Below are 42,500 nucleotides of genomic sequence, written 5' to 3' on the forward strand. Positions count from 1 at the left end.
TCACGCTAAGCGTGAGTGGTAGGGGAGCGTTCTGTAAGTCTGCGAAGGTGTATCGAGAGGTATGCTGGAGATATCAGAAGTGCGAATGCTGACGTAAGTAACGATAAAGGGGGTGAAAAGCCTCCTCGCCGGAAGACCAAGGGTTCCTGTCCAACGTTAATCGGGGCAGGGTGAGTCGACCCCTAAGGCGAGGCCGAAAGGCGTAGTCGATGGGAAGCAGGTTAATATTCCTGCACGACTTGTAATTGCGATGGGGGGACGGAGAAGGCTAGGTGGGCCAGGCGACGGTTGTCCTGGTGAAAGTGCGTAGGTGGTGTTTCTAGGCAAATCCGGAGACACAACACTGAGACACGAGACGAACGCACTACGGTGCGGAAGCCATTGATGCCCTGCTTCCAGGAAAAGCCTCTAAGCTTCAGATTACAAGTCATCGTACCCCAAACCGACACAGGTGGTCGGGTAGAGAATACCAAGGCGCTTGAGAGAACTCGGGTGAAGGAACTAGGCAAAATAGAACCGTAACTTCGGGAGAAGGTTCGCTCTTGATGGTGAAGTCCCTTGCGGATGGAGCTGTCGGGAGTCGCAGTGACCAGATGGCTGGGACTGTTTATCAAAAACACAGCACTCTGCAAACACGAAAGTGGACGTATAGGGTGTGACACCTGCCCGGTGCCGGAAGGTTAATTGATGGGGTTAGCGCAAGCGAAGCTCTTGATCGAAGCCCCGGTAAACGGCGGCCGTAACTATAACGGTCCTAAGGTAGCGAAATTCCTTGTCGGGTAAGTTCCGACCTGCACGAATGGTGTAACCATGGCCATGCTGTCTCCACCCGAGACTCAGTGAAATCGAATTCGCCGTGAAGATGCGGTGTACCCGCGGCTAGACGGAAAGACCCCGTGAACCTTTACTACAGCTTGGCACTGAACATTGAACCTACATGTGTAGGATAGGTGGGAGGCTTTGAAGGCGTGACGCCAGTTGCGCTGGAGCCGTCCTTGAAATACCACCCTTGTATGTTTGATGTTCTAACGCAGGGCCCTGAATCGGGCTCGCGGACAGTGCCTGGTGGGTAGTTTGACTGGGGCGGTCTCCTCCCAAAGAGTAACGGAGGAGCACGAAGGTTGGCTAATCCTGGTCGGACATCAGGAGGTTAGTGCAATGGCATAAGCCAGCTTAACTGCGAGACGGACAGGTCGAGCAGGTACGAAAGTAGGTCATAGTGATCCGGTGGTTCTGAATGGAAGGGCCATCGCTCAACGGATAAAAGGTACTCCGGGGATAACAGGCTGATACCGCCCAAGAGTTCATATCGACGGCGGTGTTTGGCACCTCGATGTCGGCTCATCACATCCTGGGGCTGAAGTCGGTCCCAAGGGTATGGCTGTTCGCCATTTAAAGTGGTACGCGAGCTGGGTTCAGAACGTCGTGAGACAGTTCGGTCCCTATCTGCCGTGGGCGTTGGATGATTGAAGGGAGTTGCTCCTAGTACGAGAGGACCGGAGTGAACGAACCTCTGGTGTTCGGGTTGTCACGCCAGTGGCACTGCCCGGTAGCTAAGTTCGGAATCGATAACCGCTGAAAGCATCTAAGCGGGAAGCGAGCCCTGAGATGAGTCATCCCTGACCCCTTGAGGGTCCTAAAGGGCCGTTGGAGACCACAACGTTGATAGGTGGGGTGTGTAAGCGTAGCGATACGTTGAGCTAACCCATACTAATTACCCGTGAGGCTTAACCATACAACACCCAAGAAGTGTTTCTGGCCTTGTAGCGAATGAGTGAACTACTTACAAATTCAGTGATAATGACAAGCAACTAGCAAAGTCGTTATTCACGTCAGCTTTCTGGATTAAGATTTTGCCTGGCGGCAATAGCGCAGTGGAACCACCTGACCCCATGCCGAACTCAGAAGTGAAACGCTGTAGCGCCGATGGTAGTGTGGCATTCGCCATGCGAGAGTAGGACACTGCCAGGCACCCAATTAAACAGCATCGTGCAACATCACGACGCTGGCTGCGAGGATGACACCTCATAGAAGCGGCAAATGATTTAGCGAAAGCTAACCGAATGCGGAGCGGTAGTTCAGTCGGTTAGAATACCGGCCTGTCACGCCGGGGGTCGCGGGTTCGAGTCCCGTCCGCTCCGCCACTAACAAGAAGCCCAGTCGAAAGACTGGGCTTTTTTTCGTTTCCGGCACCACACTCATTTCCCGCTCGCATCAACACTGTCATCATCCGATCATCGCCCCTGAGAATGGTTGCCGCTATAATGGCCGCCCTCAAGCAAGGTGGTGGTATGAAAGCAGAGTATCTACAGCGATTCGGGGGCATTGCCCGTCTTTATGGTCAGAGTGCGCTGCACTCCTTCAGCCTGGCAAGAGTCTGTGTGGTGGGGATCGGTGGCGTTGGTTCCTGGGCCGCAGAGGCGCTGGCCCGTGCCGGCATCAACCAGATCACCCTGATCGACATGGATGACATCTGCATCACCAACACCAATCGCCAGATCCACGCCATGCAAGGGACGGTCGGTCGTCTCAAGACCGAAGTGATGGCCGAGCGCATTCGTGCCATCAACCCGGATTGCGAGGTGATCGAGGTGGATGACTTCGTCACCGCTGACAACCTGGCCGAGCATATCAAGCGGGAGTTTGACTATGTTGTGGATGCCATCGACTCGGTCAAGGCGAAGGTGGCGCTGATTGCCTTCTGCAAGCGCAACAAGATCCCGGTGATCGTGGCGGGTGGTGCCGGCGGGCAGATGGACCCGACCCGGATCACCGTGGTCGATCTGGCCAAGACCATTCAGGATCCGCTGGCCGCCAAGGTGCGCTCCGACCTGCGTCGGCTGCACAACTTCAGCAAGAATCCGGCGCGCAAGTTCGGGGTGGAGTGTGTCTTCTCAACCGAGCAGCTGAGTTATCCGGATGGCCATGGTGGCACCTGTCAGGCCAAGGCGGCCAGCGACGGCAATATGAAGATGGATTGCGCCTCCGGCTTCGGCGCCGTGACGCCGGTGACGGCGACCTTTGGTCTGGTGGCCGCGTCCCGGGTGTTGAAGAAGATTGCCGAGCGCGGGGCCCGCGCAGAGAAAGAGGCCGGGAATGAAAACGCCGGGTCGATTGGCGAAGCCTAATCGACCGCTGAACAAGGCGGGTTAGACGGCCTGTTTCCGGATCGCCTGCACTATTGCCCTGAGCCCGTTGCCCCGCGACGGGCTCAGGTGTTTCTCCAACCCCAGTTCGGCGAAATAGCCGTCCATATCGAAGGTCCGAATGGCCTCTGCACTCCGGTGGTTGAGCGCCGCCAGTGCAATGACGATCAGGCCACGCACAATGCGGGCATCGGAATCGCAAGCAAAGTGCCAGTTACCATCCTCACCTTTCTCCCCCTTCAACCAGGCCTGGCTCTCACACCCCTTGAGGCGAAATGCCTCCTGCTGCCATTCGCCGGGCAGTGCAGGCAGCAGTTTGCCGAGCTGGATGATGAGTCTGTACTGGTTTTCCCAGCCGTGGGCTGCGGCAAACTGCTGGCGGATGGCGTCGGCATCGGGCTCAAGGCCTATGGGTGTATAGGTTGCGATGCTGTTCATTGGATTGTCTGCCTTAGAAGAAGTCACGGAGTTTGTGCAGGGCGGCCAGCAGGGCGTCGACATCGTCCCGATTGTTGTAGCAGGCCAGGGAGGCGCGCATCGTGCCGCCGACACCAAGCGATTCCATCAGCGGCATGGCGCAGTGATGGCCGACCCGCAGGGCTATGCCCTGCATGTCGAGCAGGGTGGCGGCATCTTGCGGGTGGATGTCGTCCAGCAGGAAAGAGACCGCGCCGGCGCGCTGACCGGGTTCGCCGACCAGACACAGCCCTGGCACCTGTTGCAGTCCGGCAACCAGATAGTCGGTCAGCGCCGCTTCATGGCTGGCCAATGAATCCTTGTCCTGCTCCATCACAAAGCCGATGGCTGCGGCCAGGCCGATGGCGCCGGCAATATGGGGGGTGCCTGCCTCGAATTTGAAGGGCGGGGTGTTGAAGGTGGTGCCGCTGAAGCTGACCCTGTCTATCATCTCGCCGCCGGCCTGCCAGGGGGGCATCCGCTCCAATAGCTCAGTGCGGCCCCACAGCACGCCGATCCCGGTCGGGCCATAGAGCTTGTGGCCGGAGAAGGCGTAGAAGTCGCAGCCGATAGCCTGCACATCCACCACGAGATGGGCCACCGCCTGGGCGCCGTCGATGAGGCTCAGGGCCCCGACCGCCTTGGCCGCTGCCACCATCTCTTTGACTGGATTGACGGTGCCAAGGGCATTGGAGACGTGAGCCACGCTCACCAGTCGGGTGCGTGGTCCCAGCATGGCGTGATAGGCAGCCATGTCGAGATCGCCCCGCTCATCGAGGGGGACGACCCGGATCACGGCACCGGTACGCTGGGCGACCAGCTGCCAGGGGACGATATTGGCGTGATGCTCCAGGGTGCTGAGCACGATTTCATCCCCCGCCCTCAGCTCGCTCATCCCCCAGCTCTGTGCCACTAGATTGATCGCCTCCGTGGTGCCACGGGTCCATATCACTTCGTGGCTGCGAGGGGCATTGATAAAGCGGGCAACCGTCTCGCGGGCATCTTCGAAGGCGCGTGTGGCCCGGCCGCTCAGGGCATGGGCGGCGCGGTGCACGTTGGCATTGTCGGCCCGATAGTAGTGATTGATCGCATCCAGCACGGCTTGCGGTTTCTGGGTGGTGGCGGCGTTGTCCAGATAGACCAGAGGGTGGCCGTTCACCTCCTGCGCCAAGGCCGGAAACTGGCTGCGCAGCCGGGCGTGCTGTTGCTGATTCATGCTCCCCTCATCTCGTCTGGAAAAGTCGGTCATGATCCGGAAAATGGCGGGCAAACACAAGATGAAGTGGCGGGATCCCGTGCCCGGTTTCGGCTGCCCGCGGGATCTCTGCTACAATGCCGCCCCTCATCATAAGCCAAGAGATCCGGCCCATGAAGCTCAACCCCAATCAGAACGAAGCGGTCAAGTATGTCTCCGGCCCTTGCCTGGTGCTGGCGGGTGCCGGATCGGGCAAGACCCGCGTCATCACCAACAAGATTGCCTATCTGGTACAGCAGTGCGGCTACAACGCACGCAACATAGCGGCGGTCACCTTTACCAACAAGGCGGCGCGGGAGATGAAGGAGCGGGTCGGTCAGACCCTGGGCCGTAAGGAGGCGCGGGGGCTGATGGTCTCCACCTTCCACACTCTGGGGCTTGAGATCATCCGCCGCGAGCACAAGAGCCTGAATCTCAAGGCCAACTTCTCCCTGTTCGATGACACCGATCAGCTGGCGCTGCTCAAGGAGCTGACCGAGGCTGAGCTCGACAACGACAAGGACAAGCTCTCGGCCCTCATCAGCCAGATCTCCAACTGGAAGAACGACCTCATCCTGCCTGCCCGGGCCATGCGCATCGCCCGCGGGCCGGAAGAGGTGCTGATGGCTCAGCTCTACGAGCGCTACCACCGCCAGATGGTGGCCTACAACGCGCTGGATTTTGACGACCTCATCGTGATGCCGACCCTGCTGCTCAAGAGCAACCAGGAGGTGCGCGAGCGCTGGCAAAACAAGATCCGCTACCTGCTGGTCGACGAATACCAGGACACCAACACCAGCCAGTACGAGCTGGTGAAGCAGATCGTCGGCGAGCGAGCCCGCTTCACCGTGGTGGGTGACGATGACCAGTCCATCTACTCCTGGCGCGGGGCCAAGCCGCAGAACCTGGTGCTGCTGAACGAAGACTTCCCCAATCTGCGACTCATCAAGCTGGAGCAGAACTACCGCTCCAAGCGGCGCATCCTCAAGTGCGCCAACATCCTGATCGCCAACAACCCCCACGTCTATGACAAGGCGCTCTTCTCCGAGCTGGACGAGGGGGTGAAGCTCAAGGTGCTGTTTGCCAAGAACGAGGAGCACGAGGCGGAGCGCATCGCCGCCGAGCTGATGGGTCACAAGTTCATGAACCGCACCCGCTTCAAGGATTACGCCATCCTCTATCGGGGCAACCATCAGTCGCGCATTTTCGAGAAGGCGCTGATGACCAACCGCATACCCTACCGTATCTCGGGCGGTACCTCATTTTTCTCCCGTACCGAGATCAAGGACATCATGGCCTACCTCAAGCTGCTGGTTAACCCGGATGAGGACACCGCCTTCCTGCGGGTGGTCAACCTGCCGCGCCGCGAGATAGGCCCCACCACCCTCGAAAAACTGGGCCAGTACGCCAACCAGCGTGGCAAGAGCCTGTTTGCCGCCAGTTTCGAGCTGGGGCTGGAGCAACACCTCTCCGGACGCGGTTTATCCGCCCTGCAGGCCTTCACCAACTGGCTGGTACGGCTCGGCGATCAGGCGCTGCGCGGCAATCCGGTGGAGGCGGTGCGGGACATGATCAAGGAGATCCACTATGAGGAGTGGCTCTATGAGACCTCCCCCAGTCCGAAGGCGGCGGAGATGCGGATGCAAAACGTCTCCACCCTTTATCGCTGGATCAGCGAGATGCTGGAAGGGGATGAGCTGGAGGAGTCGATGACGCTGGCTCAGGTGGTGACTCGCCTCACCCTGCGGGACATGATGGAGCGCAACGAAGGGGAGGATGAGGCGGATCAGGTGCAGCTGATGACATTGCACGCCTCCAAGGGACTGGAGTTTCCCTATGTCTACATGGTGGGCATGGAGGAGGGGTTACTGCCGCACCAGACCAGCATCGACGAGGACAACGTGGAGGAGGAGCGACGCCTCGCCTACGTGGGGATTACCCGGGCCCAGACCGAGCTGACCTTTACCCTCTGCAAGGAGCGTCGCCAGTTTGGCGAGTCGGTGCGGCCGGAGCCGAGCCGCTTCCTGCTGGAGCTGCCCCAGGATGACCTGGAGTGGGAAAACCAGAAGAAGGTGACGGCAGAGGAACGCCAGCAGAAGGGGCAGGTTGGTGTCGCCAACCTGCGGGCCCTGTTCAAGAAGGATTGAGGCCGGAAGGCTTGGCCTCTCGGGCGGCCTGACCCAGCAGGGGGGGAATATCGGCTCCCGGTAGCGGGGGGGAGATGTGGCGCCCCTGCCCGAGGGTGCAGCCAAGCTCGATGAGCTTTTGCAACTGCTGCTGATTTTCGATCCCCTCGACCACCAGGGTGAAGTCGAGGTCCTGGCAGATGTCCCGCATGGCACGGATAAGCGCCAGATCCTTGGGTGAGTTCAACATGCGATGGGTGAAGCTGTCGTCCACCTTGATGTAATCCACCGGGAAGTGAAACAGGGCGTTGAGGGAAGAGAAGCCGGTGCCGAAGTCATCCAGGCTGACCTGGATCCCTTTCGCCCTCAGTTCATGCAAGGCTGTGAGGGAGTCGGCACTCTGCCGGGAGAGCTCGCGTTCGTTGAACTCAAAGATGAAACATGCGGGGATGACACCCTCCTCCTCCATGATGGTGAGCAGTTGCATGATCTGCTCGTGGCTGGCCAGGTGCTTGCCGGAGAGGTTGATGGCTATCCTGAAACGACCGACCCCGGAGGCGGGTTGCCAAAGCTTCAGTTGCTGGCAGGTGCGCTTGAGGATCTGGCGGTCCAGATCCTGAATGAGGCCGCACTGTTCCGCCAGAGGAATGAAGTCGAATGCATCCTTGAGCTCCCCTTCCTCCGTTATCCAGCGCGCCATCACCTCCAGTCCGACCAGGCGGCTGTCACACAGCCTGATCACCGGCTGGAAGTAGGGCACAATCCGCCCTTCCCGCAAGGCTCTGAAGAGCCGCTCTTCCGGTGACCCCGCCTGTTCGGTACAGGCCTCCGAATACATGACGATGCGGCTGCGACCGTTGCGCTTGGCCTGGTACATGGCGAGGTCTGCCTGGTGCAGCAGTTTACTGACATCGGCCGTTTGCTCCGTCACGCTGGCGACCCCCAGACTGACGGTGATGGTCAGTTCGTTGCCCTGGAGCCGGAACGGATGGCCGATACGGCCAATCAGGCGATTGAGCACGGGGCTGATGTCCTCTTCCCGCTGGCTGTTGTCCAGATAGATGACGAATTCGTCCCCTCCGAGCCTCGCCACCATGTCATTTTGCCGGATGCAGCCTTGCAGCCTGCTGCCCAGCTCCTGCAGCAACTGATCGCCAGCACTGTGGCCCAAGGCGTCATTGACCTGCTTGAAGTGATCCACATCGACGAAGATCAGGGTGAAGCCGGCTGTCTGGTAGCGGCGGTAGCGGGTCATGGCATGATGCAGGTGATTCATCAGCAGCGCCCGGTTTGGCAACTGGGTCAGCGGGTCGTGCAGGGCATTGAACTGGAGCCGCCGCTCCAGCTCCTGATGATGCTTGAGCCGTTTCTGCAACCTCAGGTTGGTTTGGCGCAGCTGTTGGAGGCGCTGGTTGATGGACTCCTCCGAGTTGAGCTCATCGAGTTGCTGTCGCACCCTTTTGAGCTCCAGCAACAGGGTCAGCTGATGGCGCAGGAAATCGAGGAACAGCCTGTCATCGGTTTCCAGAGGCCGGGTCATGTTGAGGATGAGGTGGGCAAAGTATTGCTGCTGCTGGCGCAGGGGCAGGCTGCACCAGTAAAGCCCCTCTTCATGGCGCTCTACGCTGTTGGTGCTGTGGCACATGGCCCGAATGATGTCATCGTCGTATGTCAGGTGTGGTGGATAGAGTCGCTCCAGTCGCTGGTTTTCCAGCCGGATCAGCAACATGTCGCTGACCGAGAGCATCTGGCGCAACACAGCTTCCAACTGGGCAAACAGGGCATGCTGAGGCAGGTTGTGAGCCAGGCGCATCACTCGGCCGATCTTCTCGATTTTCTCCTGCCACTGGGGATCCCGCTGCATGAGAGGGGAAGCCTGCCCCGCCAGCTGGGTACCGGTCTGGGTTTCGTGCAGGCGTTTGGCCAGGCACTCCAGCAGCAACCTCAGGGTGGGTGCCTGATCCGGGGTGCTGCGTGCCAGCAACCACTGCACGTCGATATGCTCCACAGGCTGTACACACCAGCCCTGACCTTCATCGAGCCGGGTGAGCTGTTCGGTTAGGCGAGGTTCTTCCCGTCCCAATTGTTGTTTGAACACGTCGGGAAGCTGATAGGTGTAGCGCCAGTTCAGCCCCCCGTCGGCCAGCCCCAGCATGGCGAAATGTTGCAGAGGGCAGAGTGTGTCCAGCAGACCGACCAGTCGGGCGTAATCCTCGGGGGAGGCAATGCCGGGGGCGGGAAAATCCATGATGGAGGAGACGACCGCCAGCAAGGAGTGCGAGTCTGGCGGTGTGGTGGGCTGAACTGACATGCAACACTCCCGAAAAAACTTACCTTCAAGCGTAGTCGGAAGTGATGGGATTGAAAGGGCTGCAAGAGGAGCCCTTTCAATTACTTAGAGCTTGTCGATCATGTAGTGAATGGCGTTCTCGATCTCTTCGTCACTGCAGGTGGCACAGGTCCCCCGCGGTGGCATCATGCCAGCCTTGCCGGTGAAGCCTTCGATGGCGTGTTTGCGCAAGGTGTCGAATCCCTGGGCGATGCGTGGCTCCCAGGCGGCCTTGTCACCTCGCTTGGGGGCGCCGGCGGCACCGGTATCGTGGCAGGCGAAGCAGGCACCCTTGAACACGGTCTCTCCGTCACGTGGGCCGGAGGAGGCTGCCGCAGGCGCCGCCGCCGCGGTCGCAATGCCTTCCAGATCCTTGGCGGTATAAACCTGGCCAACCGGGGCAATACGCTCGGCGATGGCCTCTGTCGACATGTCATCGGCGGCAAGGACGGCGCCGGACAGAGTGGCGGCCGCCATCCCGGCAGCCAGCAAATAGCTCAGTTTTTTCAACACGCTCATGTACTCCCAGCAGGCTCTTATTATCCCCAGAAAACGACGGGATTATAACCGAATAGTTACAGTCATTTAAACGCTTGTGTGTGAAGTGTTAAGCAATCTGCAAACAAAGTGGCAGAGCAGGAAGGGGTGATCCCACATAAAAAAACCCGGCATGCGCCGGGTTTCGTGAGGCTGAACAAAATAGGGCGCGCTGATTGCCCAGGCGCCCCTCGCGTGTCCTCAATCCCAGTTCAGGATCACCTTGCCGGACTTGCCCGAGCCCATGGCTTCGAAGCCCTGCTGGAAGTCATCGATATGGAAATGGTGGGTGATGATGGGGCTGAGATCCAGGCCAGACTGGATGAGGCTTGCCATCTTGTACCAGGTTTCGAACATTTCGCGACCGTAGATCCCCTTGATGAAGAGTCCCTTGAAGATCACCTTGCCCCAGTCGATGGCCATGGTGGAGGGAGGAATGCCGAGCATGGCGATTTTGCCGCCGTGGTTCATCTTGTCGATCATGTCCTGGAAGGCGCTGGGCACCCCGGACATCTCCAGCCCCACATCGAACCCTTCGGTCATGCCGAGATCTTCCATGACATCGGAGAGCTTCTCCTTGGCCACGTTGACGGCACGGGTGGCGCCCATCTTGCGGGCCAGTTCCAGCCGGTATTCGTTGACGTCGGTGATCACCACGTGACGGGCGCCAACGTGACGGCAGACGGCAGCAGCCATGATGCCGATGGGGCCTGCGCCGGTGATGAGCACGTCTTCACCCACCAGGTCGAAGGAGAGGGCGGTGTGCACGGCGTTGCCGAACGGATCGAAGATGGCGGCCAGCTCATCGGGGATGTTGTCCGGCAGCTTGAAGGCGTTGAAGGCCGGGATCACCAGGTATTCGGCGAAGGATCCCGGGCGGTTCACACCCACACCAATGGTGTTGCGGCACAGGTGGGTGCGACCGGCACGGCAGTTGCGGCAGTGGCCGCAGGTGATGTGGCCTTCGCCGGAGACGCGATCGCCGATGGCGAAGCCGCGCACTTCCTGGCCGACGGCGACCACCTCTCCCACATACTCGTGCCCTACCACCATGGGGACGGGAATGGTCTTCTGGGCCCACTCGTCCCAGTTGTAGATGTGCATGTCGGTGCCGCAGATGGCGGTCTTGCGGATCTTGATGAGCAGATCGTTGTGGCCGAGCTCGGGAGCCGGGACATCGGTCATCCAGATGCCGACTTCGGATTTGAGTTTGGAGAGTGCTTTCATGACAGATTCCTCACGGCGCCATGCCGGGTACAGAGGGTAATAAAATGGGGCCCAACCTTGGCCCCCGTTTTAATCAGCCAGCCATGTGATCAAATCACACCGAGCTCGCGACCGATGCGAATGAAGGCATCGATCGCCTTGTCCAGTTGCTCCCGGGTATGGGCGGCGGACATCTGGGTCCGGATGCGCGCCTGACCCTTGGGTACCACGGGGAAGGAGAAGCCCACCACGTAGATACCGGCGTCCAGCATGCGGCTCGCCATCTCGGCGGCCAGTTTGGCATCCCCCAGCATGACCGGAATGATGGCGTGATCGGCGCCGGCCAGGGTAAAGCCGGCGGCGCTCATGCGCTCGCGGAAGTAGGCACTGTTCTCCTTGAGGCGGGCACGCAGGTCGTGACCCTCGGCCAGCATGTCGATCACCTTGATGGTGGCCGAGACGATGGAGGGTGCCAGGGAGTTGGAGAAGAGGTAGGGACGGGAGCGCTGACGCAACCAGTCGATCACCTCTTTCTTGCCGGATGTGTAGCCACCGGACGCGCCACCCAGCGCCTTGCCCAGGGTGCCGGTGATGATGTCGACCCGTTCCATCACCTCGCAGTATTCGTGGGTGCCGCGGCCGTTCTCGCCGATGAAGCCGACGGCGTGGGAGTCATCCACCATCACCAGCGCGTCGTACTTGTCGGCCAGATCGCAGATGGATTTGAGGTCGGCGATGACGCCATCCATGGAGAAGACACCGTCGGTGGCGATCAGCTTGAAGCGGGCGCCGTCGGCATCGGCCTGCTTGAGCTGGGCTTCCAGTTCGGCCATGTCGTTGTTGGCGTAGCGATAGCGCCTGGCCTTGCACAACCGCACCCCATCGATGATGGAGGCATGGTTGAGGGCGTCGGAGATGATGGCGTCTTCGGCACCGAACAGAGTCTCGAACAGACCGCCGTTGGCGTCGAAGCAGGAGGAGTAGAGGATGCTGTCTTCGGTGCCGAGGAAGGCGGACAGCTTCTGCTCCAGTTCCTTGTGCTGGTCCTGGGTACCACAGATGAAGCGCACCGAGGCCATGCCGAAACCGTGGCTGTCGAGCCCCTGATGGGCGGCGGCAATCAGGTCGGGATGGTTGGCCAGCCCCAGGTAGTTGTTGGCACAGAAGTTCAGTACCTGCTCGCCGCCCACCGCAATCTGGGCCTGCTGGGCCGAGGTGATGATGCGCTCCTGCTTGTATAGCCCTTCCGCCTTGACCTGTTCGAGCTGTGCGGTCAGGTGACGATAGAATCCGTTAGACATCCTCGGTCCTCATTGCTGTATCGACTGTGTTATCAGGATCCCGGGCCGTGCAACCCGCACGGTTCGGCGTCGTCACGGTCGCGACGAAACGCCGACAGACCCTAGAATGGGCAACATTTTACTGTAATCCCTGCGTATAAATTCAAATTTTTATGCTGATAATCAACAATTGTGAAACAGATCTCACCCGGCTGGTTGGGCCAGTTGGAGATAATGTTGCTCCAGTTGATGTATCTGGGGAGCCACTTGTGGCTGCACGTAGGGGCGCAGCAAAAACAGCACCCGCAAGACCCCCTGGTAGAGCAGGGGCTTGGTGATGCGGGTGGCCGGGGCCTGGGCGATCTGGAACGGGATCCAGCAGGTGACGACCATCTTGATGGTCTGACCGAGATCCGGCAGGTCTTCATCGCTGACGGCGATGATGCCGCCTTCGCGCAGGCTTCTGAGCAGCGTCTCCACGGTGGCACGGAGCTGCTCCTGTGCCTTGAGGTATTTCTGCTGCAGCAGCTCGTCGCGACTCAGGATGTCCGGCAGGTTCGCGTAGAAGAAGCGGAACTGCCACATCAAATAGAAGATGGCATCCAGGTAGCCCATCAGATCCTCCAGCCGGATCGCGCTGCTGCGGATCGGGGTGAAGCTGTCGCTCAGGTGGCGGGCGTACTGATCGAAGATGGAGTGGATGATGTCTTCTTTGTTTCTGAAGTGGTAGTAAAGGTTGCCCGGGCTGATGCCAAGGTGTGCGGCAATGTGGTTGGTGGTGATGTTGCGCTCGCCCTGATCGTTGAACAGCTCGGTGGCGCTGTGGATGATCCTGTCTCTGGTCTTCATCGCTGGTCCCTCTGCCGGGCCCTAAGGGGAAAAGTCATCGAGGTCGAATCCCCTTGCGGCCCGTGATAAACTTTTCGGCAATTTCAAATTGGCCCACTATACACAGCTTTAACAGGCAGTCACACGGGGCCACAACGTACGCGAGGCAAACTCCATGATCGTAGTAACTGGCGGTGCTGGCTTTATCGGCAGCAATCTGGTCAAGCAGCTGAACGCTCAAGGACGGACCGATATCGTGGTCATCGATGACCTGACCGACGGCACCAAGTTCGTCAACCTGGTCGACCTCACCATCGCCGATTACATGGACAAGGACGAGTTCCAGGCGCGGATCGTCTCCGGTGACGAATTCGAGGAGTGGGATGACGGCATCGAGGTGATCTTCCACGAAGGCGCCTGCTCCGCGACCACCGAGTGGAACGGCAAGTTCATCATGGAGGTCAACTACGAGTACTCCAAGGATCTGTTCCACTACTGCATCGAGCGGGAAATCCCCTTCATCTACGCTTCTTCCGCCGCGACCTATGGCGGGCGCAACGACAACTTCATCGAAGATCCCAGGTTCGAGCAGCCCCTCAACGTCTACGGCTACTCCAAGCAGCTGTTCGATCAGTACGTGCGTCGCTGGATGCCGGAGATCAACTCCCAGGTGGTGGGTCTCAAGTACTTCAACGTCTATGGTCCCCGCGAGCAGCACAAGGGATCCATGGCGTCCGTGGCCTTCCACCTCAATACCCAGGTGAAGCAGGGTGACAATCCCAAGCTGTTCGAGGGCTGTGACGGCTTCCCGGATGGCGGCCAGATGCGCGACTTCATCTACGTGGACGACGTCTGCAAGGTGAACCTCTGGTTCTGGCAGAATCCGCAGCACTCCGGCATCTTCAACTGCGGCACCGGCCGGGCTGAGCCGTTCCAGAACGTGGCGGAAGCCGTGATCAGGCATCACCAGAAAGGCGCCATCGAATACATTCCCTTCCCGGATCACCTCAAGGGTCGCTACCAGAGCTTCACCCAGGCGGATCTCACCAAGTTGCGCGGCGTCGGCTATGACGGCGAGTTCAAGACTGTGGCCGAAGGCGTGGCCGATTACATGGCCTGGTTGAACCGGGCTTGATCCCCCTCTGGCGGGTGGCTCTGGCCACCCGTCGATCGGATGCGCTTGCATGAACATATTGATGGCTCTCTCCCAGCTCGAAGTGACGGGCGCGGAGGTCTATGCCACCACGGTCGGCAACGAGCTGACCCGCCGTGGCCACCAGGTTTTCTACGTCTCTGACACCCTGACCAAGCCGACTCTGGGGCCGGTCTTTCGGTTGCGCTTCAACAAGCGCAGTATCCTGCGCCGCTTCTGGCACGTCTTCTATCTCATCTATCTGATCCGCAAGCACAGGATCCAGCTTGTGCACGCCCATTCGCGCGCCTCGGGCTGGAGCAGCTACGTCGCCTGCAAGCTGACCAGAACCCCCATGATCACCACGGTGCACGGGCGCCAGCCGGTACACGCCTCCCGCAAGGCATTCCATGCGTTGGGCTATCGGGCGGTGGCGGTGTGCGAGGATATCGCCAGCCAGATCATCGACAACCTGGGGGTGGACCCGGCCATGGTGCAGGTGCTGCGCAACGGCATCGAGACCGACAAGTTCCAGCCCGTGCCGATACCGGACAACGACAAACCGGTGATCGCCATCATAGGCCGGCTGAGCGGTCCCAAGGGGGAGCTCTGCTACCGGCTGCTGGACGAGGTGCTGGATCTGGAAGCCTGTCGGGTGCGCGTCGTCAGCGGCACCCAGGTGCCGGCGCGTTTTGCGCGTTTTCAGGACAAGGTCGACTTCGTCGGTTATGTGGACGATGTGCCCGCCCTGATGGCGGGCTGCGATCTGGTGATCGGTGCCGGTCGGGTGGCGATGGAGGCGCTGCTGTGCGGTCGTCCGGCGTTTGCCATCGGCGAAGCCAGGGCCATCGGTCTGGTGACTGAGCAGAATCTGGACGAAGCGCTTGCCAGCAACTTCGGCGACATCGGCCCCAGAGATCTGGCCATCGACTTTGCCGGGCTGAAGGCGCAGATCCCCTCGGCGCTGGCCTCCAAGGTGGTGCCAGACCCAGTGCGCCAGCGGATCCTGCAAGAGTATGACTTGCAAGGCGTCGTGACCGGGCTGGAATCCGTCTATCAGGATGCCGTGGTCGAGACTCTGCGCCGGGAGATGCCGGTCATCATGTATCACCGCTTCATCAAGCACGAGAGCGAAAAGGGAGTGCATGGCACCTGGCTCCCAGTCGCCATGTTCGAGAAGCACCTCAAGCTGATGAAGTGGCTGGGCTACGAGACGCTGACATTTGCCGACCTGGCGGAGAACGGGTTCATCCACCGGCTGCAATACGGCAAGAAGTACCTGATGATCACCGTGGACGACGGCTATCGGGACAACCTCACCCGCATGCTGCCGCTGCTGGAAAAGTATGGCTACAAGGCGGTGGTCTATGTGGTGACCGGTGAGGATCACAATCGCTGGGATGTGGAGCACCCGACCCACCCCGATACCCCGGTGACCCTGATGACCCCGGAGGAGATCAAGGCGCTGGTGGCCTCCGGTCATGTGGAGATCGGGGGCCATACCCTGACTCACCCCCGCCTGAGTACGCTCCCCCCAGAGGAGCAGGCCCACCAGATCCAGGCCAACAAGGCCTGGCTGGAGCAGTTGCTCGGCCATCCCCTGATCTCGTTTGCCTATCCTTACGGGGATCTGAACGACAGTGCAAAAGCCCAGGCCGTTGCCGCCGGTTATCGCTATGCTGTGGCCACCAACAGCGGCCCCAGAGCCATGCACCGGGATCCGTTCCAGATCCGCCGGATCGCCATCTTCCCCCGCACCGACATGTTCGGCCTGTGGCGCAAGATCCGTGGCAACTATGTATTCAGGAAATAAGTATTGATGTCTATTAAGCCTCACGAACTGCTCGATAGAGCAACGACCACTGTTTATGCACTAACCATAATGTTTGCCTTCTGTGGGTTGTTTCTGGTCCCTCCTGGCCAGAGCATCCTCTCCAACTTGCTGGTGGTGTCGGGTCTCTTTGGCCTGTTGAACTACTTTGTTGGAGGAAACAAGGATGTATTCTTTATCGATCGCCGCCTGATCTGGGTCTTCATATTCTACGGTGCCGTGATCATGCTGAATAGAATGATTCATGGTGACCAATACGGAGTCATGCGAAATTTATTATATGTGGCGGTTTTTTCTTTGGTTATGCCGCGCAAGAAAATACTGTTGACTCTGGGGGCTATATCTATCCTGATGGGTGGTGTTGGGTTAGGAGCCTTGAGTGTTTGGCAGCATTTAGATGGTATTGTCAGAGTTGAAGGCTTCACCAATGCAATCCTGTTTTCTCAAGCAGCACTGACATTGGTCATTCTGAATTGGTGCGTATTTGTTAAATCTAGAGGATATCCATTGGTGAAAGTGTTTTCTCTCATTTCACTTGGGTGTTCTATACTTGCACTTTATCTTTCACAAAGTCGTGGTGTCTGGTTGGCATTGGGTGTCGTTATTAGTTACCTTGTACTGTATAAAGCTATTTTCAAACCATGGAAATATAGTGCCATAGCATTACTGTTTATTATGTGTCTTGGTGTGATCTATCATACGAATACACTTGTTCAAGATAGAATTTCTGCTGCAGCATCAGATATAAATCAAATGAGCGTGGGTTCTTACGGGTCTTCGTGGGGACTGCGCGTTGTGGCTTGGAAGAGTGCCTGGTTAGGTTTTTTGGATGCACCACTGATAGGTGTGGGCTCGGATGGGTTCAGATCCGTCAAAGAACAGCAGGTGTCGCAAGGACTGATCTCACCCCTAGTATTGGATTCTGCATTGGCTCATGCTCATAACCAGTATATGCAGAATCTGATTATTCGAGGAATTGTGGGTCTATTGGCACTGATTATTTTCATATTCTACCCAATGAAAATTTTCATAGAAAGAAAAGGATGGGGGACTCCATACGCAGTGATTCCTCTATCCTTTGCCATCAGTGCATTAAGTGATGTGCCTTTTGAACATCAGAACACGTTGTATATATATGTGCTGAGTTTGGTGTTCTGCTGGTGTGCGATAGAAATAAAGTATGATAGGGAAAATAAAATATCATGATTCCAGTTTTCGTGATCAGTTTGGCCAGGAGCCATGATCGACGCGCCTTTATTGAGAAGCACATGAGCAGCCGTGCTGTCGATTTTGTTTTCTTTGATGCCGTTGATGGTAAAAAACTCTCAGAAGATGAGTTGAAAAACGTGGACTTCCTCATGGCCAGACAGTTTTGTGGTCACGATCTGAGTTTGGGTGAGGTTGGCTGTGCCATGAGCCATATCCGCATATATGAGATGATGGTTACCAAGAATATAGAGCACTGTGTCGTGCTGGAGGATGACATCTATCTGCACAGCCACTTCAAGGCCATAGTGTCGAAGGCCATGTCTGCTTGCCAGTCAGATATTATTTTCTTGTACCATGGCAAGGTGAAGTCTTGGCCATGGATGAAGAAGATGCCGGAAGGGTATCGTCTTGCCAAATATATCTCCCCGAGCCGGAACTCCAAGCGAGGCATCATATCGACGGCAGGATATATCTTGACTCTGTCTGGCGCCAAGAAACTGCTGAGCAAGGCCTACCCCATTCGGATGCCATCCGATTATCTGACAGGCCGCTTGCAACTCAACGGTCTGACGGCCTCGGGTGTTGAGCCTTGCTGCATGGATGTCGGTCTGTTCGATACCACGATCGATGATCGTAACTATGGTCCTCATGTGACCGATGACGAGGTTCGATAGTGATCAGTTATTTACAGCTATTACGTGATCGGGTGCGCAGAGCCCTGGGTATTCTCTTGTTTGACAAGAAGATGCCACTCGGCATCCAGGGGGATATCAAGCATATTTTGGTGGTTCGCTGGGATGCCAAGCTGGGGGATTCCTTTATCTCCTCCTTTTTCTTCCGGGAGCTAAAAAAACTGCCGGGCAACAAGAAAGTGACGGTTATCACGACCCCAGCCCTGGCCAGCCTGTATCGGGATTGTTTCGGGGTTGATGAGGTCATCGAGATCAACAAGCGACCCGGCTACGGTGCTATTGGCAAGATGGTGTCAGCCATTCCCCATGTCGATCTGGTGATACATCTCACCGAGGGGATGAAGATGAAGGATCTATATCTCCTGCACAAACTCTCGTCGACCAATGTTGCCTCCCTCGACGACAGTATCGGACGTGTCAATGTGAAGTTGTCCGAGGCGACGGCGGGCATGCTGTTCCAGGATAAATATCGCTATCTGCTGTCACTGCTGGGTGCGAAAGAAGTAGATCAGAAGTACATGATCCCAGTGGCAGAGAAGGGGAATGTGACCTCGGCCTGTGATGACCTCATCCTCATCAACCCCTTCGGCAGCACTCAGTACAAGTCGTTCTCGCACGCCAAGATGGTTGAGTTGTTGAAGACCTTGGCAACCGAGTTCGCTGCCTATCGCTTCGGAGTGCTCTCTTCACCCGCAACTTATGCTGCGGCGGAGGCCATGCTCAGAGCTAGCGCGGCTAGCAATGTTATGCTGCTGGAGGGCGTAAAAACCATAGATGATGCTATTTATTGTGTTCAGCAGTGCATGGCTGTGCTGTCGGTGGACACCGCCATAGTGCATATCGCCGTCGGATTGGAGAAGCCGCTGGTGGCTATCTATCCGCGCCATGGTGAGACGTTCAACCAGTGGTTGCCGACCAGCACGCCGCGGGTCCGGATCCTGTTTAGCGACTCCCCTGGCCTGAATGCCGACATGAACAATGTCGATGACCGGGCCGTCTGCGAGGCGCTAGCTAGTCTGCTGTCCGTGACTGAGCAAGCAGAGCCGCTAGCCGCTGAATAACCAGCTCAGGTGTAATTGAGCGGAACAGGGCTTCATCGAAGAAGTCCTTCTCCTGGGTCGGCAACTGATAATCCGCCCCCTTGGCGTCGAAGATATCGATGGCCTGATACCGGGGGTGGTTCACCGGGTTGGCGATGATCTTGTCGCCGCCTGGGGCCACTATGGTCAGCAGCGGCAGATCGATGGCCTGCGCCATGTGCCGTGGGCCAGTGTCGTTGCCGACAAACAGCTGGCAATGGGCGAAGAGCCCCACCAGTTCCCGTACCGAGCGGGTCTGAACATGGTCAAACACGCTGGCCTGCAGCGCTGCTGGCAGTAACGGCTTCAGGCTGCGGTTGTACTCCTCTTCCCCCGGCCCGCAGTAGATCAGGATCTGGGCGTCGTGCTGCTCGATCAGCCAGCGCGCCACCTCGGCGAAGCAGTCGATGGGCCAGCGCTTGTAGTGACCGAGGGAGTTGACCCCCATGGCGATGAGTGGCCGGGTCGGGTCGACGCCAGCGGCCAGCAGGGTCTCGCGCCCCCGTTGTCTCTCCCCGTCGCTGAGCCAGAGGTAGTAGTTGCGATCTTCGCTGGCCAGCTTGAGCGGCTTGAGCAGTGAAAACCGGTCGTCCACCAGGGTGCTGTTGCCCTGATGCTCGGTGTCATGGCGAAAGCGCACGATGCGGTTGTGGCCCAGGCGCCATGGGAAAGAGTCGAAGCCGATCCGCAGGCGGGCGCCGGAGAAGAGGCAGGTCAGCAGGCCTATCATCTGGCCCTGGCTGTTGATCACCACATCGTAGCGCTCGCGGCGAATGCCCAGCAGCAAATCCTTCATGTAGCGCCACTCGTTGCGGCGCGCCTTCTCGATGACGATCAATCGATCGATGTTGGGGTTTCCCTCTGCCATGCCCGCGCAGTAATCCATGACCAGATAGTGAACTTCCCCGGCAGGGTCGTGCTGCTTGAGGTTGTTGCACAGTGCGGTGGAGATCAGCACATCTCCTATCTGTTTAGTTTGTACTACCAGGTATTTCATGGAAAGGGCCTCGAGCGAGGTCGGGTTGAACGTCAGCGCATCAGCATATCGTACTCCCCTGTCAGATGCTGCCGCTATGGGGTGAAAATCCGATCCAACGCACTGTGTTTGCACATATTTTCGACGTTGTTTGGGCTGGTGGGGCCCGGCTGGCAGTACGGGAGGATGAGCGGGGGCATGGCACCGTCGGCCATGCCCCCGATGGGCAAGAGTGATCAGCGTACGATGAGGCCGAGCAGGATCCCCACCACGCCGAAGTCGGCATCGCTGAAGGTGGTGTTGGCAAAGCCGAGATCCCCCAGTACCGGCAGCAGGAACACCGGCAGGAAGGTGATCAGCAGGCCGTTGGCGAAGGCTCCCAGCAGGGCGCCGCGACGACCGCCGGTGGCATTGCCGAACACCCCGGCCGCCGCGCCGACGAAGAAGTGCGGTACCACCCCCGGAATGATGACGGTGAGCCCCAGTAGATAGAGCAGCACCATGCCCACCAGACCGGCGGCAAAGCTCGACAGGAAGCCGATCAGCACCGCATTGGGGGCGTAGGGGAAGACGATGGGGCAGTCCAGTGCCGGCTTGGCGTTGGGCACCAGCTTGTCGGAGATCCCCTTGAAGGCCGGCACGATTTCGGCGATGACCATCCGCACCCCCTGCAGGATGACGTAGACACCGGCGGCGAAGGTGATGGACTGCATCAGGGAGAACATGAACCAGTGTTTGCCCTTGGCGACTTCCGATACGTAATCCGCACCGGCAAACAGGGAGGTGATAAGGAAGATGATGCCCATGGTGAAGGAGATGGCCACCGGGGTATCGCGCAGGAACAGCAGGCTCTTGGGCACCTGCACCTCTTCGCTGCTGTGGGCCTTGTTGCCGAACTTGGCGCCGATCCAGCCGGCCAGCACGTAGGAGCAGGTGGAGAAGTGGCCGAGTGCCACATCGTCCGAGCCGGTGATCTGCTTCATGTAGGGGTGGGCGAGGGCCGGGAACAGCACCATGGTCACGCCGACCACCAGGCTGCCCACCGCGATGAGCGGGATGCCGCTCATGCCGCCGGCGGAGAGGATGGCCGCCACCATCATCGACATGAAGAGAGTGTGGTGACCGGTCAGGAAGATGAACTTCCACGGGGTGAGCCGGGCGATCAGGATGTTCACCAGCATGGCGAAGAACATGATCATCGCCATCTCCTTGCCGAACGACTGCTGGGCGATGGAGACGATAGCCTCGTTGTTGGGCACCACCCCCTTGATGCCGAAGGCGTGCTGGAAGATGGTGGCGAAGTCGCCCAGCGAGTTCACCACCAGGGTGGCGCCGGCTCCCAGGATGACGAAGCCCATGATGGTCTTGACCGTGCCCTTGATGCACTCGGTCACCGGTTTCTTCTGGGCGATCAGGCCGATGAGGGCGATCAGGCCAACCAGCACGGCCGGCTCCGACAGCACGTCAAACATCAGAAAATTGAAAAATTCCATGGTCAGCTCCAAGCAGATGGAAGCGGCGGCTCACCGGCCGCCCAGACAGTCGCAAAGGGGTTAGAGTGCGCCCAGCTCGCGCAGGGCGATGGCGAGTTTTTCTTTCATGGCGGCCTTGTCGACCATGTTGTCCAGCGATACCAGCCGGCCGTCGACGCCCATGCTGACCAGCTGTTCGGCGATGTCGCGGGTGGCGACAAAGATCTCGGCGCGCTCGTTGCCGGCGGAGGCGAGATCCCGGTGATCCACCTCGGCCGTCACGGCCAGCTCCTTGAGAATGCTCTTGATGCTCATCTCCATCATCAGGCTGGTGCCCAGGCCGTGTCCGCATACAACCAGAATTTTCATGTTCTCTTCCTCTGTGGGGCGCAGGGCGCCACTCAATAACGCGCCAGGATGCGCAAGATGTCGTCTTTGCTGGTGGCCGTCATGATGGCCGCCACGTCTTCTTCATTCATGAACAGTTCGGCCAGCTGGGCGATGGTCTCCACGTGGGAGTTGCTGTCGCTGGCGGCCAAGGTGACCAGCAGCCGGACCGGGTCGTTGCCCTCGGAGCCGAAGTTGACCCCCTCCTTCAGCACGGTCAGCGCCAGTCCCAACCGGTTTACGCCGTCTTCCGGGCGGGCGTGGGGCATGGCCAGGCCCGGTCCCAGCACGTAGTAGGGGCCGAGCTCCTCGTGGGAGCGATAGAGCGCCGCCACATAGGAGGGCTCTATGGTGCCGTTGGCCAGCAGGGGGGCGGTGGCCAGCTCGATGGCGTGGCGCCAGTCGCGGGCGCCCGCTTCGATGGAAATGACCTCCTCGGTCAGCAATTGGGTCAGCATGGCAGTGTCCGGGCTGGATAGGATGGCGCCAATCTAGCGATCTTGCCCTTTGATAACTGTGAGCTTGATCGCGAAAGTTAGCGCTACCAGATAGCGCTAACATTGATCTGTGATAGCGCTATCATTTCTCTCACAGAAGGGATTCATCCTGCCCCTTATCGGCCTCAAAGAAGGTAAAATCCGGTTTGAGCAAATAGTCAATGCCCTGCTTTTGCCTTAAAGTGAATGCCCGTATGCCGAGGAAGGGAAAGGATGTCAGAAGCGAAAAAACGCCGCAGCACGGGTCGGGTGACCCTCAACGACGTGGCTCAGTTGGCTGGCGTGGGAGCCATGACGGTGTCGCGCGCCCTGCGCACCCCCGAGCTGGTGTCAGACAAGATGCGAGAGCGCATCGAGGCGGCGGTGGATGAACTCGGCTATATCCCCAATCGGGCGGCGGGGGCGCTGGCTTCCGCCACTTCCCAGACCATAGTGGTCATCGTCCCCAGCCTGGCGGAGCGCGCCTGCGGTGACATGATTGCCGGGCTGCAGCAGACCCTGCTCGCCGAGGGCTACCAGATCATGCTGGGGGATGCCCAGCACCTGAAGCAGCAGGAGGCCAGCCTGCTCAGCAATTTCCTGCAGCACAATCCGGCCGCTGTGGTGTTGTTTGGGGGGGATCCCGGGGAGGTCATCCGGCAGCGCCTGCAGGCGGCCCGCTTGCCGGTGGTGGAGGTGGGAGCTATGGCGCGCCATCCCATCGACATGAACGTCGGGGTCTCCAACTTCGATGCCGGTTATCAGCTGACCCGCCACCTCATCGAGCGCGGTCATCGCAACATCGGCTTTCTCTGTGCCCGCCAGGAGCAGTGGATGCTGCAGCAGCGCATGCAGGGCTGGCAGAAGGCGCTGCTGGACAACTACCTCTCCCCGGACGCCATCATCAATACCTCTGAGCTGCCGAGTTTTAGCACGGGGGCGGCCATGCTGGGGGAGTTTCTGTTGCGCTGGCCCGAACTGGATGCGCTGATCTGCGTCAACGACGAGCTGGCGGCCGGGGTGCTGTTCGAATGCCAGCGCCGCCATCTGAGCGTGCCGGGCAAGCTCGCCATCGCCGGTTTCGACGATCTGGATGTGGCGCGCGCCTGTCATCCTGCGCTGACTTCGGTCAGGATCCCCTATCACCAGATGGGCAGGGAGGCGGCGGAGCTGATCCTGCGCCAGCTGGCGGGCGAGGAGGTGGCCGGCATGAGCCTCGCCCTGGATTTTCAATTGCAAAAGCGCCAGAGCACCTGAGGAGCGATGCCACGACAGGGCGAGGCAAGCATGTTCAAGGCGTTGTGACCGAAGACCCGGTTGGTGCGTCGTCGTCCTGCGCGGAAACTGCCAGCCGACGTGTTCGCCCGGTCTGTCACCGGGTTGGAGCAGAGCGTGGATGCCACCGGAGCCATGACTCCAGGTGGCTGCACCCAGGTCAAGCTCTGATCGGAACCACTGGCGAGCCCCATTATTCTGGATAGACTTTGTAGGCCGGTGCACTATCCAAGGAGAATGAGCATGGGTACGCAGACGCCTGATTTCGATCTCGATGATGACTGGGAGCCGGAATCCTGGGAAGACGATCTGGAGGAGCTGGATGACGAGAGCTGGCAGGACTATGACCCTCTCGACGATCAGTGACTCCCTGTAACGCCTGAGGGCGGGCCTGGTGCCCGCCCGATTTTTTGTGTGGCGAGGGGGGCAGCCCTTGGTGAGAACGGGGCGGGCTGGTTAGAATGAACTGCTCAAATGACGCTGTACGAGGCAGGCAGCGGCTCAACAACGATTCCAACGACGCCAAGGATGAATATGCGCTCACTCGTCATCATGTTTTGTGCCGCCCTGCTCGGGGGCTGTGTTTCCAACTCCGACGACCCTTGCGAGAAGGTGTGGAGCGACGTGGGAGAGGCGGACGGCAAGCTCGGTTTTGCTGGCGATCGGGTTGCTTTTCACCAGACCCAGTGCGGGGAAAAAGTGGACCTTGCCCTTTGGGAGCTGGGTCGCCAGAAGGGGCTGGCCTGGTATTGCCGACCCGAGCATCTCTATCTGGCAGGACGGTCGGGAGAGGAGTATCGCGGCGTCTGTCCCAACGACGTGCAGGCCCGTCGCCTGTTTGAACAGGGTCGCCATGGCTGGACTGATCAATAAATCAGCCTTCCTCTCTCTTCTGAAATCTTGTGTGAACCTCTTCGTGAGAAGAGTTACCTACCCTTCTTTATGCTTCAGCCGCAGCGGCTGGCACAGGTAATCCTTGTCATTGGCGCTGCGGGCACACTTGCCACACACGAATTTGGGTTTACGCACAATCTTGCGCAGCGTCTTGAGATCGGCGGGGATCTCGTGACGGCGCCACTCACACAGCGTCTTGTGACCCATGACGTCCTCGACAGTGAATGCAACGGGTGAGAGGGGCAGGACCCCTCCCGGTGTGGTTACTGGTACAGGTATTTGGTGAAGATGAGCTCGCGGACCGCCTTCTTGCCTGTCTCCTTGACCAGCAGCTCATTGACCTTGGCCTCACACTCCTTGCGCAGCTCTTCCCGGTTCACCAGGGACTTGATCTGTGCGCCCGTCTTGCTGCCAATCAGCCGGATGATGGCGTCGCGGATCAGGGGGTCGTGCTGCTCCAGCAACTTGAGGTCGGCAGCGTCCGTGGCCATCAGCTCTACCGTCACCCGTACATAGCCGAGGGTTTTGCCGTCGCCAAGGTAGTTGGTGATGATGTCCGGATCCAGAGCGTGATAGGCGAATCCCGGCTGGACGGCGGAGGAGGCGGGATCGGTGGCCTCTTCCTCATTGGCGAAGGCCTGTGTATTCAAGAGGGTACACCCCAGGGACAGCAGCAGAATTCTGAAGATCTTCATCTGGATGGCTCGGCAGCGACGGATGCCCCATTTTTGATGCTGCCATCGGGGCCGTCAAGCACGGATGTTCTTACAATTCGCCATTGATTTACGGATAATAAACCGGTTTTTAACCTGACAACGGAAATCTCCGGATGGTGAAGCTGTGAAGTCCGAGTTGACTGTTCCCCTCGCCCAGCTCGTCCCGTGGCGGGCGCCTGCAGAGTGCGGACCGCCCGAGGCGCTGCGTCCCTGGTTGCTGGAGGCCGATTCCATGACCCGGCGCCTGCGTCGTTACAATCATCACCTCTCGGTGCAACTGCTCGGCAATCGCGCCGTGTCGCTGACGGTGGACGAGCAGGCGCTGGTGGCGGTGTCGGCCCCCGTGGGCATGTGCCGCGAGGTGATCCTGCACGGTGATGGCGGGCCTGCCATCCTGGGTTGGACCCTGTTTGCCGAAGCGGCCTTGCAGGGGGGCGGTTTGCAGGATCTGGGAGAGCAGCCGCTGGGAGAGCGCATTTTCGGTGAGGCACCGGCGCGGCGGGATCACCTGCAACTGGCCTGTTTCGAGATAGCGAGCAATCCCTGGTGTCCGGCCGCTACCGTCTGGGGGCGTCGTTCTCGCCTGTTTCTGGGGCAATGGCCACTGCTGGTCCATGAACTTTTCCTGCCCTCGCTATCGTCTCATTCGTTGCCATCGGATAAGGAGCTGGAGTGAAGCTGTTAACCAAGGAGCGGGGACTGGCCTATGCGCAGTTGGCCCGCATCGACAAGCCCATCGGTACCCTGCTGCTGCTGTGGCCGACCCTGTGGGCGCTCTGTCTGGCGGCTGGTGGCCTGCCTGACCCCTGGATCCTGACCGTGTTCGTGGTGGGCGTCTTCCTGATGCGCTCCGCCGGCTGTGTCATCAATGACTATGCGGATCGCAACTTCGACGGTCATGTGAAACGCACCGCCGGGCGACCGCTGCCCATGGGACGGGTCGCCGAGCGGGAAGTGCTGGTGCTGTTTGCCGTGCTGGCGCTTCTCTCGTTCGCCCTGGTGCTGACGTTGAACCCGCTCACCATCAGCCTGTCCTTTGCCGGTCTGCTGTTGGCGGTCTGCTACCCCTTCATGAAGCGCTTCATCCCCATCCCCCAGCTGGTGCTCGGCATGGCCTTCTCCTGGTCCATTCCCATGGCCTACGCAGCCCAGGCCAATGCCCTGCCGCCGGAAGCCTGGCTGTTGTTTCTTGCGAACCTGCTGTGGACCATCGCCTATGACACCGAGTACGCCATGGTGGACAGGGATGACGACCTCAAGCTCGGCCTGAAATCGAGCGCCATCCTGTTCGGCCGTCACGACAAGCGGATCATCGGCGCGCTGCAACTGGCGACCCTGCTGATCCTGCTGGGGATCGGGCAGCTGATGGGGCTGGGATCCGGTTATTACTGGGGACTGCTGGGGGCGGCGGCGCTGTTCGTCTACCAGCAGCGACTGATCCGGGAGCGGCAGCGGGAAGCCTGCTTCCAGGCCTTCCTCAACAACAACTACGTGGGGGCGCTGGTGCTGCTCGGGGTGATGGTTCACTACCTCTAACCCGCCCCCTTCCTTGATGAAAAAAGGCCGCATGATGCGGCCTTTTTGTTGGGTGTCGACGCCTCAGAGCCGGTTGCCCGCCTGGATGGTGCGGCGGATCTTGTTGCTGAGCAGCGGCACTATATTGTCGGCCAATGCCTGGAAGCGGCCGAGATCCGGTTTGCAGCCCGGATCCAGATAGCCTTCGCTGCGCAGGGTGTGGATCAGGGTGCTGAACAGCTTCTGGTCGAAGAACTCGGGGGCGTTGATGCCGTGCAGGGTGCCGAGGCGCTCCGCCATCATCAGGCCGTCCGCTTCCAGCTGCTCCGCCTCGATGTGGGGCTGGGCCAGCATGCGGGTCAGCACGATGGCGTAGCGCTGCAGGGTCTCCTGGATGCTTTCGGCCAAGAGCAGCAGGCGCATCTGGTTGCCGGGGTTGACCCAGTAGCCGCCGTCGCGTGCCTCGACCAGTTGCTGGCGTAACAGCTCGGCCAGCAGGGCATCGATCAGTTCCGGCAGCTCCTCCTCTTCATAGCGCAGGAAGAGTTCGGTCTTGAGCAGGGGGTAGATGTCGACACAGCGGGCGACGATCTCGCTGCGGGAGATCCCCTCGCACCGCTCGATCAGGGCCGCCACCAGGGAGGGCATGGCGAACAGGTGCAGTATGTTGTTGCGGTAGTAGGTGAGCAGGATCGCCTGATAGCGGTCCAGGCTGATGATCTGGCCCAGCTTGTCCTCGCTCACCTCGAACTTGTTGAGCTCCATCGCCTGCTCCAGCAGGGTCCTGGCGTCCTCGTCCGGCATGGTGCTGTGCGGGCTGTAGGGCACCTGCTTGAGCAGGTCCAGATAGGTGTTGAGCTGGGCCTGGAGTTCGTCCCGGGTCAGGGCGTGGCGCTCGGCGGCCAGCAGGGCCAGGGCACTCAGGGTCAAGCCGTTGACGGCGGCGGCATCGTTGATGCGGGTCATCAGCAGCTCGGCCAGCTGGTTGACGGTGGAGGCCATCCACTCGGGACGTTCCTCCCGGCCGATGCTCTCCTTCCAGGTGGGTACATGTTCGCCGAGGTAGCTGTTGAGGGTCAGCGGTTCGCCGAAATTGACGAAGCCACGGCCATAGTTGCGCAGCTTGCGCAGGATGCCGAGCACCTGCAGGAAGCTTTCCTTCTCCTTGCGGCTCCCCTTGAGTTCGTTGTGGTAGGTGTTCACCTCCATCACGTGCTCGTAGCCGAGGTAGACGGGGACCAGGGTCACCGGCCTGTCCAGCCCGCGCATCATGGCCTGCAGGGTCATGGCCAGCATGCCGGTCTTGGGGGGCAGCAGGCGACCGGTACGCGAATGCCCGCCCTCGGTGAAGAACTCCACCGAGTAGCCCTTGGCGAACAGCAGGTTGAGGTACTCCCGAAATACCGTGCTGTAGAGCGGATTGCCCTTGAAGGTGCGGCGGATGAAGAAGGCGCCGCCGTGGCGGAAGATGGGGCCCGCCGGCCAGAAGTTGAGGTTGATGCCCGCCGCGATGTGGGGCGGTACCATGCCCTGGTGGTAGATGACGTAGGAGAGCAGCAGGTAGTCCATGTGGCTGCGATGGCAGGGGACGTAGACGATCTCGTGCCCTTCCTGGGCCAGCTGACGCACCTGCTCTGCTCCGTTGACCGAGAGGCCGCGATAGAGCTTGTTCCACAGCCAGCCGAGGAAGCTCTCGCCGAGGCGGATCAACCGATAGGAGAAATTGGAGGCGATCTCGTCCATGTAGCCGTGGGCACGCTTTTGCGCCTTCTCTAGGCTGATCCCTTCCCGTCTGGCCTCCTCCTCGATGGCCTGCTGGATCACGCTCGAATCCAGCAGTTGCTTGAACAGCAGGTTGCGGTTCGGCAGCTTGGGCCCGGTGGCGGCCAGCTGCTGGCGGCTGAAGTGGGTACGGGCCACCCGCGCCAGCTTGTGGGCGATGGCCTCGTCGGTGCCGTGCTTGTCCGCCATGTAGCGCAGGGAGAGGGGCGGGGAGAAGCGCACCAGGTTCTCGCGCCCTTTCAGGATCACGATCAGCGCCTTCTTCAGGCGGTTTGGCGCCAGGCTGCTGATGATGTTCCAGCCGGAGGCCTCCTCGCCTTCCCGGCCCGGGGCGCGGCCCCAGAACAGGGTGACGGGTACTACCTGGATGTCCAGCGCCGGATCCTGCTTGTGCAGGTCCAGCAGCTGGTGGAACTCCTGCAGGAAGGGGAGTGGCTTGTTGCGCGTGCCGAACAGGGGAGGCGGACGATCCAGACAGACGTAGCGTGGCAGCAGTTGACCGTTCAGCTCCAGCGGCGTGAAGGGGCCGGGCAGGCCGAGATCCTCGCAGCACTGTTGCAGGGTCATCAGGTCGGTGATCGAGCTGGTCTTCAGGGCATAGACGATGGGTCTGGCCGGATCCAGCTTGAGCTCGGTGATGGGGTTTTCCGGCAGGCTCTTGTGATTGACCAAGCCGCTGACCGGCCATTGCAGGATGGCTCTGGAAATCTTCTGTCCAAGGGACATGTGCGTCTGCTCTCCAAAAAAATGCGGCGTGAGCATAGCAAATCACCGGCTGCTTGTCGCCGAGAGGTACGATGAGTCGGCACTTCAGAGCGGGGGGAGGGGCAAATGTGCGTCGGGTCGCGACAAATGCCAGTTGCGCCTTGCCTTGGCCCCAGCACTGTATATACTGCCAGTGTGCTGTATAAAAAGACAGGTGCCCATGCTATGAAACCCCTTACCCCTCGCCAGGCTGAAGTACTCGAGCTCATCAAGGCGAACATGAACGAGACCGGCATGCCGCCGACTCGCGCCGAGATTGCCCAGAAGCTTGGCTTCAAGTCGGCCAACGCGGCCGAAGAACATCTGAAGGCCCTGGCCAAAAAAGGGGTCATCGAGATCATGCCGGGCACGTCCCGCGGCATTCGTCTACTGCTCGAAGAAGAGGACGTGCAGCCTGAAGAAAACGGCCTGCCACTGATCGGCAAGGTGGCGGCCGGGGAACCCATCCTGGCTCAGGAACACATCGAGAGCCACTACCAGGTGGATCCCGCCCTGTTCCACCCGCGGGCAGACTTCCTGCTGCGGGTGCAGGGCATGAGCATGAAGAACATCGGCATCATGGACGGGGACCTGCTGGCGGTACACAAGACCCAGGAGGTACGCAACGGCCAGGTCGTTGTGGCACGGCTCGACGAGGACGTCACCGTCAAGCGCTTCCAGCGCAAGGGCAGCCAGGTGTGGCTGCTGCCGGAAAACGAAGAGCTCTCCCCCATCGAGGTGGATCTCGCCAGTCAGCACCTCACCATAGAGGGCCTGGCGGTCGGCGTGATCCGCAACGCCGACTGGATGTAAACATCCGATGCGATGAAGAGGCCTCCTGCGGGAGGCCTCTTCATTTTCATCTGCCGATGGCATCTTCCTCCCCATCTTTTCGCTTCTCCTTCCTGTGCACATAGTCTCGCCGCACGACATGCATTTCGGATATATCCTTTGATAAGGCCCCTGTCATGGTCGGTGATCAGGGAAGGGGGAGTCGCACCGGGCAGTACGCCATGGCAGGGATGCATGATCGCCGGGTCGGTGCGCAGAAGGGAGAGTCGCCTCAGACTGGGGACTCGTACAGTCAGTACGCTGCCGTGGTTGGTTCGTCGTTGGGGACAAAGAGACCCGTCAGCGTGACCTGTTGAGCAAGGAGGACAGGTATGGCTTCAAGCTCGCCGTGGGATCCGGTGCCGGCCGCAGCGCCCGCATCTTCCATCACCCGATTCATCAAGGGCAGTCGGATGACATGGTTCTATGCGCTCTGGGTCTATCACAAGGGAGATGGTTGGACCATCTGGCTTGGGTGCCCCAAAGACAAGATTGTCCGCCTGGTTCGTCTGTTTCGCCGTCATCACGACATCGGATTGCCGGATGAGCCCTGGACTGCCCCCGTCATCCCGCTGCGCGTCCCCCTGAGACGTGCCCAGCCGCAGCACAGGCTGCGGCCCTGATCCCTCTTCCTGTACAGACAAGAGCCCCGCCAGAGCGGGGCTCTTGTTTTGGCGCCGATGCGGCTTATCCATGGCACAGACGCTTTCCCGCCGGGATGCAAGACTAGCCATCGGCGGGGGCAGGCGGGTTACAATGACCCCTACCGGTTTTGCCCCCCTGGGCTTCTAACATAAGCAAGGCTTTGTTTTATATGGTTAAACCACGCTTTTACCTGCTGCTGTTGCTGTTCATCGGCGCCATTGCGGCGGCTTATTACTGGAGTCAGCCCGCGGTGCCGGAACAGGCCGATTACTACCCGGCGGGGCGAGACATCAACCCGTTTGCCCTCACGGATGCGGATGCACAGCCCTTTACCCCTGCCAACCTGACGGGACACTGGAGCTTTTTGTTCATCGGCTACACCTACTGCCCGGATGTCTGTCCGACCACGCTGGCGGATCTGCGCAGCGTCTATCCGGCGTTGAAGAAGATAGCCCCCACTAGCCAGGTGGTATTCATCTCGGCGGATCCCCAGCGGGATGACAGCGCCCGCCTGAAGAGCTATACCGCCTTCTTCGAGCCCGAGTTCAAGGCGGCGACAGCACCTCACAGTGCCCTCTTTCCTCTGGTCCGCAATCTGGGGCTGGTCTATTCCATCGTGGAAGGGGATCGCAAGGACTACCTGATCGACCACTCCGCCTCCATCGTGCTGATCAACCCCGAGGGGAAGCTGGTGGCCACCTTCCGACCCAAAGTGGCACCGGGTGAGGTGCCCCACGTGGACATGCAGACCATGGTGGCCGACTTCGCGCGCATCGTGCGGCTGGCTGGCGAGTGATCCCGGCGCGCACCATGCTGATTCCCGCCTGGTTGAAGGATCCTCGCCGCCACCGAGCCGTCTTCGCCCTGGCCCTGCCCATGGTGTTCACCAACGTCACCACGCCCTTGCTGGGGTTGGTGGACACCTGGGTGATCGGTCATCTTGGCCAGGCCTGGTTTCTCGGCGGCGTGTCGGTCGGTGCGACCTTCATCAATCTGCTGTTCTGGCTGCTTGGCTTCCTGCGCATGTCCACCACAGGGCTGACTGCCCAGGCTCAGGGTGCAGCCCATGCCGAAGGGCAGCTCGACACCCTGGCGCGGGCCCTGGGCTTGGCGATCGGACTGGGCATGGCGCTGTTGCTCCTGTTGCTGCCGTTCCTGCCTGCCATCATCGCCCTCGGCGGCGGCTCTTCCGAGGTACAGACCTATGCCGGTCAATATGTGTCGGTGCGGGTCTGGAGCGCCCCGGCGGCCTTGTGCAATCTGGTCATCATGGGGTGGTTGCTGGGCATGCAGGATGCACGCAGCCCCATGCTGCTGCTGATCCTGGGCAATCTCGTCAACATGGTGCTGGATGCCTGGTTCGTGCTGGGATTGGGCTGGCAGGTGAAAGGGGTGGCCGCAGCTTCCCTGCTGGCGGATTACAGCACGCTCGGGGTGGGGGTCTGGCTGGTGAGCCGGCATCTGCGCCGACTTGATCCCGGGGTGTGGCACAACGCCTGGCAGCGCTGGCGCCAGTGGCCGGCCCTGCTGCGGCTGCTCGCCCTGAACCGGGATATTTTCATCCGCTCCCTCTGCCTGCAACTCTGCTTCGTGTTCATGACTCTGCAGGGGGCCAGGCTGGGGGATGTGGCGGTGGCCGCCAATGCGGTGCTGCTCAATTTCCTGATGCTGATTTCCTACGGGCTGGATGGATTTGCCTATGCGGTGGAAGCCATGGTAGGGCGCGCCATCGGGCGGCGCGATCGGCCGCTGCTGCGGGAGGCCATCGTCCTCAATCTGGGCTGGGCGCTGCTGATCTCCCTGGCATTCACCCTCTCGTTTGCCCTGGGGGGCCACTGGCTCATCCGCCACATTACCGACATACCGGCGGTGATCGCCGAGGCGCAACGTCAGCTCCCCTGGCTGGTGGCCATGCCGCTGCTGGCGGTCTGGTGCTTCCTGCTGGACGGGGTCTTTATCGGCGCCACCCGGGCCCGGGAAATGCGCAACAGCATGCTGGTGGCGGTGTTTGCCGGCTTCTTTCCCATCTGGTGGCTCTGCCAGGGATGGGGTGTGGCGGCCCTGTGGGCCGCCATGAGTGCCCTGATGGCCGGTCGTGGCCTGACGCTGGGCTGGCTCTGCTGGCGACTGGAGCGTGATGGACGGCTGCTGGCGGGGCAGGGGACGGCGCAGTCAGTCTGAATCCTGGCCGCCTTGCCAATATCGTCAGCGGTCAGAGCGAGCCTGAATAGTCGAACTGTCGCCAGCTCTCGTAGACGAACACCGCGACGGCGTTGGCCAGATTCATGCTGCGGCTCTGGGGCAGCATGGGAATGCGCAGCCGCTGCTCGAATGGCAGGCCCTCGATGATCTCCATAGGCAGGCCTCGGCTCTCGGGCCCGAACAGCAGGGCGTCACCGGGGGCAAACCGGGCCGCCGAGTGGGCGGTGCGTCCCTTGGTGGTGCAGGCAAAGACCCGTTGGGGGGCGACGGCCGCCAGAAACGCCTCATAGTCAGGCCAGCGCTTGACGTCGGCAAACTCGTGATAGTCGAGCCCGGCCCGCTTGACCCGCTTGTCATCCCACTCGAACCCCAGGGGCTCTATCAGGTGCAACCGGTAGCCGGTATTGGCGCAGAGGCGAATGATGTTGCCGGTGTTGGGGGGGATTTCCGGTTGGTAGAGCACGATATCGAGCATGGAAGGATCCTGGGCTGGTGCGAAACGGGCGCCAGCATACCCAGCACCCGTGCCGATGAAAAGGGGGAGGTCAGGGCATGGGCAGACGGATGGTGATGACCAGTCCGGTCGGCTGATTGCTGCTGGCCCGGATGGTCCCCCCATGACGCTGGATCGCCTCGGCGGCGATGGCAAGGCCGAGACCAGTGCCCCCGGTCTTGGCGTTGCGGGCATCGTCCACCCGAAAGAAGGGCAGGAACAACCGGGGCTGCTGCTCCACCGGCACGCCAGGGCCGTCATCCCGTATGGTCATCACCCATTCCCGTCCCTCCCGGTACCAGTCCACCTTGATGAACTCGCGGGCATACTTGAGGGCGTTGCGCAGGGGATTTTCCAGGGCGCGCGCCAGCAGCTCCGGCCACATGGTGAGGGATTCGGCGGGCAGGGAAGGGAGCCTGAGCTGTTTGCCGTTCTGGTTTGCCTCGAACATGGCATCGTCCAGGATGGGCTCCAGCAGCTCCGCCAGGGGCAGCGTCACCGGCGCTTCCACATGTTGCTGCACCCGCGACAGATCCAGCAGATCCCCAATCAGCTTGTCGAGCCGGGCTATCTCCCCTTCGATGCGCGCCAGCTCGGCGCTGTCCCCCTGCTTGCGGCGGATCAGCGCCTGTGCGAGCTGGATGCGGGTCAGGGGGCTGCGCAGCTCGTGGGAGATGTCGGAGAGCAGCTGCTTCTGCTTCTGGATCATGTCCTTGAGGGTATCGACCATGCGACTGACATGTTCGGCCAGCTGGCCTATCTCGTCGCGCCGCCCCAGGTTGGGGATCTGTATTTCCAGGTTGCCCTGGGCGAGTTGGGAGACCGACTGCTGCAACTGCAGTATGGGGCGGGTCAGGCGCCAGGCGAGCAACAGACAGAGCGGGGTGCTGACCAGCATGGCGATGCCCAGGATCTGGATGGGGTGATCCAGGATCTGGATGAAGAGGAACAGGTAGGAGTTTTCGACGTTCAGACCGAAATAGACGTGATAGGTCTGGCCGTGATGGACCATCTGGAAGGGGCCGGCGATGGCGCGCTGGTGTTCGCTGCCCAGCATGGGCTTGGCCGTGTTGTCCGAGTCGAGCATGAAACGGATCACGAACTTGCTTAGCCGGGTGCTGGACTGCATCTGCCCCTTGGCATCGCGTAGATAGATGTTGTCCACCGGCAAAAGGCCCGCGGCATCGATGGCCTTGGCCAGATCGAAATCCTGCTCGGGATCCGCACCCCGTTGCAGCGCCGCCAGGTTGTTGTTGAGACGGGTGATCTCGTGGGCCGGCAGCGGGATGATGTTGCGGGGGTCCAGGGTGGGGAGGATTACCACCGCGGCCACGACCAGCAGCAGGATGAACCAGAACCAGAGGAAGATCTGGGTGGACAGGCCGTTGAAGGTGCGGGCCGATTTCATGCCTGCTCCAGCCACAGGTAGCCTCGTCCCCGCACCGTCTTGAAGCGGGGCTGGCCGTCGGCCCGCTCCGGCAGCTTCTTGCGCAGGTTGCTCAGGTGCATGTCGATGGCCCGATCGAAAGGTTCGAGCTTCTTGCCCAGCACCTGCTCGGAGAGCAGGCCCTTGCTGACGATCTGGCCCGGATTGCGCAGCAGGCACTCCAGCAGGCCGAACTCGGTGGCGGTGAGCTCCAGCAACTGATCGTCGCAGCGGGCCTGTTGCAGGCCGGGCTGCAGCACCAGATCCATGAAGCGCACCTCTTCCGAGCTGCCGCCGCGCTGGGGAGCCTGGCTCTGGGTTCGACGCAGGATGGCGCGCACCCGGGCCAGCAGCTCCCTGTCGTCGAACGGCTTGGCGAGATAGTCGTCGGCACCGGCCTCCAGCCCGTTGACCCGATCCTGGCTGTCGCCACGGGCGGTCAGCATCAACACCGGGGTGTCGTGGGTCTTGCGCAGCCGGGTCAGCATCGCGAAACCGTTGAGTCTGGGCATCATGACGTCCAGCAGCACCAGGTCGAAAGCCTGTTCTGCCAGTCGCTGCAATCCCTCTTCCCCATCCTCGGCGACGGTGACCTCAAACCCCTCCAGGGTCAGGATTTCGGTGAGCAGCTGGGTCAGTTCGAGATCGTCGTCGACCAGGAGTATTTTGTTCATCTGGGAGTCACTCTGTTGATTTTGCACGCCAAACTGACGTCCGGGTCAGGGTATAATAAGTTTTTACGCGTCGGAGGAAAGCCGGTTTTGAGCCACCAACACTATTCCCGCTGGGTCACCCTGGCCAGCATGGCCGCTGTGACCACCGCCACCCTGCTCATCCTGGGCAAACTGATCGCCTGGCTGATGACGGATTCATCCAGCCTGCTGGCATCCCTGACCGATTCCTTCATGGACATCAGCGCCTCTCTCATCAATCTGCTGGCCATCCGTTATGCGCTGGCCCCTGCCGACGAAGAGCATCGCTTCGGCCACGGCAAAGCGGAGTCCCTGGCGGGTCTGGTGCAGTCGGCCTTCATCTCGGGGTCCGCCCTGCTGCTGGTGATGCACGGCATCTCGTCGATGCTGAATCAGGTGCCCGTGGTGCGCCTGGAGGCGGGGATCTGGGTCAGTGTCGGCTCCATCGTGCTGACCCTGTTGCTGGTGAGCTTCCAGGGCTTTGTCATCCGCAAGACCAACAGTGTGGCCATCAAGGCCGACATGCTGCACTACCGTTCCGACCTGCTGCTCAATGGCGGCGTGCTGGTGGCACTGGTGTTGGCGGGGCTGGGGTGGTACTGGGCCGACGGCCTGTTTGCCATTCTGATCGGTCTGTTCCTGGTGTGGGGGGCTGTCCATATCGGCTACGAATCGGTGCAGGCCCTGCTCGATCGTCAGTTGCCAGAGGAGGAACAAGCGAGAATAATGGCCCTCTGCTGTGCCGTAGAGGGGGTGCATGGCGTACATGACCTGCGTACCCGCCAATCCGGGCCGACCCGTTTCGTGCAGTTGCATCTGGAACTCGATGATCAACTGCCTCTGGTCAGGGCCCATCAGATAGCCGACGAGGCTGAACTGGCCGTCTGCCAGGCCTTCGAGCGGATGGATGTGATCATTCACATGGACCCCATCTCGGTGCTGACAAAAGAACGACAAAGCACTCACCCTGAACAACAGTAGGCTGCAACATGGATGATCTGGTTGCCAGAACCTGGCAAAAAATTCAGCAGGAAGCGCAGAGCATGGCGGCCCAGGAGCCCATGCTGGCCAGCTTCTTTCATTCCACCATTCTCAATCACCGGGATTTGCGCTCGGCGCTGAGCTTCCAGCTCGCCAACAAGCTCGACAGCACCACCATGCCTGCCATCGCCTTGCGGGAAGTGATCGAGCTGGCCCTGCGCAGCGAGCCCGAGCTGCTGGCCGCAGTGGCCGCCGACATCTGCGCGGTGCAGGATCGCGACCCGGCGGTCGACCTCTTCTCCACCCCGCTGCTCTACCTCAAGGGATTCCATGCTCTTCAAGGGTATCGGGTGGCCAACTGGTTGTGGCGTCAGGGACGCCGTGCCCTGGCGCTCTATCTGCAAAACCAGATCTCCGTGGTGTTCGGCGTGGATGTACACCCGGCCGCCCGCATCGGCAAGGGCATCATGTTTGACCATGCCACCGGTATCGTGGTCGGCGAAACCGCCGTCATCGAGAACGACGTCTCCATCCTTCAGAGTGTGACTCTGGGGGGGACCGGCAAGGAGAGTGGCGATCGTCACCCCAAAATCCGGGAAGGGGTGATGATAGGGGCGGGGGCCAAGGTGCTTGGCAACATCGAGGTGGGCGTCGGCGCCAAGATCGGTGCTGGCAGCGTGGTGATCAACCCGGTGCCGCCTCACACCACGGTCGCTGGCGTGCCTGCCAGGATTGTGGGCCGCCCCGAGTGCGACAAACCTTCCCTGGACATGGATCAGTGCCTCTGATCCCCTGACCGAGGCCGTTGTATGGTCAAGCGCTGGTCAGGCTTTCTGATCCTTGGGATGTGGCTGCTCAACCTGCTGCACCTTTATCTGGACTTCTCCCCCTGGCCCGCCGCCATCGCGGCCTGGGCCGCCTCCCTGCTCACCTGGCCCTGGCTGGTGGGTGCCGCACGGCGCCAGGCGCTGGCCCTCTACGGCGCGGCGCTCCTGCTGCTGCTCTTTTCCTGGTGGCGAGGGGCCAGCCTCAGCCCCGGTGACTGGCTCTTGCCGAACATCAACATGCTGACCATGTTTGCCGCAGTGAGCACCCTCAATCTGGCTACCTCCGGCCTCTTGACCGGCACCGCCTCCTGGTCCGGTCGCAAGGGGCTGTGGAGCACCATGGCCAGCCTCAATCTGCTGGGGGCCGTCATCAATCTTTCGGTGCTCTTCATCATCGGCGATCGGCTGGAGCGCAACGGGACGCTGGAGCGGCGTCAGGTCATGGTGCTGAGCCGGATCTTCTGTGCGGCTGCGTTTTGGTCCCCCTTCTTCGTCGCCATGGCGGTGGCCCTCACCTATGCACCGGGTCTGCAACTGGGCAGTATACTGCCTTTTGGCATACTGGCGGCTTTGCTGGCCATGGGGCTGACAGCCTGGCAGGTAGAGCGACTCGGTGTGGAGACCTTTGAAGGTTATCCGCTGCGGCTCCAGACCCTGGGGCTACCGGTGACCCTGGCACTGCTGGTGCTGGTGATCCACCGTTTCTGGCCCGGACTCAGCATTCTGGCGGTGATCGCCCTGGTGGCGCCCTTGCCGGCCTTGCTGTTCATGCCGCAAGCGGGGCGAGGGGCTGCTCTCAAGCGCCAGGTGGTTGAGCGCTTCCCGGCCATCGGTGGCCAGCTTGTGCTGTTTCTGGGGGCCGGCCTGCTGGCGGCTGGCATCAACAGCGCGCTGTCAGTACTGGACTTTGGCAGTGGCCACGGCCTGCCGCTGTTCAACCACTTCGGCTGGCTGGAAGCCTGTCTGACCCTGCTGCTGATCTTCCTGGTGGCCATAGTGGGCGTGCATCCTCTCATCAGCATCTCGGGGGTGGCGCCGCTGCTCTGGCCGCTGGCACCGGATCCCAGCCTGCTTGGCATGTGCTTCCTCATGGGGTGGGGGCTGGCGACCGGGACGAGCCCGCTCTCCGGCTCCAATCTGGCGCTGGCGTCCCGCTACAACCTGAGCGCCGGGCTGCTGCTGCGCTGGAACCTGCTCTACGGCCTGTTGATGTACGCCGTGGCCTGTCTGATGATGGGGGGCTTCATCGCCTTGCATGGCTGATGGCGGCATCGGCAGGAGGGCGGGTTGTGCCACGGCGGACGCCCGGGATCGAGGTTCCTGCTGCCTGCGAGAAAAACCGACGCATATTTAATCAATACCGGGCCGCAGGGCGCATTTTGCAACGTGCTGGCTTGTTTGTGCCGAGCGCATCAGGGTATGCTGGCTCCACGCGCTTGAATCGCCCTCTGTGGGGCATCGCAATTGAACATACAGGTATGCATATGTCACTAGAAGTCCTTGAGCAACTCGAATCCAAAGTACAATCCGCCGTCGACAACATCTCCTTGCTGAAGATGGAGCTGGACGAGCTGAAAGAGCAGAACAGCAAGCTGCAAGACGAAAACCACCAACTGCGCAATGAGCACGTTGCCTGGCAAGAGCGTCTGCGTGCCCTGCTGGGCAAGATGGACCAGATGGGCGATGCCATCTGATCCCGTCTAGATTGACCGGAATGAAAGCGGGCCGCTCTTTGAGCGGCCCGCTTGTTTTGGTCTGCCGGGCAATCAGAGTGCCAGCAGCTGTTTGACGGTCTTCTCGATGCCGTCCGCCGCCTCCACAATATTGTTGGCCAGCATGTAGGCAGGAGTGGAGATGACCTTGCGCTCCTGATCCACCACGAACTCGCTCACCGGGCAGTCGAGATGACTGCCACCCATGGCTTCGATGGCGTTGGCGGCGCCCTCGTCGTTGCCAATGGTGGCCAGGGTGCCTGCCCCATAGATGAGCGGGATCATGGCCGGTGCGATGCAGATGTAGGCGGCCGGTTTGCCGGCTCTGGCAAAGCTCTGGCAGGCCTTCAGCACATCCGGCTGGATGCGGCACTCTGCGCCCTTGATGGCGAAGTCACACAGGTTCTTGGCGGCGCCGAAGCCGCCCGGCACCAGCAGGGCGTCGAAGTCGGCTGCATCCAGTTCAGCCACATCCCTGATCTGGCCGCGGCAGATGCGGGCCGCCTCGACCAGCACGTTGCGGCTCTCTCCCTCGTTGACCTCGCCGGTCAGGTGATTGATGACATGAAGCTGAGGGACATTGGGGGCGAAGCATTGAACGGATGCTCCCTGACGGGCCAGCGCCAGCAGGCTGATGACGGCCTCGTGGATTTCGGCGCCGTCAAACACGCCACAACCACTCAAGATCACGGCCACTTTTTTCATGACAGACTCCTCGTTGTTGAAAATGTGAGCCAGGGTAGATTGTTGTACTTTTGTATGGTTATCGTTCGACCTCCGCTGGTCAAGTCATCTCCCTGTGCTAGGATTGTTTCGTTTTGGATCCTGCCTCAGCACCCCTCTTGAATTTTTTTCCACATTGATCGAGATCATGATGCGTGCGTCATGTTGAGTTTTCATGATCTCAACATATTGTTTTAAAAGATATTTTTTGTTTTAATCCACAGATTTGTCACGGCCGTGATGCAATGGTGCCATTTTTGAGCACAGAGTTATCCACAGCAATATGCCCCACCGGTGCGCCGGGGTGATGGTGGGAGTCCCCTTGGTGTGGTGCGGGCCCTGTGGCATCCTAGCGGCTGTTTATTCTTGGCAGGACGATTTTCATGGCCTCTAGCAATCCTCTTATTCTGGTCGACGGATCTTCATATCTTTACCGCGCCTTCTTTGCCTCGCAGCAGGCCGATCTGCGCACCTCGACCGGCTTGCCTAGCGGCGCCGTCCGTGTCATGGCCAACATGATGCGCAGCCTTCGCAAGCAGTACCCCGACTGCCACGTGGCCGTGGTGTTCGACGCCAAGGGCAAGACCTTCCGTGACGACATCTATCCCGAATACAAGGCAACACGCGCCAGCATGCCGGACGATCTGCGCAGCCAGGTCGCTCCTATCCACCAGATGATCAAGGCAATGGGTTTCCCCTTCCTGATGGTCGAAGGGGTGGAGGCCGACGACGTGATCGGCACCCTGGCCCGTCAGGCGACCGAGAAACAGCTGCCTGTGCTCATCAGCACCGGCGACAAGGACATGGCGCAGCTGGTCTCCGACCATGTCACCCTGATCGACACCATGAAGGATGTGAAGACCGATCGGGAAGGGGTGATCGAGAAGTTCGGCGTACCGCCCGAGCTCATCATCGATTACCTGGCGCTGATGGGGGACAAGGTGGACAACATTCCCGGCATGACCGGTGTCGGCGAGAAGACCGCACTGGCCCTGTTGCAGGGGATAGGCAGCATCGACGAGATTGCCGCCAACCTCGACAAGGTGGCGGCGCTCGGCTTCCGCGGCTCCAAGGCGTTTGCCGACAAGTTCCGCGAGCAGGAAGAGCAGGTGCGCCTCTCCTACGTGCTGGCCACCATCAAGACCGACGTGGTCCTGGAGCAGAGTCTGGAAGAGCTGCAGCTTGGTCCCATCGACAAGGAGGCTTTGCTGGCGGTCTACCGCGAGTACGAGCTGCGCAACCTGATCAAAGAACTGGAGTCTGGTGGCGAGGAGAGCGAAGCCGCAGGTGATGAGGAAGGCGCCGCCCCGGTAGCCGCCATCGAAACCGACTATCGCTGCATTCTGGATGAGGCCGAATTCGATGAGTGGCTGGCACGGTTGCAGGCGGCGCCGCTGTTTTCCTTCGACACCGAGACCACCAGTCTCGACTATATGGAAGCGCGGGTCGTTGGCGTCTCCTTTGCCATCGAGCCGGGCAAGGCGGCCTATGTGCCCTTCGGCCACGACTATCTGGGGGCGCCGGTGCAGCTGACCGAGGCCGTGGTACTCGGCAAGCTCAAACCGCTGCTGGAAGATCCGGCCCGTCTCAAGGTGGGGCAGAACCTCAAGTACGACCGCAATGTGCTGCTCAACCACGGCATCGAGCTGCAGGGTATCGCCTACGACACCATGCTCGAATCCTATGTGCTCAACTCCACTGCCAGCCGCCACGACATGGATTCCCTGGCCCGCAGGTATCTGAACGCCGAAACCATCTCGTTCGAAGAGATCGCCGGCAAGGGGGTCAAGCAGCTCACCTTCAACCAGATTGAACTGGAGCAGGCGGCCCCTTACGCGGCGGAAGATGCCGACATCACCCTGCGTCTGCATCAGACGCTGTGGGGCAAGCTCTCTGCCGAACCGGGTCTCGCCAAGGTGTTCAGCGAGATCGAACTGCCCCTGCTGCCGGTGCTGGCACGGATGGAGCGACTCGGTACCACCATCGAGCCCAAGCTGCTGCATCAGCAGAGTCAGGAGATCGAAGTGCGTCTGGCAGAGCTGGAGAAGCAGGCCCACGAGCTGGCCGGGCAGGAGTTCAACCTCTCCTCGCCCAAGCAGCTTGGGGAGATCCTCTTCACCAAGCTGGGGCTGCCGATCATCAAAAAGACCCCCAAGGGAGCGCCATCCACTGCGGAAGAGGTGCTGGCCGAGCTGGCGGAGACCTATGATCTGCCGTGTCTGCTGATGGAGCACCGTGGGCTGGCCAAGCTCAAGTCCACCTACACCGACAAGCTGCCGCTGATGATCAAGCCGCAGACCGGGCGGGTGCACACCTCCTATCACCAGGCGGTGGCGGCGACCGGTCGACTCTCGTCAACCGACCCCAACCTGCAGAACATTCCGGTGCGCAACGAACAGGGGCGCCGCATTCGGCAGGCCTTCATTCCGTGCGCTGGTTACAAGCTGGTGGCGGCGGACTACTCCCAGATCGAGCTGCGCATCATGGCCCACCTCTCCGGTGACAAGGGGCTGCTGACCGCCTTTGCCGAGGGCAAGGACATCCACAAGGCGACCGCCGCCGAGGTATTCGGCGTCGCGCTCGATGCGGTGACCAGCGACATGCGTCGCAGCGCCAAGGCGATCAACTTCGGTCTCATCTACGGCA

The 42,500-nt window shown here is 60.5% G+C and carries 39 protein-coding genes, 1 tRNA gene and 2 rRNA genes (2 of these 42 running past the window's edge); 24 read left to right on the forward strand and 18 right to left on the reverse strand.

What is annotated here, in order from left to right:
• From C3F36_RS10770 to tcdA, 4 genes are all read left to right on the forward strand, one after another.
• A 23S ribosomal RNA gene (locus C3F36_RS10770) occupies positions 1-1,735 on the forward strand; it begins 1,154 nt to the left of the window's first position.
• Positions 1,736-1,856: 121 nt separating this feature from the next.
• Positions 1,857-1,971 (forward strand): 5S ribosomal RNA (gene rrf / locus C3F36_RS10775).
• 96 nt (positions 1,972-2,067) lie between these two features.
• Positions 2,068-2,144, forward strand: a tRNA-Asp gene (locus C3F36_RS10780).
• 147 nt (positions 2,145-2,291) lie between these two features.
• Complete coding sequence (gene tcdA / locus C3F36_RS10785) at positions 2,292-3,128, forward strand: tRNA cyclic N6-threonylcarbamoyladenosine(37) synthase TcdA (RefSeq protein ID WP_104455048.1); 837 nt, start codon at positions 2,292-2,294, stop codon at positions 3,126-3,128.
• 21 nt (positions 3,129-3,149) lie between these two features.
• On the opposite strand, the gene C3F36_RS10790 is transcribed toward tcdA, so the two are convergent.
• Both C3F36_RS10790 and C3F36_RS10795 read right to left on the reverse strand, forming a co-directional pair.
• The gene (locus C3F36_RS10790; protein ID WP_199769691.1) at positions 3,150-3,584 is read right to left on the reverse strand and encodes a SufE family protein; all 435 of its coding nucleotides are present in this window, start codon (positions 3,582-3,584) and stop codon (positions 3,150-3,152) included.
• 13 nt (positions 3,585-3,597) lie between these two features.
• Complete coding sequence (locus tag C3F36_RS10795) at positions 3,598-4,818, reverse strand: cysteine desulfurase (protein ID WP_104455050.1); 1,221 nt, start codon at positions 4,816-4,818, stop codon at positions 3,598-3,600.
• A 152-nt stretch (positions 4,819-4,970) separates the two neighbouring features.
• Here C3F36_RS10795 and rep point away from each other — a divergent pair, with 152 nt between their 5' ends.
• Complete coding sequence (gene rep / locus C3F36_RS10800; RefSeq protein WP_043155654.1) at positions 4,971-6,983, forward strand: DNA helicase Rep; 2,013 nt, start codon at positions 4,971-4,973, stop codon at positions 6,981-6,983.
• Here rep and C3F36_RS10805 read toward each other — a convergent pair.
• The 5 genes from C3F36_RS10805 to C3F36_RS10825 form a co-directional block, all read right to left on the reverse strand.
• Positions 6,970-9,273 carry a putative bifunctional diguanylate cyclase/phosphodiesterase gene (locus C3F36_RS10805; protein WP_104455051.1) on the reverse strand — a complete coding sequence of 768 codons (2,304 nt, stop codon included), beginning with the start codon at positions 9,271-9,273 and terminating at the stop codon, positions 6,970-6,972. The genes rep and C3F36_RS10805 overlap by 14 nt on opposite strands.
• Positions 9,274-9,357: 84 nt before the next feature.
• Positions 9,358-9,810: a c-type cytochrome gene (locus C3F36_RS10810; protein WP_039041132.1), complete on the reverse strand. Its 453-nt coding sequence runs from the start codon at positions 9,808-9,810 to the stop codon at positions 9,358-9,360.
• A 219-nt stretch (positions 9,811-10,029) separates the two neighbouring features.
• Positions 10,030-11,055 carry an L-threonine 3-dehydrogenase gene (tdh, locus tag C3F36_RS10815; RefSeq protein WP_010672427.1) on the reverse strand — a complete coding sequence of 342 codons (1,026 nt, stop codon included), beginning with the start codon at positions 11,053-11,055 and terminating at the stop codon, positions 10,030-10,032.
• An 89-nt stretch (positions 11,056-11,144) separates the two neighbouring features.
• Positions 11,145-12,335 carry a glycine C-acetyltransferase gene (locus C3F36_RS10820; protein WP_045522539.1) on the reverse strand — a complete coding sequence of 397 codons (1,191 nt, stop codon included), beginning with the start codon at positions 12,333-12,335 and terminating at the stop codon, positions 11,145-11,147.
• A gap of 183 nt (positions 12,336-12,518) precedes the next feature.
• Positions 12,519-13,163, reverse strand: coding sequence for a TetR/AcrR family transcriptional regulator (locus C3F36_RS10825; protein ID WP_104455052.1), 645 nt, complete (start codon positions 13,161-13,163; stop codon positions 12,519-12,521).
• A 154-nt stretch (positions 13,164-13,317) separates the two neighbouring features.
• Here C3F36_RS10825 and rfaD point away from each other — a divergent pair, with 154 nt between their 5' ends.
• The 5 genes from rfaD to C3F36_RS10850 are packed head-to-tail and all read left to right on the forward strand — an operon-like array spanning position 13,318 to position 19,067.
• Positions 13,318-14,277, forward strand: a complete 960-nt coding sequence (rfaD, locus tag C3F36_RS10830) for an ADP-glyceromanno-heptose 6-epimerase (protein ID WP_039041134.1) — start codon at positions 13,318-13,320, stop codon at positions 14,275-14,277.
• A 49-nt stretch (positions 14,278-14,326) separates the two neighbouring features.
• Positions 14,327-16,087 (forward strand): polysaccharide deacetylase family protein, encoded by a 1,761-nt coding sequence (locus C3F36_RS10835; RefSeq protein ID WP_104455053.1) that lies wholly within the window; start codon positions 14,327-14,329, stop codon positions 16,085-16,087.
• 6 nt (positions 16,088-16,093) lie between these two features.
• Positions 16,094-17,311 carry an O-antigen ligase family protein gene (locus C3F36_RS10840; RefSeq protein ID WP_104456035.1) on the forward strand — a complete coding sequence of 406 codons (1,218 nt, stop codon included), beginning with the start codon at positions 16,094-16,096 and terminating at the stop codon, positions 17,309-17,311.
• The gene (locus tag C3F36_RS10845; RefSeq protein ID WP_104455054.1) at positions 17,308-17,988 is read left to right on the forward strand and encodes a glycosyltransferase family 25 protein; all 681 of its coding nucleotides are present in this window, start codon (positions 17,308-17,310) and stop codon (positions 17,986-17,988) included. Before C3F36_RS10840 ends, C3F36_RS10845 begins: the two co-directional genes overlap by 4 nt.
• Positions 17,988-19,067, forward strand: coding sequence for a glycosyltransferase family 9 protein (locus C3F36_RS10850; RefSeq protein WP_103244031.1), 1,080 nt, complete (start codon positions 17,988-17,990; stop codon positions 19,065-19,067). Before C3F36_RS10845 ends, C3F36_RS10850 begins: the two co-directional genes overlap by 1 nt.
• On the opposite strand, the gene C3F36_RS10855 is transcribed toward C3F36_RS10850, so the two are convergent.
• The 4 genes from C3F36_RS10855 to C3F36_RS10870 all read right to left on the reverse strand — a co-directional run bounded on the left by C3F36_RS10855 (position 19,018) and on the right by C3F36_RS10870 (position 22,378).
• Positions 19,018-20,082, reverse strand: a complete 1,065-nt coding sequence (locus C3F36_RS10855; protein WP_103858484.1) for a glycosyltransferase family 9 protein — start codon at positions 20,080-20,082, stop codon at positions 19,018-19,020. The two genes, C3F36_RS10850 and C3F36_RS10855, sit on opposite strands and share 50 nt — an antisense overlap.
• A gap of 215 nt (positions 20,083-20,297) precedes the next feature.
• On the reverse strand, positions 20,298-21,554 hold the full coding sequence (locus C3F36_RS10860; RefSeq protein WP_010635518.1) for a PTS ascorbate transporter subunit IIC: 1,257 nt from the start codon (positions 21,552-21,554) through the stop codon (positions 20,298-20,300).
• Between the two features lie 60 nt (positions 21,555-21,614).
• Positions 21,615-21,902, reverse strand: a complete 288-nt coding sequence (locus tag C3F36_RS10865) for a PTS sugar transporter subunit IIB (RefSeq protein WP_199769692.1) — start codon at positions 21,900-21,902, stop codon at positions 21,615-21,617.
• A gap of 32 nt (positions 21,903-21,934) precedes the next feature.
• Positions 21,935-22,378, reverse strand: a complete 444-nt coding sequence (locus C3F36_RS10870) for a PTS sugar transporter subunit IIA (RefSeq protein ID WP_104455056.1) — start codon at positions 22,376-22,378, stop codon at positions 21,935-21,937.
• A gap of 252 nt (positions 22,379-22,630) precedes the next feature.
• Here C3F36_RS10870 and C3F36_RS10875 point away from each other — a divergent pair, with 252 nt between their 5' ends.
• The 3 genes from C3F36_RS10875 to C3F36_RS10885 all read left to right on the forward strand — a co-directional run bounded on the left by C3F36_RS10875 (position 22,631) and on the right by C3F36_RS10885 (position 24,544).
• Positions 22,631-23,653: a LacI family DNA-binding transcriptional regulator gene (locus C3F36_RS10875; RefSeq protein ID WP_041212112.1), complete on the forward strand. Its 1,023-nt coding sequence runs from the start codon at positions 22,631-22,633 to the stop codon at positions 23,651-23,653.
• 261 nt (positions 23,654-23,914) lie between these two features.
• Positions 23,915-24,037 (forward strand): hypothetical protein, encoded by a 123-nt coding sequence (locus C3F36_RS24010; protein ID WP_104455057.1) that lies wholly within the window; start codon positions 23,915-23,917, stop codon positions 24,035-24,037.
• A gap of 162 nt (positions 24,038-24,199) precedes the next feature.
• A complete protein-coding gene (locus C3F36_RS10885; RefSeq protein ID WP_080989975.1) occupies positions 24,200-24,544 on the forward strand; it encodes a DUF2799 domain-containing protein in 345 nt (114 codons plus the stop codon).
• Between the two features lie 57 nt (positions 24,545-24,601).
• On the opposite strand, the gene C3F36_RS10890 is transcribed toward C3F36_RS10885, so the two are convergent.
• Together C3F36_RS10890 and C3F36_RS10895 are read right to left on the reverse strand one after the other, a co-directional pair.
• Complete coding sequence (locus C3F36_RS10890; protein WP_010672439.1) at positions 24,602-24,772, reverse strand: hypothetical protein; 171 nt, start codon at positions 24,770-24,772, stop codon at positions 24,602-24,604.
• A gap of 56 nt (positions 24,773-24,828) precedes the next feature.
• Entirely contained in the window at positions 24,829-25,260 is a 432-nt protein-coding gene (locus C3F36_RS10895) for a flagellar basal body-associated FliL family protein (RefSeq protein WP_010672440.1), read from the reverse strand.
• 145 nt (positions 25,261-25,405) lie between these two features.
• On the opposite strand from C3F36_RS10895, the gene C3F36_RS10900 reads away from it, so the two are divergent.
• A complete protein-coding gene (locus C3F36_RS10900; RefSeq protein ID WP_104455058.1) occupies positions 25,406-25,957 on the forward strand; it encodes a chorismate--pyruvate lyase family protein in 552 nt (183 codons plus the stop codon).
• Positions 25,954-26,817 (forward strand): 4-hydroxybenzoate octaprenyltransferase, encoded by an 864-nt coding sequence (gene ubiA / locus C3F36_RS10905; protein ID WP_042864636.1) that lies wholly within the window; start codon positions 25,954-25,956, stop codon positions 26,815-26,817. The genes C3F36_RS10900 and ubiA overlap by 4 nt, the downstream gene beginning before the upstream one ends.
• A 63-nt stretch (positions 26,818-26,880) precedes the next feature.
• Here ubiA and plsB read toward each other — a convergent pair whose 3' ends face one another.
• Entirely contained in the window at positions 26,881-29,304 is a 2,424-nt protein-coding gene (gene plsB, locus C3F36_RS10910; RefSeq protein WP_104455059.1) for a glycerol-3-phosphate 1-O-acyltransferase PlsB, read from the reverse strand.
• A 204-nt stretch (positions 29,305-29,508) separates the two neighbouring features.
• Between plsB and lexA the strand changes: the two genes are divergently transcribed.
• The 4 genes from lexA to C3F36_RS10930 all read left to right on the forward strand — a co-directional run bounded on the left by lexA (position 29,509) and on the right by C3F36_RS10930 (position 32,979).
• Complete coding sequence (gene lexA / locus C3F36_RS10915; protein WP_010672444.1) at positions 29,509-30,135, forward strand: transcriptional repressor LexA; 627 nt, start codon at positions 29,509-29,511, stop codon at positions 30,133-30,135.
• 350 nt (positions 30,136-30,485) lie between these two features.
• Positions 30,486-30,776: a hypothetical protein gene (locus C3F36_RS10920; RefSeq protein ID WP_010672445.1), complete on the forward strand. Its 291-nt coding sequence runs from the start codon at positions 30,486-30,488 to the stop codon at positions 30,774-30,776.
• A 191-nt stretch (positions 30,777-30,967) separates the two neighbouring features.
• Positions 30,968-31,594, forward strand: a complete 627-nt coding sequence (locus C3F36_RS10925) for an SCO family protein (RefSeq protein ID WP_039041144.1) — start codon at positions 30,968-30,970, stop codon at positions 31,592-31,594.
• 14 nt (positions 31,595-31,608) lie between these two features.
• On the forward strand, positions 31,609-32,979 hold the full coding sequence (locus C3F36_RS10930; RefSeq protein ID WP_104456036.1) for an MATE family efflux transporter: 1,371 nt from the start codon (positions 31,609-31,611) through the stop codon (positions 32,977-32,979).
• Between the two features lie 31 nt (positions 32,980-33,010).
• On the opposite strand, the gene trmL is transcribed toward C3F36_RS10930, so the two are convergent.
• The 3 genes from trmL to C3F36_RS10945 form a co-directional block, all read right to left on the reverse strand.
• A complete protein-coding gene (gene trmL / locus C3F36_RS10935; protein WP_069784747.1) occupies positions 33,011-33,475 on the reverse strand; it encodes a tRNA (uridine(34)/cytosine(34)/5-carboxymethylaminomethyluridine(34)-2'-O)-methyltransferase TrmL in 465 nt (154 codons plus the stop codon).
• A 70-nt stretch (positions 33,476-33,545) separates the two neighbouring features.
• The gene (locus C3F36_RS10940) at positions 33,546-34,901 is read right to left on the reverse strand and encodes an ATP-binding protein (protein ID WP_104455060.1); all 1,356 of its coding nucleotides are present in this window, start codon (positions 34,899-34,901) and stop codon (positions 33,546-33,548) included.
• Complete coding sequence (locus C3F36_RS10945; RefSeq protein WP_010672450.1) at positions 34,898-35,593, reverse strand: response regulator; 696 nt, start codon at positions 35,591-35,593, stop codon at positions 34,898-34,900. The genes C3F36_RS10940 and C3F36_RS10945 overlap by 4 nt, the downstream gene beginning before the upstream one ends.
• An 87-nt stretch (positions 35,594-35,680) precedes the next feature.
• On the opposite strand from C3F36_RS10945, the gene fieF reads away from it, so the two are divergent.
• From fieF to C3F36_RS23595, 4 genes are all read left to right on the forward strand, one after another.
• On the forward strand, positions 35,681-36,592 hold the full coding sequence (gene fieF / locus C3F36_RS10950; RefSeq protein WP_104455061.1) for a cation efflux pump FieF: 912 nt from the start codon (positions 35,681-35,683) through the stop codon (positions 36,590-36,592).
• Between the two features lie 8 nt (positions 36,593-36,600).
• Positions 36,601-37,380, forward strand: coding sequence for a serine O-acetyltransferase (gene cysE / locus C3F36_RS10955; protein ID WP_010672452.1), 780 nt, complete (start codon positions 36,601-36,603; stop codon positions 37,378-37,380).
• A 21-nt stretch (positions 37,381-37,401) separates the two neighbouring features.
• On the forward strand, positions 37,402-38,682 hold the full coding sequence (locus C3F36_RS10960; RefSeq protein ID WP_104455062.1) for a hypothetical protein: 1,281 nt from the start codon (positions 37,402-37,404) through the stop codon (positions 38,680-38,682).
• A gap of 221 nt (positions 38,683-38,903) precedes the next feature.
• A complete protein-coding gene (locus C3F36_RS23595) occupies positions 38,904-39,113 on the forward strand; it encodes a cell division protein ZapB (RefSeq protein WP_010672454.1) in 210 nt (69 codons plus the stop codon).
• A 72-nt stretch (positions 39,114-39,185) separates the two neighbouring features.
• Here the strand turns inward: C3F36_RS23595 and elbB are convergent, their stop codons facing one another.
• Entirely contained in the window at positions 39,186-39,836 is a 651-nt protein-coding gene (elbB, locus tag C3F36_RS10970; protein WP_048209468.1) for an isoprenoid biosynthesis glyoxalase ElbB, read from the reverse strand.
• A gap of 401 nt (positions 39,837-40,237) precedes the next feature.
• Here elbB and polA point away from each other — a divergent pair, with 401 nt between their 5' ends.
• On the forward strand, positions 40,238-42,500 hold the 5' portion of the coding sequence (polA, locus tag C3F36_RS10975) for a DNA polymerase I (RefSeq protein WP_104455064.1). The gene runs 488 nt beyond the window's last position; the window shows 2,263 of its 2,751 coding nt (coding positions 1-2,263); it begins with the start codon at positions 40,238-40,240; the stop codon falls past the right edge of the window.

Origin of the sequence: Aeromonas sp. ASNIH2 (assembly GCF_002934795.1) — a bacterium.
GTDB classification, from domain to species: domain Bacteria; phylum Pseudomonadota; class Gammaproteobacteria; order Enterobacterales; family Aeromonadaceae; genus Aeromonas; species Aeromonas caviae.

What these genes read in the sequence shown, in the direction of transcription:
- C3F36_RS10960 (WP_104455062.1), top strand. Translation starts at nt 37,402, where the DNA reads ATGGTCAAGCGCTGGTCAGGCTTTCTGATCCTTGGGATGTGGCTGCTC.
- rep (WP_043155654.1), top strand. Translation starts at nt 4,971, where the DNA reads ATGAAGCTCAACCCCAATCAGAACGAAGCGGTCAAGTATGTCTCCGGC.
- C3F36_RS10790 (WP_199769691.1), bottom strand. Translation starts at nt 3,584, where the DNA reads ATGAACAGCATCGCAACCTATACACCCATAGGCCTTGAGCCCGATGCC.
- C3F36_RS10855 (WP_103858484.1), bottom strand. Translation starts at nt 20,082, where the DNA reads ATGAAATACCTGGTAGTACAAACTAAACAGATAGGAGATGTGCTGATC.
- C3F36_RS10895 (WP_010672440.1), bottom strand. Translation starts at nt 25,260, where the DNA reads ATGAAGATCTTCAGAATTCTGCTGCTGTCCCTGGGGTGTACCCTCTTG.
- C3F36_RS10820 (WP_045522539.1), bottom strand. Translation starts at nt 12,335, where the DNA reads ATGTCTAACGGATTCTATCGTCACCTGACCGCACAGCTCGAACAGGTC.
- tdh (WP_010672427.1), bottom strand. Translation starts at nt 11,055, where the DNA reads ATGAAAGCACTCTCCAAACTCAAATCCGAAGTCGGCATCTGGATGACC.
- C3F36_RS10845 (WP_104455054.1), top strand. Translation starts at nt 17,308, where the DNA reads ATGATTCCAGTTTTCGTGATCAGTTTGGCCAGGAGCCATGATCGACGC.
- lexA (WP_010672444.1), top strand. Translation starts at nt 29,509, where the DNA reads ATGAAACCCCTTACCCCTCGCCAGGCTGAAGTACTCGAGCTCATCAAG.
- C3F36_RS10920 (WP_010672445.1), top strand. Translation starts at nt 30,486, where the DNA reads ATGGCTTCAAGCTCGCCGTGGGATCCGGTGCCGGCCGCAGCGCCCGCA.
- C3F36_RS10810 (WP_039041132.1), bottom strand. Translation starts at nt 9,810, where the DNA reads ATGAGCGTGTTGAAAAAACTGAGCTATTTGCTGGCTGCCGGGATGGCG.
- C3F36_RS10930 (WP_104456036.1), top strand. Translation starts at nt 31,609, where the DNA reads ATGCTGATTCCCGCCTGGTTGAAGGATCCTCGCCGCCACCGAGCCGTC.
- C3F36_RS10925 (WP_039041144.1), top strand. Translation starts at nt 30,968, where the DNA reads ATGGTTAAACCACGCTTTTACCTGCTGCTGTTGCTGTTCATCGGCGCC.
- C3F36_RS10885 (WP_080989975.1), top strand. Translation starts at nt 24,200, where the DNA reads ATGAATATGCGCTCACTCGTCATCATGTTTTGTGCCGCCCTGCTCGGG.
- C3F36_RS10865 (WP_199769692.1), bottom strand. Translation starts at nt 21,902, where the DNA reads ATGAAAATTCTGGTTGTATGCGGACACGGCCTGGGCACCAGCCTGATG.
- C3F36_RS10835 (WP_104455053.1), top strand. Translation starts at nt 14,327, where the DNA reads ATGAACATATTGATGGCTCTCTCCCAGCTCGAAGTGACGGGCGCGGAG.
- C3F36_RS10840 (WP_104456035.1), top strand. Translation starts at nt 16,094, where the DNA reads ATGTCTATTAAGCCTCACGAACTGCTCGATAGAGCAACGACCACTGTT.
- cysE (WP_010672452.1), top strand. Translation starts at nt 36,601, where the DNA reads ATGGATGATCTGGTTGCCAGAACCTGGCAAAAAATTCAGCAGGAAGCG.
- elbB (WP_048209468.1), bottom strand. Translation starts at nt 39,836, where the DNA reads ATGAAAAAAGTGGCCGTGATCTTGAGTGGTTGTGGCGTGTTTGACGGC.
- C3F36_RS10890 (WP_010672439.1), bottom strand. Translation starts at nt 24,772, where the DNA reads ATGGGTCACAAGACGCTGTGTGAGTGGCGCCGTCACGAGATCCCCGCC.
- C3F36_RS10945 (WP_010672450.1), bottom strand. Translation starts at nt 35,593, where the DNA reads ATGAACAAAATACTCCTGGTCGACGACGATCTCGAACTGACCCAGCTG.
- rfaD (WP_039041134.1), top strand. Translation starts at nt 13,318, where the DNA reads ATGATCGTAGTAACTGGCGGTGCTGGCTTTATCGGCAGCAATCTGGTC.
- C3F36_RS23595 (WP_010672454.1), top strand. Translation starts at nt 38,904, where the DNA reads ATGTCACTAGAAGTCCTTGAGCAACTCGAATCCAAAGTACAATCCGCC.
- plsB (WP_104455059.1), bottom strand. Translation starts at nt 29,304, where the DNA reads ATGTCCCTTGGACAGAAGATTTCCAGAGCCATCCTGCAATGGCCGGTC.
- C3F36_RS10940 (WP_104455060.1), bottom strand. Translation starts at nt 34,901, where the DNA reads ATGAAATCGGCCCGCACCTTCAACGGCCTGTCCACCCAGATCTTCCTC.
- C3F36_RS24010 (WP_104455057.1), top strand. Translation starts at nt 23,915, where the DNA reads ATGGGTACGCAGACGCCTGATTTCGATCTCGATGATGACTGGGAGCCG.
- tcdA (WP_104455048.1), top strand. Translation starts at nt 2,292, where the DNA reads ATGAAAGCAGAGTATCTACAGCGATTCGGGGGCATTGCCCGTCTTTAT.
- C3F36_RS10795 (WP_104455050.1), bottom strand. Translation starts at nt 4,818, where the DNA reads ATGAATCAGCAACAGCACGCCCGGCTGCGCAGCCAGTTTCCGGCCTTG.
- C3F36_RS10870 (WP_104455056.1), bottom strand. Translation starts at nt 22,378, where the DNA reads ATGCTGACCCAATTGCTGACCGAGGAGGTCATTTCCATCGAAGCGGGC.
- trmL (WP_069784747.1), bottom strand. Translation starts at nt 33,475, where the DNA reads ATGCTCGATATCGTGCTCTACCAACCGGAAATCCCCCCCAACACCGGC.
- C3F36_RS10860 (WP_010635518.1), bottom strand. Translation starts at nt 21,554, where the DNA reads ATGGAATTTTTCAATTTTCTGATGTTTGACGTGCTGTCGGAGCCGGCC.
- C3F36_RS10875 (WP_041212112.1), top strand. Translation starts at nt 22,631, where the DNA reads ATGTCAGAAGCGAAAAAACGCCGCAGCACGGGTCGGGTGACCCTCAAC.
- C3F36_RS10825 (WP_104455052.1), bottom strand. Translation starts at nt 13,163, where the DNA reads ATGAAGACCAGAGACAGGATCATCCACAGCGCCACCGAGCTGTTCAAC.
- C3F36_RS10805 (WP_104455051.1), bottom strand. Translation starts at nt 9,273, where the DNA reads ATGTCAGTTCAGCCCACCACACCGCCAGACTCGCACTCCTTGCTGGCG.